At 39.6% G+C, this 48,666-nt stretch carries 51 protein-coding genes and 1 tRNA gene; 37 read left to right on the forward strand and 15 right to left on the reverse strand.

All coding sequences use genetic code 11. The features are described 5' to 3' along the window. The coding region (locus V7D82_RS06650; RefSeq protein ID WP_333600196.1) for a head GIN domain-containing protein at window positions 1-522 on the forward strand (522 nt) is incomplete at its 5' end. Window positions 523-628: 106 nt separating this feature from the next. Next, window positions 629-1,468: a GIN domain-containing protein gene (locus V7D82_RS06655; protein ID WP_333600197.1), complete on the forward strand. Its 840-nt coding sequence runs from the start codon at window positions 629-631 to the stop codon at window positions 1,466-1,468. A 58-nt stretch (window positions 1,469-1,526) separates the two neighbouring features. On the opposite strand, the gene trxB is transcribed toward V7D82_RS06655, so the two are convergent. Both trxB and V7D82_RS06665 read right to left on the reverse strand, forming a co-directional pair. Next, window positions 1,527-2,474, reverse strand: a complete 948-nt coding sequence (trxB, locus tag V7D82_RS06660; protein ID WP_333600198.1) for a thioredoxin-disulfide reductase — start codon at window positions 2,472-2,474, stop codon at window positions 1,527-1,529. A 497-nt stretch (window positions 2,475-2,971) separates the two neighbouring features. After that, window positions 2,972-3,046, reverse strand: a tRNA-Pro gene (locus V7D82_RS06665). A 143-nt stretch (window positions 3,047-3,189) separates the two neighbouring features. Between V7D82_RS06665 and udk the strand changes: the two genes are divergently transcribed. Genes udk through V7D82_RS06690 form a run of 5 tightly spaced genes read left to right on the forward strand, consistent with a single transcriptional unit; the run spans window position 3,190 to window position 9,146 of the window. Further along, on the forward strand, window positions 3,190-3,798 hold the full coding sequence (gene udk / locus V7D82_RS06670) for a uridine kinase (protein ID WP_333600199.1): 609 nt from the start codon (window positions 3,190-3,192) through the stop codon (window positions 3,796-3,798). A gap of 3 nt (window positions 3,799-3,801) precedes the next feature. Further along, window positions 3,802-4,155 (forward strand): FtsB family cell division protein, encoded by a 354-nt coding sequence (locus V7D82_RS06675; protein WP_333600200.1) that lies wholly within the window; start codon window positions 3,802-3,804, stop codon window positions 4,153-4,155. A 9-nt stretch (window positions 4,156-4,164) separates the two neighbouring features. After that, window positions 4,165-5,523 (forward strand): methylmalonyl-CoA mutase subunit beta, encoded by a 1,359-nt coding sequence (locus tag V7D82_RS06680; RefSeq protein ID WP_333600201.1) that lies wholly within the window; start codon window positions 4,165-4,167, stop codon window positions 5,521-5,523. A 44-nt stretch (window positions 5,524-5,567) separates the two neighbouring features. Further along, a complete protein-coding gene (scpA, locus tag V7D82_RS06685; RefSeq protein ID WP_333600202.1) occupies window positions 5,568-7,691 on the forward strand; it encodes a methylmalonyl-CoA mutase in 2,124 nt (707 codons plus the stop codon). Next, window positions 7,692-9,146 (forward strand): FAD-dependent oxidoreductase, encoded by a 1,455-nt coding sequence (locus V7D82_RS06690; RefSeq protein WP_333600203.1) that lies wholly within the window; start codon window positions 7,692-7,694, stop codon window positions 9,144-9,146. It begins immediately after the preceding gene. A gap of 89 nt (window positions 9,147-9,235) precedes the next feature. Here the strand turns inward: V7D82_RS06690 and V7D82_RS06695 are convergent, their stop codons facing one another. From V7D82_RS06695 to V7D82_RS06705, 3 genes are all read right to left on the reverse strand, one after another. Further along, window positions 9,236-9,556, reverse strand: a complete 321-nt coding sequence (locus tag V7D82_RS06695) for a panthothenate synthetase (RefSeq protein WP_333600204.1) — start codon at window positions 9,554-9,556, stop codon at window positions 9,236-9,238. Between the two features lie 206 nt (window positions 9,557-9,762). Next, window positions 9,763-11,742, reverse strand: coding sequence for a DUF2075 domain-containing protein (locus V7D82_RS06700; protein ID WP_333600205.1), 1,980 nt, complete (start codon window positions 11,740-11,742; stop codon window positions 9,763-9,765). Further along, window positions 11,735-11,941, reverse strand: coding sequence for a helix-turn-helix domain-containing protein (locus V7D82_RS06705; RefSeq protein WP_333600206.1), 207 nt, complete (start codon window positions 11,939-11,941; stop codon window positions 11,735-11,737). Before V7D82_RS06705 ends, V7D82_RS06700 begins: the two co-directional genes overlap by 8 nt. A gap of 210 nt (window positions 11,942-12,151) precedes the next feature. Between V7D82_RS06705 and V7D82_RS06710 the strand changes: the two genes are divergently transcribed. Then, a complete protein-coding gene (locus V7D82_RS06710) occupies window positions 12,152-12,334 on the forward strand; it encodes a hypothetical protein (protein WP_333600207.1) in 183 nt (60 codons plus the stop codon). An 18-nt stretch (window positions 12,335-12,352) separates the two neighbouring features. On the opposite strand, the gene V7D82_RS06715 is transcribed toward V7D82_RS06710, so the two are convergent. After that, window positions 12,353-12,736, reverse strand: coding sequence for an HU family DNA-binding protein (locus V7D82_RS06715; protein WP_333600208.1), 384 nt, complete (start codon window positions 12,734-12,736; stop codon window positions 12,353-12,355). A 407-nt stretch (window positions 12,737-13,143) separates the two neighbouring features. Here V7D82_RS06715 and V7D82_RS06720 point away from each other — a divergent pair, with 407 nt between their 5' ends. The 12 genes from V7D82_RS06720 to V7D82_RS06775 all read left to right on the forward strand — a co-directional run bounded on the left by V7D82_RS06720 (window position 13,144) and on the right by V7D82_RS06775 (window position 24,263). Next, the gene (locus V7D82_RS06720; RefSeq protein WP_333600209.1) at window positions 13,144-13,647 is read left to right on the forward strand and encodes a YybH family protein; all 504 of its coding nucleotides are present in this window, start codon (window positions 13,144-13,146) and stop codon (window positions 13,645-13,647) included. Window positions 13,648-13,745: 98 nt separating this feature from the next. Next, on the forward strand, window positions 13,746-13,940 hold the full coding sequence (locus V7D82_RS06725) for a DUF4287 domain-containing protein (protein WP_333600210.1): 195 nt from the start codon (window positions 13,746-13,748) through the stop codon (window positions 13,938-13,940). A gap of 41 nt (window positions 13,941-13,981) precedes the next feature. Further along, window positions 13,982-15,109 (forward strand): methionine aminotransferase, encoded by a 1,128-nt coding sequence (locus V7D82_RS06730; RefSeq protein ID WP_333600211.1) that lies wholly within the window; start codon window positions 13,982-13,984, stop codon window positions 15,107-15,109. Window positions 15,110-15,182: 73 nt separating this feature from the next. Further along, the gene (locus V7D82_RS06735; protein WP_333600212.1) at window positions 15,183-16,793 is read left to right on the forward strand and encodes a tetratricopeptide repeat protein; all 1,611 of its coding nucleotides are present in this window, start codon (window positions 15,183-15,185) and stop codon (window positions 16,791-16,793) included. Between the two features lie 148 nt (window positions 16,794-16,941). Next, window positions 16,942-17,877 (forward strand): T9SS type A sorting domain-containing protein, encoded by a 936-nt coding sequence (locus V7D82_RS06740; protein ID WP_333600213.1) that lies wholly within the window; start codon window positions 16,942-16,944, stop codon window positions 17,875-17,877. Window positions 17,878-17,994: 117 nt separating this feature from the next. Beyond that, on the forward strand, window positions 17,995-18,876 hold the full coding sequence (locus tag V7D82_RS06745; RefSeq protein WP_333600214.1) for an SDR family oxidoreductase: 882 nt from the start codon (window positions 17,995-17,997) through the stop codon (window positions 18,874-18,876). Window positions 18,877-19,000: 124 nt separating this feature from the next. Next, entirely contained in the window at window positions 19,001-19,765 is a 765-nt protein-coding gene (locus tag V7D82_RS06750) for a ParA family protein (RefSeq protein WP_333600215.1), read from the forward strand. A gap of 6 nt (window positions 19,766-19,771) precedes the next feature. Next, window positions 19,772-20,671, forward strand: coding sequence for a ParB/RepB/Spo0J family partition protein (locus V7D82_RS06755; RefSeq protein WP_333600216.1), 900 nt, complete (start codon window positions 19,772-19,774; stop codon window positions 20,669-20,671). Further along, window positions 20,671-21,234: a DUF5683 domain-containing protein gene (locus tag V7D82_RS06760; RefSeq protein ID WP_333600217.1), complete on the forward strand. Its 564-nt coding sequence runs from the start codon at window positions 20,671-20,673 to the stop codon at window positions 21,232-21,234. The genes V7D82_RS06755 and V7D82_RS06760 overlap by 1 nt, the downstream gene beginning before the upstream one ends. Next, window positions 21,234-21,938 (forward strand): 4-hydroxy-tetrahydrodipicolinate reductase, encoded by a 705-nt coding sequence (gene dapB / locus V7D82_RS06765; protein ID WP_333600218.1) that lies wholly within the window; start codon window positions 21,234-21,236, stop codon window positions 21,936-21,938. Before V7D82_RS06760 ends, dapB begins: the two co-directional genes overlap by 1 nt. 65 nt (window positions 21,939-22,003) lie before the next feature. Beyond that, the gene (lepB, locus tag V7D82_RS06770) at window positions 22,004-23,554 is read left to right on the forward strand and encodes a signal peptidase I (protein ID WP_333600219.1); all 1,551 of its coding nucleotides are present in this window, start codon (window positions 22,004-22,006) and stop codon (window positions 23,552-23,554) included. A 94-nt stretch (window positions 23,555-23,648) separates the two neighbouring features. Next, the gene (locus V7D82_RS06775) at window positions 23,649-24,263 is read left to right on the forward strand and encodes a WbqC family protein (protein WP_333600220.1); all 615 of its coding nucleotides are present in this window, start codon (window positions 23,649-23,651) and stop codon (window positions 24,261-24,263) included. Here the strand turns inward: V7D82_RS06775 and V7D82_RS06780 are convergent, their stop codons facing one another. From V7D82_RS06780 to V7D82_RS06805, 6 genes are all read right to left on the reverse strand, one after another. Further along, the gene (locus tag V7D82_RS06780; protein ID WP_333600221.1) at window positions 24,264-25,313 is read right to left on the reverse strand and encodes an endonuclease/exonuclease/phosphatase family protein; all 1,050 of its coding nucleotides are present in this window, start codon (window positions 25,311-25,313) and stop codon (window positions 24,264-24,266) included. 7 nt (window positions 25,314-25,320) lie between these two features. Further along, window positions 25,321-26,202: a rhomboid family intramembrane serine protease gene (locus V7D82_RS06785; protein ID WP_333600222.1), complete on the reverse strand. Its 882-nt coding sequence runs from the start codon at window positions 26,200-26,202 to the stop codon at window positions 25,321-25,323. A gap of 2 nt (window positions 26,203-26,204) precedes the next feature. Next, the gene (locus tag V7D82_RS06790) at window positions 26,205-27,017 is read right to left on the reverse strand and encodes a rhomboid family intramembrane serine protease (protein WP_333600223.1); all 813 of its coding nucleotides are present in this window, start codon (window positions 27,015-27,017) and stop codon (window positions 26,205-26,207) included. After that, entirely contained in the window at window positions 27,014-28,864 is a 1,851-nt protein-coding gene (gene mutL / locus V7D82_RS06795; RefSeq protein WP_333600224.1) for a DNA mismatch repair endonuclease MutL, read from the reverse strand. The genes V7D82_RS06790 and mutL overlap by 4 nt, the downstream gene beginning before the upstream one ends. 173 nt (window positions 28,865-29,037) lie before the next feature. Beyond that, window positions 29,038-29,541, reverse strand: a complete 504-nt coding sequence (gene ribH / locus V7D82_RS06800; RefSeq protein ID WP_333600225.1) for a 6,7-dimethyl-8-ribityllumazine synthase — start codon at window positions 29,539-29,541, stop codon at window positions 29,038-29,040. Between the two features lie 73 nt (window positions 29,542-29,614). Then, window positions 29,615-30,400 (reverse strand): tetratricopeptide repeat protein, encoded by a 786-nt coding sequence (locus V7D82_RS06805; protein ID WP_333600226.1) that lies wholly within the window; start codon window positions 30,398-30,400, stop codon window positions 29,615-29,617. Between the two features lie 177 nt (window positions 30,401-30,577). Here V7D82_RS06805 and recF point away from each other — a divergent pair, with 177 nt between their 5' ends. From recF to V7D82_RS06865, 12 genes are all read left to right on the forward strand, one after another. After that, window positions 30,578-31,657: a DNA replication/repair protein RecF gene (gene recF, locus V7D82_RS06810; RefSeq protein WP_333600227.1), complete on the forward strand. Its 1,080-nt coding sequence runs from the start codon at window positions 30,578-30,580 to the stop codon at window positions 31,655-31,657. A gap of 42 nt (window positions 31,658-31,699) precedes the next feature. After that, the gene (locus V7D82_RS06815; RefSeq protein WP_333600228.1) at window positions 31,700-32,395 is read left to right on the forward strand and encodes a thioredoxin domain-containing protein; all 696 of its coding nucleotides are present in this window, start codon (window positions 31,700-31,702) and stop codon (window positions 32,393-32,395) included. Between the two features lies 1 nt (window position 32,396). Then, window positions 32,397-33,071: a DUF2461 domain-containing protein gene (locus V7D82_RS06820; protein WP_333600229.1), complete on the forward strand. Its 675-nt coding sequence runs from the start codon at window positions 32,397-32,399 to the stop codon at window positions 33,069-33,071. 6 nt (window positions 33,072-33,077) lie between these two features. Next, on the forward strand, window positions 33,078-34,145 hold the full coding sequence (locus tag V7D82_RS06825; RefSeq protein WP_333600230.1) for a glycosyltransferase: 1,068 nt from the start codon (window positions 33,078-33,080) through the stop codon (window positions 34,143-34,145). A 2-nt stretch (window positions 34,146-34,147) separates the two neighbouring features. Further along, window positions 34,148-35,995 (forward strand): asparagine synthase (glutamine-hydrolyzing), encoded by a 1,848-nt coding sequence (gene asnB / locus V7D82_RS06830; RefSeq protein WP_333600231.1) that lies wholly within the window; start codon window positions 34,148-34,150, stop codon window positions 35,993-35,995. 42 nt (window positions 35,996-36,037) lie between these two features. After that, window positions 36,038-37,051 (forward strand): UDP-N-acetylmuramate dehydrogenase, encoded by a 1,014-nt coding sequence (gene murB / locus V7D82_RS06835; RefSeq protein WP_333600232.1) that lies wholly within the window; start codon window positions 36,038-36,040, stop codon window positions 37,049-37,051. 1 nt (window position 37,052) lies between these two features. Beyond that, window positions 37,053-37,568, forward strand: coding sequence for a GNAT family N-acetyltransferase (locus tag V7D82_RS06840; protein ID WP_333600233.1), 516 nt, complete (start codon window positions 37,053-37,055; stop codon window positions 37,566-37,568). Between the two features lie 2 nt (window positions 37,569-37,570). After that, window positions 37,571-38,185 (forward strand): FMN-binding negative transcriptional regulator, encoded by a 615-nt coding sequence (locus V7D82_RS06845; RefSeq protein WP_333600234.1) that lies wholly within the window; start codon window positions 37,571-37,573, stop codon window positions 38,183-38,185. Window positions 38,186-38,270: 85 nt separating this feature from the next. Further along, a complete protein-coding gene (locus V7D82_RS06850; RefSeq protein WP_333600235.1) occupies window positions 38,271-39,377 on the forward strand; it encodes a glycosyltransferase in 1,107 nt (368 codons plus the stop codon). After that, a complete protein-coding gene (locus tag V7D82_RS06855; RefSeq protein ID WP_333600236.1) occupies window positions 39,368-39,919 on the forward strand; it encodes an RNA polymerase sigma factor in 552 nt (183 codons plus the stop codon). Before V7D82_RS06850 ends, V7D82_RS06855 begins: the two co-directional genes overlap by 10 nt. A 169-nt stretch (window positions 39,920-40,088) precedes the next feature. Continuing rightward, entirely contained in the window at window positions 40,089-40,901 is an 813-nt protein-coding gene (locus V7D82_RS06860) for an energy transducer TonB (protein WP_333600237.1), read from the forward strand. A gap of 134 nt (window positions 40,902-41,035) precedes the next feature. Further along, window positions 41,036-42,262, forward strand: coding sequence for a serine hydrolase domain-containing protein (locus V7D82_RS06865; protein WP_333600238.1), 1,227 nt, complete (start codon window positions 41,036-41,038; stop codon window positions 42,260-42,262). Here V7D82_RS06865 and V7D82_RS06870 read toward each other — a convergent pair whose 3' ends face one another. Beyond that, a complete protein-coding gene (locus V7D82_RS06870) occupies window positions 42,263-43,093 on the reverse strand; it encodes a CvfB family protein (protein WP_333600239.1) in 831 nt (276 codons plus the stop codon). 121 nt (window positions 43,094-43,214) lie between these two features. Between V7D82_RS06870 and V7D82_RS06875 the strand changes: the two genes are divergently transcribed. From V7D82_RS06875 to V7D82_RS06885, 3 genes are read left to right on the forward strand one after another with little or no spacing between them, the layout of a single operon-like run. Further along, window positions 43,215-43,709: an RNA polymerase sigma factor gene (locus V7D82_RS06875; protein WP_333600240.1), complete on the forward strand. Its 495-nt coding sequence runs from the start codon at window positions 43,215-43,217 to the stop codon at window positions 43,707-43,709. 5 nt (window positions 43,710-43,714) lie between these two features. Continuing rightward, window positions 43,715-44,365, forward strand: coding sequence for a hypothetical protein (locus V7D82_RS06880; RefSeq protein ID WP_333600241.1), 651 nt, complete (start codon window positions 43,715-43,717; stop codon window positions 44,363-44,365). A gap of 40 nt (window positions 44,366-44,405) precedes the next feature. After that, entirely contained in the window at window positions 44,406-45,929 is a 1,524-nt protein-coding gene (locus tag V7D82_RS06885) for a glycosyltransferase family 39 protein (RefSeq protein WP_333600242.1), read from the forward strand. An 83-nt stretch (window positions 45,930-46,012) separates the two neighbouring features. On the opposite strand, the gene V7D82_RS06890 is transcribed toward V7D82_RS06885, so the two are convergent. Continuing rightward, on the reverse strand, window positions 46,013-46,489 hold the full coding sequence (locus V7D82_RS06890; RefSeq protein ID WP_333600243.1) for a hypothetical protein: 477 nt from the start codon (window positions 46,487-46,489) through the stop codon (window positions 46,013-46,015). 87 nt (window positions 46,490-46,576) lie between these two features. Next, entirely contained in the window at window positions 46,577-46,933 is a 357-nt protein-coding gene (locus V7D82_RS06895; protein WP_333600244.1) for a hypothetical protein, read from the reverse strand. Window positions 46,934-47,082: 149 nt separating this feature from the next. Between V7D82_RS06895 and V7D82_RS06900 the strand changes: the two genes are divergently transcribed. Both V7D82_RS06900 and V7D82_RS06905 read left to right on the forward strand, forming a co-directional pair. Continuing rightward, window positions 47,083-47,613: a hypothetical protein gene (locus tag V7D82_RS06900; protein ID WP_333600245.1), complete on the forward strand. Its 531-nt coding sequence runs from the start codon at window positions 47,083-47,085 to the stop codon at window positions 47,611-47,613. Between the two features lie 51 nt (window positions 47,614-47,664). Beyond that, window positions 47,665-48,168 (forward strand): hypothetical protein, encoded by a 504-nt coding sequence (locus V7D82_RS06905; protein ID WP_333600246.1) that lies wholly within the window; start codon window positions 47,665-47,667, stop codon window positions 48,166-48,168. The last annotated feature ends 498 nt before the right edge of the window (window positions 48,169-48,666 follow it).

The following is a 48,666-nucleotide window of genomic DNA, read 5'->3' on the forward strand; positions in this document are numbered from 1 at the left end:
GTAGAAGCCGACGACAATTTACAGGAACACATTACCACCAGAGTCGAAAACGGTATGCTTACCATCACTGCAGATGACGATATTAATGGTAATGCTACTAAAAACATCCACGTAAGATTGCCATCATTAAGTGCTATTGAAGTCAACGGTGGGTCTTCGGTTTCGTCCAAAAACACACTCAATGGTACCGATATTGTAGTCAAAACCAGCGGCGGCAGTGAGGCAGAACTTAGACTCGAATACGACAAAATTGACTGCGAAACTACCAGTGGCAGTTCCTTAAATCTGAAAGGAAAAGCACTCGAGTTAAAAACAGCCGCTTCCAGCGGAAGCAGTATAGAAGCACGGGATTTGTTAGTCAACGATGTCATTGCTGAAGCCAGTAGCGGTAGCTCCACCGAAGTGCATCCCGGCATTAGTTTAAACGCCAAAGCTTCCAGCGGAAGTTCAATAGATTATAATGGTTCGCCTAAAACCGTTTCCAAAGAAGAAAGTTCGGGCGGCAGCGTTTCGAAAGAATAAGTTAATAAAACATCTCAATTCTCATTGGGATGTTTTTTTTTCTATTTTTGACACTCGAGACCTTTGGGTCTAATTGTACGAAGTAAAACTAACTGTGCCAACCTCTATGAAAAAAATTATCCTACTGAGTTTTCTTTTCCTTACTGCAGTTTCTTTTGGTCAAAAGAAAGAAAAAGTAAAAGGATCCAAAATTGTTAAATTAGAACAAAAACAAGTCGAAAGCTTCGAAAGCATTGAAGTGGAAGACAATCTGGAAGTCTTTTTGGTAAAAGGAAACGAATGCGGTCTCGAAATTGAAGCCGATGATAATTTAATCGAATTGGTTGACTACAAAATCGCCGGCAATAACCTTAGAATATCCACATCCAAAGATTTATCCAGTTATAAAAAACTAAGTGTTCGGGTGACTTATACGGATAAATTCAATTTGGTCATAGCCAAAGACGAAACCAATGTAACGGCCTTATCCGATGTGACTTTGGACAATATTACCTTTAAAAGTTATGACTATGCTAAGTTGTTTTTGAATGCCAAAACCAAGAATTTCACTTTGATGGCCAACGATAAATCAAAAGTAGAATTAAACTTAAAATCGGAAAAAACAGCGATTGACATCAGCAAAAGCGCTTATGTTAAAGCGTTAATCTCTTCGGGCGAAATGCGATTTGATATGTACCAAAAATCATCCGCAGAAGTAGAAGGAGACGTCATCGATTTAAAACTCCGCTTAGACAACAACACTGATTTCCTTGGAAAAAAACTAACCGCGAAAAACGGAACTATAGAAACGGCAGGCTATTCCAAAAGCAGCATTACCGTGAGTAATATTGCCACTATAAATGCGTCGGGCAACAGTGAACTCGAATTGTATGGCGAGCCTGTAAAAATCGACTTAAAACATTTCGCCGACAGCGCGGTCATCCGGAAAAAACCAACAACCAAATAAAAATAAAAAATCCCGCCTTATTCAGGCGGGATTTTTTTATAGTATCCTTTTATAAAGATTAGTCTAAAGCAGCTAAATAACGTTCCGCATCCAAAGCCGCCATACAACCCGTTCCCGCAGCAGTAATTGCCTGACGGTACACGTGATCGGCAGCATCTCCGGCTACAAAAACACCGGCCACATTGGTTTTAGAAGTCCCTGGTACGTTAATGATATAACCGGTTTCGTCTAACGTAATGTAATCCGCAAAAATATCGGTATTCGGTTTGTGCCCAATTGCCACAAAGAATCCGGTTGCCGGAATCGTAATTTCTTCGCCGGTGGTTTTGTTCAACGCTTTTACTTCATTCACTACCTGTCCGTCACCAATAACCTCAACAGTATCGTGGTTCATAAGAATAGTGATATTTTCGGTTTTGCGAACGCGCTCTTCCATGATTTTGGAAGCTCTGAATTTTTCACTTCTTACCAGCATCGTTACTTTTTTACAAAGTTTCGATAAGTAATGGGCCTCTTCACAAGCCGAATCCCCTGCTCCTACTATGACTACTTCTTGGTTTCTGTAAAAGAATCCGTCACACACAGCACAGGCCGAAACACCGCCACCCATTTGCAAATAGTGTTGCTCGGAAGCTAACCCTAAATATTTAGCCGAAGCTCCGGTAGAAATAATTACGGTCTCTGCATGCAATTCAATCGCATCGTTAATCCAAACTTTATGCACAGGTCCCGAAAAATCTACTTTCGTTGCCCAACCGTCACGAATATCCGTACCAAAACGCTTGGCTTGTTCCTGCAGTTGCACCATCATTTCCGGTCCGGTAACCCCATCAGGATATCCCGGAAAATTCTCCACTTCGTTAGTCGTGGTTAATTGTCCACCCGGTTGTGTTCCCTGGTATAAAACGGGATTCATATTGGCTCTGGCCGCATAAATAGCAGCGGTATACCCCGCAGGCCCCGAACCTATAATAAGGCATTTGATTTTTTCTATAGTATCTGACATGATTTGAAGTTTAATTTGGGTGCAAATGTAAATCTTTTAAGTCGAAATTAAATTAGCCTGTCAATTGCTAAATGCAATTTGTGGATAAGATTATGTTATTGTTGAAAAAGTATCTGGAGCACAGCATTTTCTTATGCAGGACGAATCCTCCCGCTATCCGCACTACGTGGTAGTTTGCTCCTATCGGGGCTAGCGAGAACGTTCTTAATTCTTAGGATAAATGATTAGCAGGATTACTTTGTGATCCTGTAGTGGGCTCAATCACAAGCAAATCCTTTGGATGTTCCATCCAAACTATTTTTTATTTGGAAAAATAGCTCAAGCAAGCTTGGCTGTTTCTTAGGCAGGATTAAATATCCTGATTTAGGGCTCAATCACAAGTAAATCCTTTGGATGTTCCATCCAAACTATTTTTTATTTGGAAAAATAGCTCAAGCAAGCTTGGCTTTTTTTCCAAATAAAAAATCCTTTCTGTTTTCACAGAAAGGATTTACTCGTCGGGGTGGCAGGATTCGAACCTGCGGCCTCCTGCTCCCAAAGCAGGCGCGATAACCGGGCTACGCTACACCCCGAAAACGAGGGGCAAATATACCACTAAAAATTAGGAATCAAAATATTTTTTAAAGTTTTATTCTTTTTCAACATTTTATCAAAAACGAAATTCTCTTTCGATATAATTTCTATTTTTGTTGGATATAAAACTAACACAACTATTATGCTTATTATTGGAATTGCGGGGGGAACAGGAAGCGGAAAAACGACTGTCGTTCACCAAATTATGAACGAATTACCCAAAACTGAAGTGGGTGTATTATCTCAGGATTCCTATTACAAAGAAAACAACAATTTAAGTTTTGAAGAAAGAGCCTTAGTCAATTTTGACCATCCTCGAGCCATCGATTTTGATCTTTTGGTACAACACCTGAAAGATTTGAAGGAAGGAAAAACCATCGAACAGCCCGTATATTCTTTCATTACACACAACCGAACCGACGATACCATCGTTACCCATCCGCGAAAAGTAATCATAGTAGAAGGGATTTTAATTCTAACCAATCCGGAACTACGCGATTTATTCGATGTCAAAATATTTGTACATGCCGATTCAGACGAACGTCTAATCCGAAGATTAAAAAGAGACATCGCCGAGCGTGGCCGTGATATGGAAGAGGTGTTGAACCGTTATCAAACGACGTTAAAACCCATGCACCAACAATTCATCGAACCTACTAAAGCCTTTGCCGATATCATCATCCCGAATGACAAATACAATACGGTGGCCATTGATGTGGTAAGAGCTGTAATCAACCAAAGAATTACCTAATACATGAGTTACTTTAAAAACCTGACCGATGCCTATCCTATCCTCAAAATCCTGGGGAACCGCTACGTTATCGTGTTGGTTTTTTTTACCGTTTGGATGCTGTTCCTAGACAATACTTCCTATATGGAACACCGCATACTAAACAAACAACTCAACGAACTCGAAGACAATAAAAAATACTATCAGGACGAGATTAAAAAAGATGAGGAAAATATCAAACTCCTCAAAAATCCTGACCAGATTGAAAAATACGCCCGCGAGAAATACTATATGAAACGCGACAGCGAAGACATCTACATCATTGAATTTGAAGGCGACTCCATCAAAGAAGAGCAATCCAGTTCAAAATCTTTATAAGACAACATCATGGGGGAACATTTATTTAATGGGTTCGAACCCGTTTCATCCAAACAATGGAAACAGCAAATTCAGTACGAACTCAAAGGCGCTGATTACAATGACACTTTGGTTTGGGAATCTCCCGAAGGCATCAAAGTTAAGCCGTTTTACCATGGCGATGAAGACACCACTAGATTAGGCATCAACACTCCTGAGAAAGCGTTCTCGATACTGCAAAACATCTTTGTACACGATGTTAAAAAATCAAACGAACGCGCTTTAGACACCTTAAACCGCGGTGCCGAAAGCATCCGTTTTACTATTGAAAACGAATCGGTTTCCCTAGAAGAATTAATGCAGGGGCTTCCGTTGGAAGACACGGCGTATTTTTTTTATTTGCCGTTCCTCGCTATCGATTTCGTTGCCAAAATCAATGATTTTACTTCAAAAAACAACGCCAACATTACCATCCAAATCGATCCAATCGGACAGTTAGTAAAAGACGGCAACTGGTTTGACAACTTAGACAAAGACTTTGACAAACTGAACAATATTGCTTCCAAAACAGCCATTCCATTTCTAACCATAAGTTCAGGAATTTACCAAAATGCCGGCGCCAATATGGTACAGCAATTGGCCTATACCTTGGCGCATGTCAATGACTATTTCAACCGAATTAAAGTTGTAAACCAACCGATAACCATTGAAGTGGCTGTGGGTACCAATTACTTTTTTGAGATTGCCAAATTAAGAGCATTGCGATTATTATTTAATACGTTGGCCAGGGAATACAACCACACTTTGGATTGTCATATCATTGTGACGCCCACCAAACGCAACAAAACGCTTTACGATTACAACGTCAACATGCTGCGCACGACCACAGAATGCATGAGTGCTATTTTGGGCGGTGCCAATGCGGTGGCGAATTTGCCTTATGATGCTTTATATCATAAAGACAATGAATTTGGTGATAGAATTGCGCGTAACCAATTATTGGTTTTAAAACACGAAAGTTATTTCGATAAAGTAAATAATCCGGCGGATGGTGCTTATTATATAGAATCTCTGACCGAGCAATTAGCCGAAAAAGCCTTGCTTTTGTTCAAGGAAATAGAAGAAAAAGGCGGATTGATTACGCAATTGATTGAAGGAAATATTCAAAAGAAAATCAGCGAAAGCGCCGCCAAAGAACAAGAACTCTTTGATAGTGGGAAAGAAGTTTTATTGGGCACCAACAAGTATCCCAACAAGAATGACAAGATGAAAGGCGATTTAGAATTGTATCCATTCCTCAAACAAAATCCCCGCAAAACGTTGATCACGCCGGTCATCGAAAAACGGTTAGCTGAAAAGTTAGAGCAGGAACGACTAGCACAAGAATAAAACCTTAGCACCTTAGTTCCTCAGAACCTTAGCACCTTTACAAAATGAGAAAAAACATTCAACATATAACGTTAGAAGAACAAAGTACGAAGTACAAAGTTTCTGAAAAGGAAAGCTTCCAAACCGCTGAAGACATCCAACTCAAACCCATCTATACTGAACAAGATTTAGAAGGGTTGGAACACTTGGGTTTTGGAGCGGGCTTTGCCCCTAACCTTCGCGGGCCTTACGCTACCATGTATGTGCGCCGCCCGTGGACGATCCGCCAATATGCCGGTTTCTCCACCGCTGAAGAAAGTAATGCTTTCTACCGCAGAAACTTAGCCGCCGGGCAAAAAGGATTATCCGTAGCGTTCGATTTGGCTACGCACAGAGGGTATGATTCCGATCACGAAAGAGTGGTTGGTGATGTTGGAAAAGCTGGAGTAGCCATCGATTCAGTCGAAGACATGAAAGTCTTATTCGACCAGATTCCGTTAGATGAAATGTCAGTTTCCATGACGATGAACGGTGCCGTATTGCCGATTATGGCGTTTTACATAGTAGCGGCCGAAGAACAAGGAGTCGCAGCCGAATTACTCTCCGGAACCATCCAAAATGACATCCTAAAAGAGTTCATGGTGCGAAATACCTACATCTATCCACCTACGCCTTCGATGAAAATCATTGCCGATATTTTTGAATATACCAGCAAAAAAATGCCGAAGTTCAACTCCATTTCCATCTCGGGCTACCACATGCAGGAAGCCGGAGCTACCGCCGATATTGAGTTGGCCTACACTTTGGCCGATGGCTTAGAATATATAAGAACCGGTTTAGCGACTGGAATGAAAATAGACGAGTTCGCACCCCGCCTATCGTTCTTTTGGGCGATTGGCATGAATCATTTTATGGAAATCGCCAAGATGCGTGCCGGAAGAATGTTGTGGGCCAAACTCTTAAAGCAATTCCATCCGAAAGACGAAAAATCTCTAGCGCTAAGAACCCATTGCCAAACCTCGGGCTGGAGTTTAACCGAACAGGATCCGTTCAACAACGTGGCACGTACGGCTATCGAAGCTGCTGCTGCTGCTTTTGGCGGAACACAATCATTACACACGAATGCCTTAGACGAAGCCATCGCATTGCCCACCGATTTCTCAGCACGCATTGCCCGTAACACCCAGATATTTTTACAGGAAGAGACCAAAATCTGCAAAACCGTCGACCCATGGGCCGGCAGTTATTATGTAGAAAGTCTGACCAAGGAAATAGCCGATAAAGCCTGGGCTTTGATTGAAGAAGTGGAAAGCCTTGGCGGAATGACCAAAGCCATCGAAGCCGGCATTCCGAAATTAAGAATTGAAGAAGCTGCCGCGCGCAAACAGGCGCGTATCGACAGCTCACAAGATATCATTGTAGGGGTCAACCAATACCGTTTAGACAAAGAAGATCCCTTGCACATTTTGGATGTCGATAACCAAATGGTGCGCAAACAACAAATCGAACAATTACAGCATATTAAAGCCACGCGGAACAACGATAAAGTGAAAGCCTGTTTGGCAAAATTAACCGACTGTGCTAAAAACGGCAATGATAATTTACTATCTTTAGCCGTAGAAGCAGCCCGAAACCGAGCCACACTGGGTGAAATCAGTGAGGCATTAGAAGTGGTTTTCGGTCGCTATAAAGCACAAATCAGAAGTTTCAGCGGCGTGTACAGTAAAGAAATCAAAAACGATCAAAGCTTTGAAAAAGCCAAACAATTAGCCGACGCTTTCGCCAAGAAAGAAGGCCGTCGCCCCCGTATCATGATTGCCAAAATGGGTCAGGACGGACACGACCGTGGCGCTAAAGTAGTTGCCACCGGTTATGCTGATGTTGGTTTTGATGTGGATATTGGACCACTATTCCAAACCCCTGCTGAAGCCGCCAAACAAGCCGTCGAAAATGACGTACACATCTTAGGCGTTTCCTCTTTAGCTGCCGGACATAAAACACTCGTTCCCCAAGTAATAGAAGAACTAAAAAAATACGGTCGCGAAGACATTATGGTCATCGTAGGTGGCGTTATTCCGGCACAGGACTACCAATTCTTGTTTGATGCCGGAGCCGTTGCTGTCTTTGGTCCCGGGACTAAGATTAGCGAAGCCGCAATAACTATCCTTGAGGTACTGTTAGAAGAGTAAGTGAAAAAGGAAGAAAATATAAAAGCCAGCTGGACTACCTGTCGGGAATGCCAGGGACTTGGCAAAAAAAGCCGCCGCCTTCGAAAGAAAGTCCGGCTCGAATTTCAGGCAGCCCTAGAACAATTTGAAAAAACGAAGGGCGAAGGAGCAGCACCCGTTCTGCCCAAACCCCATTTAGATGCCTGCCTCACCTGTTCCGGATCGGGACTGCTGGCGGCTGCAGAGCCTCCTGTTGCCGATACTGAAAACTACCCACACGTGGCCATTATTGGAGCTGGTATAGGTGGCGTAGCGCTAGCCGTTGCCTGTTTACACCGCGGCATCCCTTTTACCCTTTACGAACGCGATAACAGCTTCGATGCCCGAACCCAAGGCTATGGTCTCACGCTGCAGCAAGCCAGTAAAGCCATTGCCGGATTGGGTATTTTTTCGTTGAACGAAGGTGTGGTATCAACAAGACACCTAGTCCATACCCCCGAAGGAAAAGTAATTGGGGAATGGGGCATGAGAAAGTGGCTGTCCTCCCATTCAGAAAAGCCCCTGAAACGCAGAAATATCCATATCGCACGGCAGTCGTTGCGCAGGGCATTGCTGGAACAACTCGGCGGACATGAAAAGATACAATGGGGCCATCAATTAACCGGTTTTAAAGAATGTGAAGACGAAGGTGTTTCCCTAAACTTTCAAGTGAATGGCCAGATGAAAACGGCCAAGGCCGACCTCGTGGTGGGTGCCGATGGCATTCGCAGTGCGTTGCGCAGCCTGTTGCTTGGAGAAGACATTAGCCCTTTGCGCTACCTCGGGTGTATGGTTATCTTAGGGATTTGCCCTTTGGCAGCTCTTGAAGGTCATAACAGTCCTTTACTCGATTCAGCTACGGTATTCCAAACGGCTAATGGCCATGAGCGTATCTATATAATGCCTTATGCGTCTGACTCCGTAATGTGGCAACTTAGCTACCCCATACCGGAAAAGGAGGCGAAAGCGCTGAGTGCTAAGGGCGTGCAGGCTCTCAAACAGGAAGCCAGCCGCAGAACCCAATGGCACCATCCCATTCCTCAAATTGTGGCTGCCACTCCGGAAACACACCTATCCGGCTATCCGGTGTACGACAGGGCATTACTCGAGGCAGCCTGGCTGGAGAAAAGTGGTGCCTGCATCCTGATTGGAGATGCCGCCCATCCTATGAGCCCGTTCAAAGGACAAGGGGCAAACCAGGCATTACTGGATGCACTCGCGCTGGCTAGGGCCATAGCCAAAGAATGCAAACCTTCATCTCCATGGAGAAAAGCCGGCGTGCGAAAAAGTATATTAACTGGGTTTGAATCAGAAATGGTAGCGCGCTCTGCCGTCAAAGTGAAAGAATCGGAAGCCGCGGCACAGTTCTTACATACTGAAATGGTACTCCTTGAAGGGGATGCACCCAGAGGACGTTGTTTACAAAGCCGCGATTAGTATTTTAGAAGTGTTACTGCAAGACTAAATCAAAAAGTTACTACATATAAAGAACCACTTCTGTTTAGGAAGTGGTTTTCTGTTTTTTTTTAGTTTTGTAATACCGACACATCTTGCCACTTTTCGGCAATTTTAGTGAGGTTAGCGTTTTGTAAATCATCCGGAGTCATCGCGATTCGGAATTCGCAATGCGCTTCAAAATTCAAAAACCAAGGTTCAGCGATACTAGGTATCGCACTGGCATTAGGAACCTCGACTACCAAAACGGCACCGCGGTTTCCATCCTGTTCGGAAAAATAAATACTTTCGGGTTTAATTTCCTCAACGATACGACCGATTACAAGACCAGCAGTACCATTTCTTACCATTGAGTTAAATGGCTCAATAGGAAGAACAACGTTTACTAACATTTTCATCACAATTGAATTTAAAAATTAATGATGCTAAAGGTACAAAATAGCATCACTAAGCATTGTTTTTTAACCTATTAGTTATCAACCGGTTTAGATGGAAAAAATATTGATAATTAAATGTTTATAAGACCTCCTTGCCGTCATGGCGAGGTACGAAATAAGCTAACACTTAACAATACATCGCCCATTTTTTAATGGTTTTATTATATCTCTTCAATTCCAATGGATTTAAAAAATTCAAAAGTGCCGTCATACATAAACGATGGTCTAGTTAAATCTTCATTATTGCCATTAGGAATATAGATTACCAATCCCTGTCTTGCACGAGTTAATAGAACTCTATAAGAATTAATCAAGTACTGTACTCTTTCAGAATTGTTGTTATTCTTCCATGTTGTTCCAGTAAATTTTTTATAATTCCATTGATGATTATGATGATGTAAATCTCCATCCCAAGCGACACAAGTCCAATCTAGTTCTAGTCCTTGAATATCAAATTCAGTAGCAACCTCTTCTAAAAAAGATGATGAACGAATATCTTCTCGCGCATTGAGAAACCAGATTGGCGCATCAATTTTAGCCTTTACATTCAATCCAAATGGTCTTAATCGTACGGCGCCGGAAGATGCTACAATTCCAGTTCTTTCATTCCCCCTAACCATTGTATTCAACCAATTTTTAGCCTTATCTAAATCACGGGTGATTTTAATTGGATAATCTCTTTTAATAAATTCTAAATAAATGCTTTTGGCTTTTGATATATCATTATTAATAACCTCTTGAATAAAGTTTGATAACTGAGCACTTCTAAAAGACCTCAATGAAACGGACAAATGCAATTCATCCTTTTTCTCTGCATTTCTACTTTTTAATATTACTAAAGCTTTATCGTCTTTAATATAATTATGGTCTTCAACTATTTTAGTCGAATAATAAATATCCCAATCATCAAATTTATTTTCAAATGGTCTTATCCATTCTTCAAGTCCTGCTTCTCCAGTATTTATTTCCTGTCCACCACCAATTAAACAAACAATTGTACACCAATCTTTATGCCTATCCATAACCTCAATAAGGAATTCAGGTTCTGATTTATTAAATTCGGAATTTCCTTTATTTCTCTTCATAAAACTCGAGGCCTGCTCTTTAGTCCAAGCTCTTTGAGCTTCGTCAAAGATTGTTACCTTTTCAATTGGTGCCTTGCTATCTTGCAAAGAAGCATCTCTAAAATGATGGATATTTTGAATAAATGATTTTACTTGAGATTTTGCATTTTCTTTTGAAAGTACTTCCTCATTTTCTTTTGCCGTTTTAACTTTATCTCTTGCTAATGCTTCTCTTAATACATCAACCAATGGTCCATTTCCCGAAAGAAAAACAGCATGTTCTTCTTTTTCATAATTGGAACGTTGATTTGCGATGTTCAATCCAGCCAAAGTTTTACCTGCACCCGGAACACCAGTTATAAAGCAGATTGCTTTCCTTTGATTATGTTTTGAAAAATCAATTATATCTGAAATACAATTAGAAGTTACTGATAAGTTTTCTGCTCCAGAATCACTTCTAGAAATTTCTAAAACATTGTGTTTTTTGTATAAAGCTGTGGCTGCTTCGATGATTGTTGGAGTTGGCTTATATATTGATTCTTCCCAAGACTTCACATCTATTTTATCAGCAGATTTAAAATGTTGAAGTGAAGTTTCAATTATCTTTTGAAGATTATGTGAATTTGCATAAATCGTTTCGTGCAAATTATCTATGCTTTTTGACAAAGTATTAAGAGTTGATGGTGCTCTATCAGCTATTAATATTGGTATAATATTTTGATTATGACTCCCTTCGTGAAAATTATTCAAATCCAATCCGTAATCAAAGGCCTGATCTTTGGCATATTTATCATATACTTCAGAGCCTATTTTAAATTCCAAGACAAAAATACAGTTATCAATAATTAAGATATTATCAACTCTCTTACCCATTCTTGGAATGGTGAATTCAAAATAGACTTTCCCCTTTAAAGAGAATAAGGTTTGCTTCAAAATTTCAACTTGCTTTTTCCAGGCATTAGCTTGTTGAATAGTCAATTTATTTAAATCATAATTTCCAGAGATTTTACCATAAACTGCATCACTATTCTCAATAAGAAAATCAGTAATAGAACTGGCATAATAAGCCCTATTCATCGAATAAGTCCTTTACTTTAACATCTAAGGCCTTCGCTAATTTTTCAACAACCTCTATTGAAACATTTCTTTCTCCTTTCTCAATTGTTGGAAGATAGGTTCTGTCTATCTCAGCCAAGTTGGCGAGTTTTTCTTGAGATAAACCTTTTTGTTTTCGCAACTCTTTTATTTTGAGCCCTAATCTTTGTTTAATATCCATGTTAACAAAAGTTGTTAAATGTAGACTATTAAACAACGGAGTATAGTCCGGTTTTTATTATATTCGAATATAATTCAATATATGAATCCTGATTTCAAGTATTGGAATCTTATTGAAAAATAATACCCAAACTATTATCAATGTTACAATATACTATTGAGTGAGATTTTCGTACCTTAGTAAGCCTAAAACCCTTTCAGTCAAACCATCATGCCCACTGTAAAAAATACCGTGCCCATTGTACTCATCATCCTGACGGGTATTGCGGTGTATTCCCTGATGCGCAGTAAAAAACTTAAAAACTGGCGGCATCATATCATTACACCCGCCATGAAAACATTGAAGATGAAGACCATCATGAATCGGGAATACAAAAGAACCGTGGGGCAGTAAACTATAGATTCATATTCACTATCGCATCCGTTTAAACGTAATCGTCTTTAAATCGCGCTTTAAGGACGCAGCCGGTCTATAGACAATTCGGGTGTCTTTGATGGTCGACTTGCCTAAGGCCTCAGGATCATCGGCGGCGGTGCCCTGCAGCGTGAGCTGGAAAGTGCCCAGGTTGTCAATTCTTACAATCTGCCCTTGCTTTAATGCATATGAGATAGCCTCGGTTAAGGCCATAATGACCCCATAACAATCGGCCCGGCTCATCGTAGAACTGTCGGCAATAAACGAGGCCAACATGTCTAAATTGGTTTCCCCCTGATGCACGGCACAAGGGTAATATTTAACTTCGGGAGGTGAGACCAAATTGTTTTGTTTGGCTACCATTTTGAACTGTACTGCCATAAGAATCGATTTATTTAGGATTACTTTTTTACTTCATCAGGTACAAAAATTGCGTCCAACCGCATCACTTTTTAAACTAATGTATAACAATTTATTCATTTCTGTACAGAAGTTAGTATATTTCCGTACGGAACTTAAGTCATTTCCGTACGGAAGTTGAATGATTTCCGTACAGAAATTAAAAAACCCTTCGGGAACAGTTTATTTTACTGACCTGAGCGGGATGTTTTATAATCAGGAAAAAATGAATACCTAATCGTCTTAAACAACAAACCATCAACTAACCGCGTGCTGTTTCTATATTTACCCGTGCAGTAGTACTGATTTCCAAGAATTTATCCTTATATTTAACAACCCTTAATCTTGTGGAGTAACCTAAAATTACTAATCATTAAACCAATAATTTTATGAAAAACAAGATTGTAACCGGGATTGCTTTAGGGATTATTACTACGCTGGTAATGGCCTGTAATCCAAAAAAAGAAGAAGCTCCTGCGGCACCCGCAGTAGACAATGACAAAATCAAAGCCGAATTACAAACCATGGAAACTGCTTTTGCTGACGCCATGAACTCTGGCAAACCGGAAACCATAGTGTATTATGCAGAGGATGCCACCAGCTATGACCAAAACATGGCGCCACTCGTAGGCAAAGCAGCCATTGATGCCCAGTTATTGGATCGTTCAAAAAAGACGTCCAAAGGAACCAAAGTAACCTACAAGGCCAATGAAGTATTTCCTTCCAGTGACGGTAACCAAGTAGTAGAAATCGGAAGCTATACTGTGGTTGATTCAACCGGCGCAAAAACGTCCTCAGGCAACTACATGAGTCTGTTTGTAAAAAAAGACGGCAAGTACACCTGTATCCGTGACATGGGAGCATCCGACATGCCAAAAGAAGAAAAAAAATAAATTACAGCCACTTACTGATAAAAAGCACTTCACATCGAGGTGCTTTTTTTATCTTTGATATCCAAAGTAAAGCAACCATGAAAAAAGAATACTGGGACGTGTCCGACGAACAAGTCATCGAAAAAACCGGCAAGACCATAGACGAGTGGATTCAAATTCTCACCGCCTTTGATGCCAAAAACAAAAAGTCAAATGATGTGGTAGCCCATTTGCAAAACGAGTATCAGGTGCCACGGTATTGGGCCAGAACGCTCACTACTCTTTTCACCAAATCAGATGGCAGGGCCTTATAGCACCCACAAAAACCGTACTTTTAAATTCCTAAAATAAGCACATGTCCAAACTCCCACATATAGGCACCAGCATTTTTACCGTGATGTCGCAAATGGCAACCGAATACAACGCCATCAACCTCTCCCAAGGCTTCCCTAATTTTCCGGTGGATGAACGATTGACTTCCATACTGGCCCGTTTAACTAAAGAGAATGTGCATCAATATACCCCCATGGCGGGCTATCCCCCTTTGTTAGATAAAATCGCCAGACTCACGCAACAATCTTACCAAAGGACCGTCAATCCAAAAACCGAACTACTAATCACGGCCGGAGCCACCGAAGGAATTTTTGCCACCCTACAAGCCTTGGTCAACCCCAATGAAGAAGTCATTATTCTTGACCCTAGTTATGACTGTTACGAAGCCCCGATTTTATTGAGCAGTGCCAAACCTGTCAGAGTTGCACTAAACGATGATTTTACCCCCAATTGGGAAGCCATCAACAACGCAACAAACGAAAAAACCAAACTCATCATCACCAATAATCCGCACAATCCAACCGGGAAAAACTGGACGGAAAGCGACTTTCTGCAATTGGAAAAACTACTGGAAACCTTTCCAAACCTACTTGTGCTGTCGGATGAAGTATATGAATACATCACTTTTGAAACGCCACACATTTCAATACACCACCGCCCAAAACTATGGAACCGCAGCATCAGTGTGTCATCGTTTGGAAAATCCTTTCACATTACCGGCTGGAAAATTGGTTACGTAATCGCTCCCGAATACTTGATGACCGAAATCAAAAAAGTGCATCAGTTCTTGGTTTTTAGTGTCAACAGTATTGCACAAGTGGCCATTTCAGAGTATTTGGATATCGTTGATATTAAAAGCTTAGGTTCCTTTTACCAACAAAAAAGAGATTTTTTCAGAAGTTTATTAAAAGAAACCAAGCTGGAATTACTGCCTTGCGAAGGCACCTATTTTCAGGTGGCTTCCTATGCCAACATCTCCAACGAAAGTGATTTGGAGTTTACTAAAAGACTGGTCACCGAATTGGGTGTAGCCACCATTCCTATCTCTATTTTCTATGCCAATGGAAAAGACACCAAATGCATTCGTTTTTGTTTTGCCAAAGACGATGCCACGCTGACAGCCGCCGCCGAACGATTAAAAAAGCTATGATAACTGCGGTCTGTTTACTTGATGTCAACCTAGTTTTGGCCACCATCACTCAAAAAAAATCTACTTTTGGCGTATGAAAGTATTCCAATCCTTAGCGATAGCACTTTTACTTCTTGTCTTTAGCGGGTCAAGGGCACAATCCTCAGACAATGCACTGATTCAAAAAGGCTGGGCCGAACTGGTTAAGGATAATGAAAATACTGCCTTTCGGTATTTTTGGGAAGCCAATGAGAAAGCCAGAAGAGAAAACAATACCAAAGACAAAGCGGAATCCTATTTCTATCTCGGCATCTGTTCGTATGGCGCCAGCTTGGAAAAAGGCTTGCAGTTTGCCACAAAAGCCTTAAACGAATACAACGCTCTGGAAAAAACCGATGCCGAAAAAGCCACCCTCGGAAGATACAAATGCCTGCAGTTAATCAGTACCATTTACAGTCGGCAAAAGAAATACGACGATGCCCTGCGCTTAAGTAAAGAAGTCATTGCCGAACTGGAAAACAAGAAGGATGCTTCGGGGACTTTGGGATTGGCCTATAACAGTTTGGGCAGTATTTATGAATTGAAAAATCAAAACGAAGCGGCAGCACAGTACTATAGCTTGGCTTTAGCCGAATTTGAAAAATCAAACAACGTAGCCTACTTGCCTACCTCCTATTGCAAAATCGGTACCCTGCTTCAAAAGAAGCACCAAAAAGAAAATAGTTTGCAGTATTTCCAAAAAGCATTAGCCTTAGCCGAAAAAACACAAAACAAACAAGCTCAGGTGACAGCATTAATTGCGTTGGGAAAATGGCAGCTGGATTTTGATAAAAACCTTGTAATTGCCGAGAATTACTGTAACAAAGCCCGAATCATTGCCATAGGGTTAAGCGATAAAGTATTCGAAATTAAAACGCTCGAAACGCTGATTGCCATCAAAAAGGAGCAAAACAATTTTCAGGAAGTTAGCCAGTTGCAAAGCGAAATCATTACGCTCAAAGACCGTTTTTATTCCGCCGAAAAACAACAAATCGAAAAAAGCCTGGAAGTACAGTTTGAAGTCTCCGAAAAGAACCGCAAACTAAAACTCATCTCTGCCGAAAAAGAAGTTTCTAAACTCACCAATTACCTACTGATAAGCGTTTTAGGCCTGCTGATTGTTGTCTTTTCGTTTTTATATTTCTTCCTGAAAAGAATCAACAAAAGAGACAAGCAGTTGTTAAAAGCCAAAGAAGATTTGGTACAACTACTGGAAGAACAAAAACTGTTGAAAGAAGAGCAATTTAATAATGATTTGGAACACAAAGAAAGTCAGTTAAGCGCCATCACTATTCAGATGTTGGAGAAAAACGAACTGCTGGACGAAATCAAAACCATCTTAAGCAAGAAAGATCCCAATACCGAAAGTGAACTTAAAAAATTAGTCCACAAATACACCGTTCAGGACAACAACTGGAAGGATTTTGATAACTATTTTGAGAGCGTCAACAAGAATTTCTACACCCGTTTGAAACAAAAATATCCGGACATCAGTGCCAACGACTTAAAAATCTGCGCGCTCATCAAGTTGAATCTGTCGATTAAAGAAATGGCTTCCATTTTAAATATCTCTCCTGATAGTGTCAAAACCGCCCGCCACCGATTGCGCAAAAAACTACAATTGAACACCGAGGAAAATCTAACCGATTTTATACTTGCCGTTTAACAGCAAAAAACACTGTAAGCGCCATAAAACATAGGCTTGTTTACCTTTTGTCAACCTGAAAAAATAGTACAACTCCCTCTTAATAGGTACTTTTGGTTTTAGAAATTGCTATGAAAAAGAATTTCCGTAACCTCTAAAAAACATTACTATGAAAAAGAATTACTTTTTAAGTTTGGCGCTGTTGCTGTTTGCCGGTAACAGTAGTTTTTCGCAAGTCGTGAATGGCGACTTTGAAAACATCACCTGTAATTTTACGCCAACCAACTGGGGAATGACCTTTGTGCAGCAAGCGGGTTTTGACCCGCAGACTGGGGAAAGTTTTGGCGACCAAATCCAATATACCTGGTGCATTCCTTCCATGGTGTATGTCTCTACCGAACCCCAAACCGGCAACTATGCTATGGAAATATCCAATGCCTTCAACGTGACACAAAATACGGTTATTCCGGGAATCGCTACTATTTTCAGTGATCCTGAACAAGACAGTCCGGGCTGGAATCCGGGCATTCCTATTGAACCTAATGCCAATGTCTCTATGTTGGGTTTTTACTATAAGTTTATGCCTGTAGGTAATGATATTGCCCAAGCCAAAATACAAGTAGCGGATGCCGATGGCAATGAAATTGGCCACGCTACTATTGATATATCGGGAACTCACAATCAATTTGAGTATATATATGAGCCGATTACTTATACTTCAAATGCGGCACCGGCTTCGATGATTATCTCATTTAGCATGGCCAAAGAAGGCTCTACACCCAACTTTGGCAGTCGATTAATTGTTGACAATGTGGTTACTAATTTTGCTGCGCTAAATCTGAACACCAATGAACTTACTTCGAAAATAAAAGTATATCCAACCTTGGTAGACAACGAATTAAATATTACCACTACTACCGCAACACAAGGTCAGGTAGACTATATCATTGTCAACACCGAGGGAAAACTGGTAAAACAAAACACCGTAACCGGAAACTCAGGCTATGTTTACACTATGGATGTCAGCGATTTAAGTTCCGGCCTGTACTTTATTACTGTGAATAATGCTTCGGAACACCTCACCAAAAAGTTTATCAAAAAATAAAAATTGTTTTGTTTACCATAAGTTAATTGCCCCAAACCGGATTAGAGTTGCGACTGTAATCCGGTTTATTTTTTTACGCGAATTACTTTTATATCTTTACTAAAAAATAGAAACAGTATGGATTTTTCAGCAAAAATGCTTCGCGATAATGCCTTGGCCGATAAAGTAATTGTAGTAACCGGCGGCGGAAGTGGCTTGGGCAAAGCCATGACTAAATATTTTATGGAATTGGGTGCCAAAGTAGCCATCACTTCCCGTGATTTGGAAAAACTAAAAACCACAGCCGCCGAATTGGAAGTAGCCACCAACGGAAAATGCCTGCCATTGCAGTGCGATGTTCGTCATTACGATCAAGTGGAAGCTATGCTGGCTGAAGTTTTGAAAGCCTTTGGCAAAGTAGATGTTTTGCTAAACAATGCAGCGGGAAACTTCATCTCGCCTACCGAAAGATTATCGGCCAATGCCTTTGACACCATTATTGATATTGTACTGAAAGGTTCCAAAAATTGCACCCTCGCTTTTGGAAAACACTGGATAGCAACTAAGCAAACCAACTGTAATGTCCTGAATATAGTAACTACATACGCCTGGACTGGCTCCGGTTATGTAGTACCAAGTGCTACTGCCAAAGCCGGCGTTTTAGCCATGACAAGAAGCCTCGCGGTAGAATGGGCCAAATACGGCATCCGCATGAATGCCATTGCTCCCGGACCGTTTCCCACCAAAGGCGCCTGGGACCGATTATTGCCGGGCGACTTAGCTGAGAAATTTGATATGGCCAAAAAAGTGCCTTTGAAAAGAGTTGGCGACCATCAGGAACTGGCCAACTTAGCGGCTTATTTAGTTTCTGATTTCTCTGCTTACATCAATGGCGAAGTGATTGTAATTGATGGCGGTGAATGGTTACAAGGCGCCGGACAATTCAATATACTGGAGAAAATTCCGCAGGAAATGTGGGATATGCTGGAGATGATGATTAAGAATAAAGGGAATAAATAAGTTCACTAAAAAAACCTTTACGGCATCCGACTACTCTTCAAAACTTTACCAGAATGTTAACAAATAAGCCTTGACAAACCCATAATAAATTGTATTTTTACCGCTCAAAATCTACAAAAAACAAATGGGTAAAATCATTGCTATTGCTAATCAAAAAGGTGGTGTCGGTAAAACAACAACTTCTGTAAATCTGGCCGCATCACTGGGTGTTTTAGAAAAAAAAGTGCTTTTAATTGATGCGGATCCTCAAGCCAACGCCAGCTCCGGTTTAGGCATTGATGTGGAAAGTGTGGAAATCGGTACTTATCAAATCCTGGAACACAGCAATACACCCGAAGAAGCTACCATAGCCTGCTCCGCTCCCAATGTTTGGGTAGTGCCGGCACATATTGATTTGGTGGCCATTGAAATCGAATTGGTTGACAAAGAAAACCGCGAATACATGCTAAAACAAGCTTTGGAAAGCGTAAAAGACCAATACGATTACATCCTAATTGACTGCGCGCCGTCTTTAGGTTTGTTGACTTTAAATGCCTTAACCGCCGCTGATAGCGTCGTGATTCCAATTCAATGCGAATATTTTGCTTTGGAAGGGTTAGGCAAATTGCTGAACACTATCAAAAGCGTACAAAAAATACACAATCCCAACTTAGATATTGAAGGTCTTTTACTGACGATGTATGACTCGCGTTTGCGTTTGTCAAACCAAGTGGTGGAAGAAGTTCAGAAGCATTTTAACGATATGGTGTTCAAAACTATTATTCAACGCAATGTAAAATTAAGCGAAGCGCCAAGTTTTGGAGAAAGTATCATTAACTTTGACGCCACGAGCCGAGGAGCCACGAACTACTTAAGTTTGGCACAGGAAATTATCAAGAAAAACAGTTAACAAGCTATGGCAAAAGCTATAAAGAAACAAGCATTAGGAAGAGGATTATCGGCTTTGCTGAAAGATCCTGAAAACGATATCAAATCCGTTGGCGATAAAAATGCCGACAAAGTGGTGGGCAATATCATCGAATTGGATATTGAAGCCATTGAGATTAATCCGTTTCAACCCCGTACCAATTTCAATGAAGAACACCTTCAGGAATTGGCTTCTTCCATCAAAGAACTAGGGTTGATCCAACCGATTACCGTTCGTAAATTAGATTTCAATAAATACCAATTGATTTCGGGAGAGCGCCGTTTGCGTGCCTGCCGATTAGTGGGATTGACTACGGTTCCTGCTTACATCCGAATTGCGAATGACAACGAGTCATTGGTCATGGCTTTGGTAGAAAACATTCAGCGTCACGACTTAGACCCGATTGAGATTGCGCTTTCGTACCAACGTTTGATTGATGAAATCCAATTGACGCAGGAACAAATGAGTGAGCGCGTGGGCAAAAAACGGTCTACGATTGCTAACTATTTGCGTTTGTTGAAATTAGATCCGATTATCCAAACCGGAATCCGTGACGGATTTATCAGTATGGGCCATGGTCGTGCGATTATCAATATTGAAGATCATGATATTCAGTCTGATATTTACCAAAAAATTGTCAGTCAAAACCTTTCGGTTCGGGAGACCGAAGCTTTGGTAAAAAACTATCAGGACAGCATCAAACCTGCTGCTCCAAAAGCCAAAAAAGGAACCGCTTTCGCCATTCCGGAAGAACAGAAAAAAGCTTTTGTGAATTTCTTCGGAACCAAAATTGATGTCAAAGTAGCCGGTAATGGGAAAGGTAAAATCACCATTCCGTTTCATTCGGAAGAAGATTTTAATCGAATCATCAAACTAATAAAAGGTTAGTGACTCGTTTATTCTACATAGCTATCCTCTTTTTTCTACTCGGAAACCAAGCTGGTTTTTCTCAGACTATCAGCAATGCGCTGGTCATCAAAGACACCGTAAGTTCGAAAGACAAAGAAATCAATCCGTTAGCGCCTTCCAAAGCCGCTTTCTATTCGGCTATAGTGCCGGGATTGGGGCAAGCTTACAATAAAAAATACTGGAAGATTCCCATTGTTTACGGGGCTATCGGAACGAGTTTGTATTTTTATATTTCCAACAACAAAAAATACCACAAATACCGCGATGCCTACAAACACCGGTTAGCGGGTTTTGAAGATGATGAATTCCAGTATCTTGATGATGCCCGATTGATTCAGGCACAACGTTTTTACCAACGGAACCGGGATTTATCCTTGCTGCTGAGTGTTGGTTTTTACATCCTCAACATCGTAGATGCCAATGTGGATGCGCATTTGTTGCAGTTTAATGTCAGTGATAAATTGTCTCTTCAGCCTGATGTGTATCAAAACGATATCAACTACAAAACCAATATTGGTTTGTCATTTAATTACAAATTCTGATGAAAATAGCACTTCTGGGATATGGAAAAATGGGGAAAGTAATTGAACACATTGCTTTGCAAAGAGGCCATGAGATTGTGCTTCGCAAAACCAGTTCCAATACTTATGAAGGACTAGAAAAAGCTGATGTTGCTATTGATTTCAGTATTCCCAGCGTAGCGGTTGAAAACATCACCACTTGCTTAGAAGCCGGAATCCCAGTAGTTTCCGGAACTACCGGTTGGTTAGACCGTTATGAAGCTATGACGGCTTTGTGCCAGGAGAAAAACGGTGCTTTTCTTTATGGTTCTAATTTCAGTTTGGGCGTGAATCTGTTCTTTGAACTGAATTCGTATTTGGCCAAAATGATGGCGAAGTTCAGCAACGTCTATAAAGTTTCGATGGAAGAAATTCATCACACCCAAAAACTGGATTCTCCGAGCGGTACCGCTATTTCATTAGCCAAAGGCATTATTGAAAACACCGATTATACTTCGTGGACAGAAGAAACGGCTACTGAAAATCAAATCCACATAGAAGCCAAACGCATTGAAAATGTTCCCGGCACGCACAGTGTTTACTACAATTCCGATGTAGACTTTATCGAAATCAAGCATGTGGCGCACAATCGCGAAGGCTTTGCTTTGGGTTCTGTATTGGCCGCCGAGTGGATTTTGGGCAAAAAAGGCATCTTCTCTATGAAAGATGTTTTAGATTTGAAGTAACAAAATGAAAGTTCTAAGACTTATAGCAAATAACCTGATTATCATATAAACAAATACACATAAAAATGACACTAATTCAATGGTTTATATTCTTCCTGGCAGTTCAAATCGTTCACGGTTTAGGAACCTGGAAACTATACGAAAAAGCAGGAAGAAAATCTTGGGAAGCCTTTGTACCGGTTTACAATTCCATCGTTTTGATGAAAATCATCGGAAGACCATCGCTTTGGACGATATTACTTTTCATTCCTATTATCAACCTGATTATGTTTCCGGTGGTTTGGGTGGAAACCCTGAGAAGTTTTGGCAAAAAAACTACTACTGATACCCTTTTAGGGATTTTTACCTGTGGGCTTTATATTTTTTATATCAACTACACTCAAGACGTTACATACATAGCCGACAGAAGTTTGGTAGCCACAACCAAAACCGGTGATACTATCAGCTCGTTGCTTTTTGCCGTGGTGGTCGCTACTTTGGTACATACTTATGTGATGCAGCCTTATACGATTCCGACTTCCTCTTTGGAGAAGTCCTTATTGATTGGTGATTTCCTTTTTGTGAGCAAGTTTCATTATGGTGCCAGAACGCCAATGACAACTGTAGCAGCGCCTATGGTGCATGACACTTTACCGATTCTGAAAACCAAGTCGTATTTGAGTTGGCCACAATTACCTTACTTCCGTTTTCCGGGCTTCCAAAAAGTACAGAAAAATGACATCGTTGTTTTCAACTGGCCGGCGGATACCGTTTACAAATTCTTTGACACTTCGGGTAGAAGCATTATAAAACCTGTTGACAAGAAATCAAACTATGTAAAACGTTGTCAGGGAACACCTGGTGATTCATTACAAATTAAAAACGGAGTGGTTTTTATCAATGGCAAGGAATTAATTTTACCGGAAAGAGCTAAGCCTCAGTTTTCATATTATGTGACTTATGATGCTGCTGCCAATATTGATTTCGATTATTTACTAAAAGACATTGGTTGTACGGATGGTGCCGGTTTCAAAAGCGAGGCTAGAGACACGATTGTTCTTAGAGCTTTAACTTTTGCAGGAGCCAGTCAATTGAAAGCCGTTCCCGGAATAAAATCGGTTACCCGTATAATTTCCAAGCAAGGCGAATCGAATATATTCAGCCATACGCCAAACTGGAATGCGGATAACTTCGGTCCTATTTACATTCCGGAAGCCGGAAAAACAGTGGCTCTAACGCTTCAATCGTTACCTTTTTACAAAAGAATTATTTCGGTATATGAAAAACACGATTTAAAAGTAGTCGGCAGTGATATTTATGTAGACAACAAAAAAGCAACTTCGTATACTTTCCAACAAAACTACTACTGGATGATGGGAGACAACCGTCACAATTCCGAAGACAGTCGTTACTGGGGTTATGTTCCAGAAGATCACATTGTAGGGAAACCGGTATTTATTTGGATGAGTTGGGATGCTAACGGAAAAGGGTTGCACAAAATTCGTTGGGAAAGATTATTCACTACTGTTAGCGGTGATGGACAACCACAATCTTACTTGAAATACTTCCTTGGCTTAGTATTTTTATATGTGCTTGGAGATTATTTTTGGAAAAAGAAAAAAGCAAATAAGAGTTAATCCAGTTGAAAATTAAACCATTTGAAAATTTAAAAAGTCATATCGTCTGCTAAAGGCTTTATGGCTTTTGACTTTGAAATCCTTTCCAAACCACATGAGCAATATTATACTACATCCTAGTTATTTTCCTTCCATCAGTCATTTTGTGGCCATTGCCAAAGCTGGTGTAGTGACTTTTGAAATGGATGATAATTTCCAAAAACAAACCAACCGAAACCGAATGTACATTTACAGTCCGAATGGCATTCAAATGCTCAACATTCCTGTAAAGCATTCTAAAGAAGCACATCAGCGAACCAAAGACATCAAGCTAGAAACGGCTTTCGATTGGCAGAAACAACATTTCAAATCCTTAGAAGCGGCTTACAGAACTTCGCCTTTCTTTGAGTATTTTGAAGATGATATTCTTCCCATTTTTCAAAAGAAACACACTTTCCTGATGGACTTAAATCTGGAAACCATGTCCATTGTTTCGAAATGTCTTAAACTGGAATTTGATTATGATGAAAGCTCGGAATATTTCCATCAAGTGACCGATAAAACAGACTATCGAAATCTGATTAACGGCAAGAAAGACATGGCCGTTTTTGAACCTTATACTCAGGTTTTTGGCGAAAAGCACGGGTATTTAAACAACCTTTCCATTTTGGATTTGTTGTTCAACGAAGGGCGGTATGCGTTGGATTATTTGAGAAAACAGGCTTTGTAATTATTCTGCGAATGACAGTCGGGTCATAATTGGAAAATGATCTGAATTTTCGAATTGGGCAAAAGTCGTAAAACTTTTTACTTTCATTTTTTTACTGGCAAAAATATAGTCGATCCGCGCCGGATAGTACTTGAATTTATACGTTTGCCCAAAACCGTTTCCGGATTCCTCAAAACAATCATACAAATCCGATTTGATATTGCGATAAATATAAGAGAACGGGCTGTTATTCATATCCCCACAGATAATGACCGGATAAGGACACTCTTTTTTATGATTGACTAAAATGGCTGCCTGCTGTTGCTGCTTTTTAAAAGCATCGCGGATTCGGGCAAAAACCTGTTGTGATTTGCTTTGGTTAATGGCATCCACATGTTCCTGAATTTCATTCACATCAGGCGAAATTTTTATCGATTGCAAGTGGATGTTGTATACGCGGAGCGTGTCTTTCCCTTTTCGGATATCTGCAAAAATCACATTGTTTCCGGCTTCCGGAATTTTAAAATCGCCTTGGTTGAAAATCGGAAACTTGGAGAAAATCGCTTGTCCGGTTTTGATGTGGTTGCCTTCCATGAAAATAGCTTTGTACTTGTAGACTCTCAAATCTACTTTAGCGTTTTCTGAATATTCCTGTATGCACAAAATATCAGGGTTTTGCTCGTTGATAAAGCTCAAAATAGTATCGCCCACCTTTCGATTCGGAATCCAGTCAAATAGATTAAACAAGCGAACATTGTAGCTCATTACCTTGAAATCTTTTTCTTCTTCGGGCAAATCGCTAGAGGAAAACTTGTAGAATTTATTGATAAACGTAATGCCCAAAAGCAACACCAAGCCCGAAAGCATGACTTGTCGCTTCAATTGCAGCAACCAATAAATAAAAAATATGCCGTTTAAAATTAGAAATAAGGGAAGAATCAGCGTGAGAACCGAAAGTAGCGGAAACATTTTGGGTGCCAGAAACGGTAAAACATAAGCCACAAAGGTCAATACAGTTACGACTATATTGCCTGCAAAAATCACTTTGTTAAACCACGATAGTTTCTTCATTTATACTTTATTTCCCGGCTTTAAAGAGAAATTCTTTCTCTTCGCTGGTCAGGCTGTCATAACCCGATTGACTGATTTTATCCAAAATCTCATCAAGCTGTTGCTGGGTTTTATCTTTGGCAACAATTTTACTTTCTCTTTTTGCAGCAGGTTTTTTGGGGTTTACGTGCACTTTTTTAAACGGAGTGGATTGCTTTTTACTAAATAAAGAACCCAAGAAATCCAAAACAGCGGTTACTATTCGGCTCAAATCGGTACCATTTTGCAGCAACTTGATGTAAATATAACCAAAAAAGGCACCACTTAAATGCGCAATATGTCCGCCGGTATTATTCATCGGTAACTGAATCAAATCAAGGAAAAGCAATAGTACGGCTATTTGCCAAAGTTTTACTCTTCCAAACAACATCAATCTGACATCCATAAAGGGCTGGTAAGTTGTGGTGGCCAGCAATATGGCCATAATAGCACCCGACGCACCAACCATGGATGTTACAACTCCCTGCAATGCCGGTAAATAATGATATCCCACTAAATACGCCGTGCCCGAAAAAATAGCCGCTAGTATATAAGCGCCCAATAATTGTTTCTGAGTAAAATAAGTAAGGAACAATTGGCTGGCAAAATGCAACATTATCATGTTAAAAACCAAATGAATAATGCCCGCATGAAAGAAAGCATACGACAAAACAGACCAAGGTTTCCAGGCTAATTCGCTCCAATTGGTTGACAAACTAACAAAACTCAAGTAATCAATATCAAGATGAAAAAGCTTGGCCACGGCGAAAAAAACTTCCGGAACAGCAAAAAGCAATAGGTTCCAAAAAATCAATCGGACACTGACATTACCTATCTTGTATTGAAATTTTAAGTCTTCTAGTAAGTTCATTTTTAATCCCAGCGATTTTTATTAAACTGATTTTTCTTCCAATACCACATCATTAGGAAACCGCACAAAGCACCACCCACGTGGGCAAAGTGAGCAACTCCGGTACCTCCGCTGCCAAAAAGAGAACTTCCTTTGAATCCTAAAAATAAATCAACCGCTAATAATCCCGGTACAAAATATTTGGCTTTAATAGGAATTGGGATGAAGATAATAGCCAGTTCGGCCATTGGAAACATAAAAGCAAAAGCGGTTAGCAATCCATATATAGCCCCGGAAGCACCTACAACCGGCGTTTGCGAAATCATGGCTGCCTCTGATATTTTATTAAATTGCTCCTGAGTACAATGACTATTATCCAAAATAGTCTTGATATTTCCGGCAAGCATTTTTCCATTTTCATCAAAAATAGCTCTATAATCAGCATTCAGTAAAGTATGGATTTGAGCGTTTGACAGGTTCAGGCTGGAAACTTCGTTTAACAGCGAATGTATTTGCAAATAATTTACTCCCGTATGCAATAAAGCGGCTCCCAATCCACAGGAAATGTAAAAGAAAAGGAATTTCTTAGCGCCCCAAAAATGTTCCAAAGCACTACCAAATGAAACCAATGCAAACATATTGAACACTATATGCATCAGGTTGGGCATTGGCGCGTGCATGAACATATGTGTAATGGGTTGCCAAATTCTAAAGTTAGCATTCTCCGGATAATAGAGTGAAAATAACGGATAAGCCACACTCACAAACTGGGATCCAATGAAAAATATAATATTGATAATCAATAACTGCTTAACAGTTTCGGTCATTCGCATCATACGCTGAATTTTTTATCTAAATCTTCGACACTCATGGTGACGAAAGTAGGTTTTTGAAAAGGTGATACATTCGGTTCTTTGCAGGCAAACAGATTGTGCACTAGATTTTCCTGTTCTTTTTCGGTTAAATAGGTTCCGGTTTTTACGGCCAAACTTCGCGCCATCGACTTGGCAATGGTGTCATTTTGGCAAAAACTGCTGTCCGGAATCCCGTCTTGTAAATCACTCAATAACTCTTCCAAAACGATAGAAATCTCACTTTCGGTCACATTGACAGGCAATCCGGAGATGACCACATGATCTTCGTTTATGCTTTCAAAAAGAAAACCGGTATTTTCTAAAGACAACTGCAATTCTTTGACCAATTCAATTTCAGCAGCCGAAAAATACAACTGCAACGGAAACAACATCTGCTGACTCGAGGCTTGATGCATCGTCATGCTGGTCAAAAATTCTTCATACAAAATACGTTCGTGTGCCCGCTTTTGATTGATAATGACCATCCCCGATTTTATCGGACTGACAATGTATTTTTTGTGAATCTGATACGTCCGCTTTACTTCCTGCTCTATTTCATTTTCTTCAAACAAAGACGAAGTCACAGCATCGTTTTCAAAAGTCATTTCGGCAATTTCCTGCCCGGCCTGCTTTAAGCCAACATACAAGCTTTCCCAGCTGGGCTGCGCTTCCGGTTTTTTATAATTAGACGAAGACGCAAAAGATTTACTTGGTTTGTCTTCCGAAAACGGATTGTAACTTCTATCCACCTGAATCGTTGGGTATTCGGCTTCTTTATTTTGGTATTGGTACGGCGTGTCTAAATTGGGATCTCTATCAAAATCGAGTACTGGCGCGACGTTAAATTGTCCCAAACTGTGTTTGATGGCCGAACGCAAAATAGCATACAAAGCATGTTCATCGTCAAACTTAATTTCGGTTTTGGTCGGATGAATGTTGATATCAATGGTATGTGGCGGAACATCTAAGTATAAAAAATAACTTGGTTGGGCTCCGTCTTTCAGCAAACCTTCGTAAGCCGCCATAACCGCGTGGTGCAGATAACCGCTTTTGATAAATCGGTTGTTGACAAAGAAGAATTGTTCGCCTCTGTTTTTCTTGGCAAATTCAGGTTTTCCGATAAATCCGTGGAGGTTGACAATCTCGGTTTCTTCTTTGGTGGGTACCAATTTCTCATTGGTCTTTCCGGCAAAAATATTAACGATGCGTTGTCTGAAATTCGAAATCGGCAAATTGAACATTTCGCTTCCGTTGTGGTACATCGTAAAATGAATGTTCGGATGCGCCATCGCTACCCGTTGGAATTCATCCACGATATGGCGTTGTTCCACCGTTTCTGATTTCAAAAAATTACGGCGTGCCGGTATGTTGAAAAATAAATTTTTGATAGCAAACGAAGTGCCCTTTGGCAAAACGGCTGGTTCTTGGGAAACAAACTTACTGCCTTCAATGATAAGGTGAATTCCGAGTTCTTCCTGGTCCTGTTTGGTTTTCATTTCCACATGCGAAATCGCCGCTATGGAGGCTAAGGCTTCGCCACGAAACCCTTTGGTATGCAAAGAAAATAAATCTTCGGCCTGACGGATTTTGGAAGTGGCATGACGCTCAAAACACAAACGCGAATCGGTGACACTCATGCCTGAGCCGTTATCAATCACCTGAATTAATGATTTTCCGGCGTCTTTTATAATTAACTTGATATCGGTAGCTTTCGCATCCACGGCGTTTTCCAGTAATTCTTTAACTACAGAGGCAGGACGTTGTACTACTTCACCGGCAGCAATTTGATTGGCGACATGATCGGGAAGTAATTGAATGATACTCGACATTAATTCAGTTTAAAAGTTTAAGGTTAAGGCGTTTGAAATGGTTTGTTTCTTCCAAACCAAAGTAAGCAAATTTAAGGAAAAAGTATTGGGATTTATAGCTAATAATTTGCTAAAAATAAAAAACCTATTCACAAGGGAATAGGCTTTCATTTTATAGTATTTCGACAAACGATTTATGATAGCGGTTCGCCCGATTTTCTTCTCAACTCAGCCATTTTAATAGCGGCTATGGCCGCTTCAGTTCCTTTGTTCCCGTGAACACCACCGCTTCTGTCAATGGATTGTTGTTCGTTGTTATCGGTCAGTAAACAAAAAATTACCGGAACATCAGTTTGTACGTTCAAATCTTTGATACCTTGAGTCACCCCTTCGCAAACAAATTCAAAATGCATGGTCTCCCCTTTGATGACGCAGCCAATGGTAATGACCACATCTACTTCCTGCGTGACAATCATTCTTTGGGCACCGTAAACCAATTCAAAACTCCCCGGAACATTCCAGCGAATCAGGTTTTCCGGCAAAGCACCACAGTCTAATAAAGCGGCTTCAGCTCCGGCATATAGTCCGTTAGTGATATGATCGTTCCACTCTGAAACCACAATCCCAAACCGAAAATCTTTGGCGTCTGGAAGTGTACTTTTATTATAGTTAGACAAATTTTTATTTGCAGTTGCCATAGTTTTATTGTTTAAAATAAAAAAGGATTAAAGATACCATCCTTAATCCTTTTTCAAAATATTATTTTTCAATTTATTGTGCTAATCCAATCAAAGCATCAATTTGTTGTGCTTCCGGTGAAGCATCGTAATTGTCTTTGATATCGGTGAAATATTTAACCGCATCGGCTTTGTTTCCTAATACCAAAGCAGTTTTCCCGGCTTTCAATAAATATCTTGGTCTTGTAAAATCGTTTTTATTGGCATCAGCCGCTTTAAGATACCAATCTAAAGCTTCTTTTTGCTTGTTTTGTTGAGCATAAGCATCTCCGATGGCGCCTTTAGCCAAAGTGCTTAACATGATATCATCTGAAGAGAATTTCTCCAAACTTGTGATAGCTTCTGCATATTTTTTAGTATTCAAATAAGAAATACCTGCGTAGTAATTAGCCAAGTTTCCGGCATCTGTTCCGGCATATTCTTCAGCGATTTTCACTACACCAAATTTTCCTTCAGATCCTTTTAATACTAAATTGTATAATGAATCGGCTTTAACACCACCATCCACTGCTTTTTGAAAGTTTTGTTGGGCTACAAATAATTCTTCAGCTGCTTCTTGTTGGTTTGGTTCAGCAATAAATTTTTGATATAATAAATAACTAACAGTAGCCACCGCTACCACAGTAAGAAAACCTAAAATGTATTTTTGATTTTTAGCTACAAAATCTTCTGCTTTAGAAGCGGTTTGATCTAAGGTATCAAATGCTTTTGCCGTTGCGCTGTCTTTCTCGTCAACGTTTACATTTTCAATATAGTTATTATCTAACTTTACGTCTTTTTCTTTTGGTTCTCTATATCCTCTTTTGTTAAAAGTTGCCATTTATTTTAATTTAGTGTGCGCAAAAATAAAATTTTTATTGATAAATGAAAGCTATTTTTATCGATATTTTTGAATAATTTGCACCTCTTTACTTTATGGATGGAGATTGACACTTAAAAATGGAACATTTCGGCTCATAAATAAGGAGTTTAAACACTAATTTCAAACAAAACCAAATTGTTTTTAAAGCGAATTTCAGTACTCAATTACAAAAATTTTTCGGAAGCTACCTTCGAATTTGATGCCAAAATCAATTGTTTCGTGGGCAAAAACGGCATTGGCAAAACCAATATCCTCGACGCCATTTATCATTTGGCCAATGGGAAAAGTTATTTCAATCCGCTGGCAGTACAGAACATCAAACATGGCGAAGAGTTTTTTGTAGTGGATGGCGAATTCGAAAAAAATGACCGCTCCGAACAAATCTTGTGCAGCCTGAAAAAAGGCCAAAAGAAAATCCTGAAGCGCAACAGCAAACTCTACGAAAAATTCTCCGACCACATCGGCTTCATTCCTTTGGTGATTATTTCGCCAGCCGACAGAGACTTGATTGTGGAAGGAAGCGAAACAAGACGAAAGTTCATCGATAGCGTTATTTCGCAATTGGATAATTCCTATCTGCAAAAGCTTATTCAATACCAAAAAATCATCAGTCAGCGCAACGCCTTGCTGAAGTATTTTGCGTTGAATCATGTTTTTGAAAAAGATACCTTAAGTATTTATAATGAGCAATTGAACCAATTAGGACAAGCTATCTTTGAAAAAAGAAAGCAGTTTCTAAATGATTTCATACCGATTTTCAACCAATACCATCAGGAAATTACCAATTCTGCCGAAACAGTGCAATTGGTTTATCAAAGTGATTTATTCGAAAAAGACACGTTGACTTTATTGGAAGAAAACATTACTAAAGACAGAGCCTTACAATATACTTCGGTGGGCGTTCATAAAGATGACTTATCGTTTGAAATCGACAACTATCCGATTAAAAAGTTTGGTTCCCAAGGCCAGCAAAAGTCATTTCTGATTGCGTTAAAATTGGCCCAATTCGATTTTGTCAAAAAACAAAGCGGCGAAAAACCGATACTGTTGTTTGATGATATCTTTGACAAACTGGATGAATTTCGCGTGAGCAAAATAATTGAGATGGTCAACAACGAAGAATTCGGGCAATTATTCATTTCTGACACTCATCCGGAACGCACCGAAAACATAGTCAAAACCACCCATCAGAGTTATAAAATATTTACTCTTTAGTATTATCCAAATTTGTAATTTAGCGTCAAATTTTTGCAACACATGAAATCAAAATTTCTTTCCATAGTATTACTCTGTTTTCTATTCCTAAGCTGTCAGGGACAACAAGCCAAAGAGGTACAAACACTTGATGCTAAATCGTTTTCCGAAAAACTAAACAGCACTCCAAATGCACAAATAGTAGATGTCAGAACTCCAGAAGAATACGAGGGAGAACACTTGGATAATGCTGTTAATATGGATTGGTTTGGGGATGACTTTGCTAAAAAAGTGACTGCTTTAGACAAATCCAAGCCGATTTTTGTGTATTGCAAAGTGGGTGGCCGAAGCGCAAAAGCATCCAATAAATTAGCTGCACTGGGCTTTAAAGAAATATACAATTTAGATGGTGGCATCATGAAATGGAACGCCACAGGATATGGCAAACCATCCAGTAAAGTGGTAGGTATGTGTGATGAAGAATTTGATGTGCTGATAAAATCAGACAAAAAAGTATTGGTTGATTTTTATGCCGAATGGTGTGCCCCTTGCAAAAAAATGGCACCATATCTTATCAAAATGCAAAATGACATGAAAGGTAAAATGCCCATCGTAAGACTGGATGCCGATAAGAACAAAACATTGGTAACTGAGCTAAAACTGGATTCGTTACCTGTGGTTATTCTTTATGAAAATGGCAAAGAAGTGTGGCGAAACACCGGGTTTATTTCGGAAGAGGATTTAAAAAAACATTTATAAAATGATTACCAAAAAAGCGCTTCAGTTTTTAGCCGATTTAGTGGCCAACAACAATACAGATTGGATGCATGCCAACAAAAAAAGGTATGAAAATTACAAGAAAGACTATCACAGTTATATCGCCTCGCTTTTGGCTGAAATGAAACCTTTGGACAAATCGTTAGAGCCTTTGGAAGTTAAGAATTGTACCTTCCGCATCAATCGGGATATTCGTTTTTCTAAAGACAAATCGCCTTATAAAACCAATATGGGCGTTTGGTTTACCCAAAATAAATTCCGTAAAAACAGTCCCGGTTATTATGTTCATTTTGAGAAAGGAAACTCCTTTATCGCCGGTGGCGTTTGGTGTCCGGAGCCCGAGGAATTGAAGAAAATCCGCAAGGAAATTGCCTTTTTCCATGAAGATTTGGAAGCCATTGTCAATGATAAAAATTTCAAAAAAGAATTCAAAGAGCTCACTCGCGAAGAAGCCAATATGCTGAAAAAAGCACCAAAAGATTTTGAACCCAATCATCCGGCCATTGAATTTTTGAAACTGAAAAGCTTTACCGCTTCTGAAAAAATTGACGACAAACTCTTTACCGATAAAGATTTCAGTAAAATTGTGGCTCAAAAACTACTGGTGTTAAAACCTTTAAATGACTTTCTAAACCGCGCTTTAGAAACCGAAGACTAAACCCTGATGGCAAAAAAAAGAATTCTTTTTTTGGGAGAAACCTACCGCGCTGACGCTATTACTTGGATGAATGGTCTCAAAGAATTTGGCGATTTTGAAATTGTCACTTGGGAGCTCAAAAAAAGTAGCGTTGGAGTGAGTCGACTCAGACGGTTATTTGAATTGTTTCTCACTTTTTTCAAAATAAAAAAAATGACGCAATCGTATAAAGCCGATATGGTCATAGCCGAAAGAACCACCAGTTATGGATTTCTAGCAGCGCTAACCGGAATAAGACCGGTAGCAATTGCCCAGCAAGGAATTACGGATCTTTGGCCACACCATTCTCCTTTGTATCCTTTTAAAAAAATGTTACAGGATTACGCTTTCAAAAAGGCCGATTTAATCCATGCCTGGGGTAAAGTTATGTCGGATCATATGGAAAAAAGTAAGGTAGACATGACCAAAGTAATGGAATTGCCTAAAGGAATTAACCTGGAAAATTTTACTTTTAGCGAGACTCAAAACCTGAAATCCATTGAGGCCGTTGTTACCCGATCGCTCGAGCCGGAGTACAAACATGAGGTTATTTTAAAGGCTTTTGCCGAAATTAAAAAGAAAAATATTCCGTTTACCCTTCGAATCATTGGAGGCGGTAGTATGATGAAATCTCTCCAAAAATTAGCTATTGATTTAGACATACAAGATCAAGTGATTTTTAAAGGGCGAACTCCAAATACAAGAGTGGCCGAATTGTTGCAAAAGTCTAATTTTTACATCAGTATGCCCACTACAGAAGGCGTTTCAGCTTCTTTATTTGAAGCCATGGCTTGCGGTTGTTTCCCCATAGTAACGGATTTACCGGGCAACAGAAGCTGGATCAACAATCATGAAAACGGCATACTTATCCCAAATGGGAATGATAAAATTTTGGCTCAGGAAATCATCGAAGCTTTTGAAAGAGACATTTGGAGAAAAGCAGTAGTCGAAAGAAACCGAAAATTTGTAGAAGAAAATGCCAACTATATCATCAATATGAAGAAAATTGCAGCGGCTTACCATGAATTAATCACCCTAAAATCAAAAGCGAACTAACTATGTGTGGTATTAACGGTATTTTAAAATTTAACCATACCAAAGTTGACGAAAGCCAGCTCTTGAAAATGCGCGATGCCTTGGAGCATCGTGGTCCGGATGATGCCGGATTTTTTATCCAGGACAATATTGGTTTAGGGCATCGACGCTTGTCAATTATCGATACCAGTGCCGCCGGACATCAACCCTTTTTCTCTGAAAACAAAAGATATGTTATCGTTTTTAATGGCGAAATTTATAATTACAAATCCTTTTACAGCGAATTAAAAAGCAAAGGATTAACCATAAAAACAGGTTCTGATACTGAAGTTTTGATGATGCTGTTTGAACTTTACGGCCTGGAGTGTCTGAAAAGATTGCAGGGCATGTTTGCTTTCGCTATTTGGGATACTTTAGAAAAGAAATTGATTTTGGCGCGTGACCGAATGGGTGTCAAACCGTTGTATTACGCGTTTTATCAAAACTGTCTTTATTTTGCTTCCGAACAAAAAGCGCTGTTCACTGCCGGAGTTCCGCTGGAAATTTCAGAAAACGGCATGGATGAATATTTCTTTAACCGATTTGTGGCCGGCGAAAACACTTTGTACAATCGGGTAAAAAAATTACTCCCGGGACATTATATGGTTTTGGAAAACAATGGGTACACGACTTACAACAAATGGTGGAGTTTAAAATCAGAAATCGAAAATTTTCCAACCATTAAAAATCCTAAAAGTTGGTTTGAAGAAACCTTCTTTGAATCGGTGAGACTTCGTATGGTGAGTGATGTTCCTGTGGGAGTGCTTTTGAGCGGCGGGCTTGACTCCTGCTCTATTCTCTCCTCGTTATACCATCAGGATTTCAAAAACATCAATACGTTTAACATTGGTTTTGCCGAAGATGAACACAATGAGTCTTTTTTGGCCAAAAAAATTACCGAAGAATACAACTATACATTTAACAACACCCAACTTAACAACGAATCGTTATTTCAAAACCTGTTGGAATCCACTTATTACCAGGATGAGCCTTTGATGCACTTGAACGAACCGCATCTTTTGGCGGTCTCCAAAATGGCGAAACCCAAAGTAAAAGTGTTGCTTTCCGGCGAAGGTGCCGATGAATTGATGGGTGGTTATGTACGGTACAAGGCCTTAAAAAGTCCGTCTTTACTGAAAGTGATTTCGGGTTTGAGCTCGATAGAAAAATTCAGCAAAAGACCGCGCTACGACAAATTGTTGCGCTATTCCAAAATTCATAATGTAGATGATTTGGTTATCTTCAACGGTTCCAATGTGTACCCCGAAGACATTCAGGAGTTTTATGGAAGAGCGGATAAACCGTTCAACGGCTACCGCCACAGTATCTTAGAAGAAGCCAAAATATTATACCCCAATAATCCGCAACGACAAGCTTTGTATTTTGATCAGCATACATATATGTGCTCGTTGCTCGACCGAAATGACCGCTGTACGATGGGAACTTCTATCGAATGCCGAGAGCCCTTTTTAGATTACCGATTGATTGCCGGATTAGGAACGTTGGATGACAAGTGGCTATTCACCGGAAAAAAAGGAAAATTCATTCTCAAAGATACGATGAGAAGCAAACTTCCCGAAGAAATTATCAGCTTCCGGAAAATTGGGTTGAGCGCCCCGTGGAATACTTACCTGCTGGAATATCCGGCGTTTAAAGAAGAGCTGGATGCTTTTGCTACGAGTCCGATTTTTGAAATGAACTTTTTGGAAAATCTGGATGGTAAAAAATTAGTAGCCGAATTGCGCCAAGGAAATACCAAGCTTGTGCCTTATATCATGCCGATTTTCATGCTGCACATTTGGTACAAAAACTATTTTAAAAAATTCGTTTAAAAATCTTTGCTTTACTTTTGTGAAGTTCAATTTTGAAATACAATGACTATTCAAACCGATTTCTCTTTAAAAAAATACAACACCTTTGGCATCGAAGCTAAGGCCAGACAATTTGTAGCGGTGCATTCAACAGCCGAATTAAAAATCGTTTTACAGCAAAACCAAAACGAGAAAAAATTCATACTGGGCGGTGGCAGCAATATGTTGCTTACGCAAGACATCAACGCTTTGGTAATTCACATCGATTTGAAAGGCAGAAAAGTGCTCAAAGAAGACGATGATTTTGTTTGGGTAGAAAGCATGGCTGGCGAAAATTGGCACGAATTTGTATTGTGGACTATTCAGCAAAACTTCGGTGGATTGGAAAACATGTCACTGATTCCGGGCAATGTGGGTACTACGCCAGTGCAGAACATCGGGGCTTACGGCACAGAAATCAAAGACACTTTTGTTTCCTGCGAGGCGATGAATATTGCTACTCAGGACATGAAAACGTTCAGTAAAGAGGAATGTCATTTTGGGTACCGTGAAAGCATTTTTAAACACGAAGCAAAAGACCAATTCATTATCACTTCGGTAGTTTTCAGATTGACAAAACGCAACCATAAAATCAACACTTCCTATGGTGATATCACTAAGGAACTGGAAAAACAAAACGTAACAACTCCCACTTTAAAAGACGTCAGTAATGCGGTAATTGCCATACGTCAGAGCAAGCTGCCCGATCCGAAAGAATTGGGTAACAGCGGCAGTTTCTTTAAAAACCCTATTATTCCAAAAGTGGATTATGATAAGATTCATGCTCATCATCCTAATATGCCTCACTATGTGGTTTCGGAAACCCAGGTCAAAGTTCCGGCCGGTTGGCTGATTGAACAAGCCGGTTTTAAAGGCAAGCGTTTTGGCGATGCGGGAATTCATAAAAATCAAGCACTGGTTTTAGTCAATTATGGCAACGCCACCGGGCAGGAAATCTTAGCGGTTTCCAGAGACATTCAAGCCACTATTCTAAAGGAATTCGGTATTGCCATTGAAGCGGAAGTAAATGTGATTTAACATGAAACTAATACTGGAAACTGAACGTTGTTATCTCAGAGAATTGACTGTAAATGATGCTCCGGATTTCTATTTATTAAATCAAGACGAAGACGTTATAAAATACACTGGCGATAAAGCCTTTGCCAATATCGAAGAAGCCAAATCTTTTCTCCAAAATTACGACCAATATCAAAAATATGGCTACGGTCGTTGGGCGGTAATTGCCAAATCCAACGAAGCGTTTCTGGGCTGGTGCGGTTTAAAATATGCTCCCGATTTGGATGAAGTGGATGTGGGTTTTCGATTTTTTAAGCGCTACTGGAACCAAGGGTATGCCACAGAAACCGCTCAAGCTTGTCTTGCTTATGGCTTTACCACTTTACATCTCGACACCATCGTGGGCAGAGCCATGGAAGAAAATACAGCCTCAATTAAAGTCTTAGAAAAAATAAAGATGACCTTTGTCAAAAAGTTCAATTTTGATGTACACGACGGTGTGGTATATCAAATTCAAAATCCGACTAAACTCCAGTAATCATGTATATTCCGGAACTTTATAAAAACGAAAATCAGGAAGAAATTCAGCACTTCATCCATCAGAATGGCTTTGCGGTTTTGATCAATCAAACGAATGGAAAACTTTGGGCCACCCATATTCCGTTGGTGTTGGATCTAAATGAAAGCGGAAAACAGATTCTAGTTGGACATGTTTCTAAACTGAATCCGCAAGCCGAAAGTTTCAAAACCAACGACGAAGTTTTAGCAGTATTTTCGGGAGCGCATGCTTACATTTCTTCCTCTTGGTATGACCATGAAAACGTACCTACCTGGAATTATCTGGCCGTTCATGTGTATGGAAAAGTAACAATCTACAATCACGAACAAGCCGTTAATTCGTTGAAAAAACTAGTTGACAAGTACGAAGCCAAATCGGAAAAACCGGTTCGTGTGGAAGCCTTGTCCGAAAAGACGATGCGCGAAGCCCGTGGTATTATTGCTTTTGAAATTGAAATTACAGCCATAGAAGCTCAAAAAAAATTATCGCAAAACCGTGACGATAAAAACTACAAAAATATTGTTTCCGAGTTAGAAAAAACCAATGACAATCAAGCTATTGCTGTGGCTAATGAGATGAAAGAGAACCGAAAATAAGCGGTGTAAAATTTCATCTTTCTTCATTCGAAGTTCACAATTGATTTTGTACATTTGCAGACCTTTTTAAAGTCGAAAAAGCCCTATGTTACTAACTCTATTCTGTCTATTTATTGCCGTAGTTGTTGTTCAATTCCTTTATTATATTGTAGTTTTTGGTAAATTTTCTTTTGCTAAACCACAAACCGTTACGCCCAAAAGAATTCCGATTTCGGTAATTGTTTGTGCTAAAAACGAAGAAGAAAATGTCAAAAAGTTTGTACCATTATTGGCCGAACAAAACTACGCTACCTTCGAAATCGTATTGATTGATGATGCTTCGAGCGATAATACACTGGAGCTTTTTGAGGAATTTGAAAAGCAATATCCGAATGTGAAATTGGTCAAAGTAGAAAACAACGAAGCCTTTTGGGGCAATAAAAAATTCGCTTTAACCCTTGGTATCAAAGCCGCCAAATACGAATACCTGCTATTTACTGACGCCGATTGCTATCCTACTTCCAAAGATTGGATCACTTCGATGAGTTCGCAGTTTACCACTCAAAAAAGTATCGTTTTGGGATATGGAGCTTATGACAAGATTCCGAATTCCTTCCTAAATAAAATCATTCGTTTTGAAACCTTATTGACAGCTACTCAATATTTTTCTTGGGCCAAACTAGGTAAACCCTATATGGGTGTTGGTCGCAACATGGCGTACCGAAGAGATGAATTTTTCAAAGTGCGTGGGTTTATGGATCATATGAAAATCCGTTCGGGCGATGATGATTTATTCATCAATCAGGCGGCGACCGGTGACAATACTACCATTTGCTATTTACCGGAAAGCTTTACTTATTCTGAGCCTAAAACATCTTTTAAAGATTGGTTTACCCAAAAACGTCGCCACGTATCGACTGCCAAGCACTATAAAATGTTCGACAGAAACCAATTGAGTCTTTTCTATGCTTCGCAATTGTTGTTTTTGTTATTGCCGATTATCTTATTAGCTTTTCAATTTCAATGGATTGCTGTGGTTAGTATTATTGGTTTCCGTTATATCTTTGCCTGGATAAGCATGGGGTTTGCTGCCGGAAAACTAAAAGAAAAAGACGTAATGTATTGGTTTCCCATCATTGAAATCACTTTGATTTTTACCCAACTGAATGTTTTTATCACCAATACCTTTTCAAAACCGGTACATTGGAAATAAACAACTACATAGAGAAAGCTAAGAAAGGTGACCAAGTAGCGTTTACTTTTTTGCTCGACCATTATTGGAACGAAGTATACGGATTCATGCTCAAACGCACCGAAAACGAAACCGATTCGGAAGACATTACCATAGAAACTTTCTCGAAAGCTTTTGACAAAATTGCCACTTACAATCCCGAATTTCAATTCAACACCTGGCTGATTGCCATTGCCAAAAATGTGCACATTGATTTGCTTCGCAAAAAGAAATCTACACTCTTTGTAGAAATCACAGATGAGGAAGATCAGCAGGCTTACAATGTAGCTGATAGTTCCCCATCGGCAGAAGACGACTTGATCACCGAACAAAACTTATCGCGTTTATTGCAATTCATCAAAGAACTGAAACCGCATTATCAGGAAGTTATCCAACTGCGTTACTTTCAGGAAATGAGTTATCAGGAAATTGCCGAACAGCTTGGTGAACCTTTGAGCAACGTCAAAATCAAACTGCTTCGCGCCAAAAAACTCTTGGCAGAAATCATCGAGAGCACAAAATAATTTTTCTTTTTTTAAAAAATTTCTTTAGCGCTTCCCAACCTTTTAGGGAAAAACATCCTCTATATCTATAAATATTTAACATTATTTATACTATTTTATCATTTGTTGCGTTATATACTTAAACACCTCGCTTATGTAGTATAAATACTTAACTCTAAAACAATTTTTTATGTCAAACGTTAGTATTTATGACAAAAACTGGATTGATCTGGTTTTTGAAGACAGAAACAAAAAATATGGTGCCTACCAATTGCGTCAGGAAAATGCCAGAACTACTTTTATAGCACTGTTGAGTGGTGCTTTACTCCTGTTATCCATTATCGGTTTGGATTTATTGCTTTCTTCTTTTGCGGATAAACCTGATAATGGCGGCATTGTCATCTGTAATCTTCCCTTAATCAGACCGGTTACCATAAAACCGGAAACGGAAGTAAAACCGGTGAAGCCTATAGCTACCAGAGCCAAACCTCAGCAAACCACTGAAAAACCAAATCTTGATCTTTCCCATATGGTCGTGGCACGTCCTGATGATGCTGTTGATGTGCCTGCCAATGACCACATGGATAACACTCCTGTAACAAATCCGAGTCCTAATGGCGGAAACGGAACTGATGTTTCTCCAATCACAACACCAACAGCTCCGGCTGAAAATCCGGGTACAGATGATGCTACTCCGACAGTTTTGTTAGACAAACTCCCTGCTTATCCGGGCGGTATTAATAAATTCTATGAATATATTGGCTATCATTTTGAGAGACCTGAATTAGACGCTTCAACGGTTATCACGGTTTTAGTCTCCTTTGTCATCGAGAAAGACGGCAGCATGACCGACGTTAAAGTACTGCGCAACCCGGGTTATGGGATGGACAGAGAAGCGGTCAGAGTTTTAAATTCGCTTAAAACCAAATGGACTCCGGGCATTAAAGACGGCGAAAAAGTGAGAACCTTATACACGCTTCCCATCAAAATTAAATCGGAATAAAAAACAAGCCACTCTACGAGTGGTTTTTTATTTGATAATTATAGCCTTTAAAGTTTTAACTTTAACACTTATTTAGAACCTAAAGGTTTTTATTTACGGCAAATAGTGTTATTATTGCAAGACTTATAAGTGTTATGAAGATTACTCTAATCACCTTCTTTTTATCGTTTCTTTTCTATTTCTCGAGCCCAATGGCCGGAATAGGACAATTGTTTTCGAAAGAGAAAGTCGGAGAAGATAGTACCTTGATCACTTCTCCGTTTCCGGTAAAATTTGGCCCCATCTCCGAAACCTATATCACTGAAACGAAACGCAAAATAGATTCGTTTTACCAAAAGAACATCAATTCTCCTTATTACAGTGGTGGTTTTATTGTGGTTAAAAACGGCCACATTCTTTATGAAGATTATAAAGGCTATGCCAACACTAAAACCGGCGAAAAAATAACCGCGGCAACTCCAATTCATTTGGCTTCGGTAAGCAAAGTATTGACCTGTACTGCTGTCTTGCGATTGGTACAACAAGACAACATCTCGCTCGATCAAAAAGTCACCGATTGGCTGCCAACGTTTCCTTATAAAAGCACGACAATCCGAACCTTACTCAATCACCGAAGCGGTTTACAGCATTATGCCAACTTTCCAGGATTGATGAAAAAAAGATGGAATAAGAAAAAAATACTGACCAATCAGGATGTTTTTGATTTATTAGTGGAAAACAAATTCCGATTGGTTACACCCAATGATACTCATTTTGATTATTGCAATACCAACTATGTGATTTTGGCGTTGATTATCGAAAAAGCTACCGGTTTAAATTACCGAAGAGCTATGCAGGAATTGGTCTTCAAGCCACTGGGAATGACCAATACGTATGTTTTCAACTATGATACCGACAGAGAGACGGCATCCAAATCCTACCGGGGAAATACTATTTTTCCTTGGGATCAATTTGATGCCTTGTATGGCGATAAAAATATTTACTCCACACCAAGAGATTTGGTGAAATTTGATTTGGGTACTTACTCTCCCGATTTTATAAAACCCGAACTGTTGCAGGAAGCTTATTTTGGGTACAGTGCCGGCCATGTGGCCAAACCCATTAAGGATTATGGTTTGGGCATGCGCATGCGTTTTTTACCGCCTACCGGAGAAAAAATGATTTATCATAATGGATGGTGGCACGGCAACAATACGTCTTTTGTTCCTGTGAAAAAAGATACCGTTACGGTGGTGTGTTTAGGAAATAAATATTCGAACAGACCTTACTCGACTTTAAGTATGGTGAGCAGTCTTTTTTATAAAAAGAAAACGGCTATAGAAACGCCTTTACCAACGGCAGAACCCGAAGGTGGCGAATAATTATTCTTTGATTAAATAAATGCCGTCGTCTTTGATTTCGATAAGCTTGTCTTTGTAGAGGGATCCGATAGCTTTCTTAAACGTTTTTTTACTCATCTTCAGTACCGTTTTGATGTCTTCCGGATGGCTGTTGTCGTTTAATCTTAAAAAGCCTCGGCTGGCTCTTAATTCGCTTAGTATTTTTTCGGCATTCGGCTCAATGTTTTCGTAGCCTTGTTTTTGCAGCGAAACATCTATTTTATGATCAGGGCGAATGGTTTTGATGTATCCGGTCAGTCTGTCTCCCAAACGAATATCGTCATACACTTGGTCTTTATATAACAATCCTTTGTGAATATCGTTGATGATAACATTAATCCCTAAATCGGTGATGTGCGAAATGATTAAATCCACTTCATCGCCTTCGGCCACGGTTAAATTCTCATTGCTCAAAAACTGATTGGTTTTGCTCGAAGCCATTATCCTATTCGTCTTTTCGTCGATGAAAGCAAAAACCAAATACCGCTTTCCTTTTTCCATTGGTCGGGCCTGTTCTTTGAACGGAACGAATAAATCTTTCTCCAATCCCCAATCTAAAAAGGCACCAAATTGGTTGATGTAATTCACGCGAAGCAAACCAAACTCATCCATCAGAATATAAGGTTCCAAAGTAGTGGCTACCGGTCTTTCTTCGTGATCCAGGTAAACAAATACAATTAACTCATCGCCAATGGTGTATTCCTTCGGCACATATTTTACCGGAAGTAACACATCGTCTTTGCCATCGGTTAAAAATAATCCGACTTTGGTTTCTCTGGCTATGGTAAGTGTATTGTAATGCCCTATATTCATGGTGTAAGCTTCTTAATTTTTGCACTGCAAAGATAGGTAAATTAGAAACTTGAAATTGCATTTTAAAATATGTAGTTTTGTTGGGTGTAACAAAAACAACACAATTTACACTAACTAGGCTATGAGTGAAAACTTAGAACAATCATTTGTCAAGCAGCTAAAGGAGAACCAGAACATCATCCACAAGATATGTCGGTTGTACACCAATGGCGAAGATGCGCACAACGATTTGTTTCAGGAAATTACCATACAGCTTTGGAAAGCGTTCCCCAAATTTAGAGGTGAATCTAAATTTTCAACCTGGGCGTATCGCGTGGCACTAAACACGGCCATAACGCTTTACCGAAAAAGCACCCGCTCGGTGGCCACCATCAGTTATGAAGGTCAAAAACATTTCTTATCACAGGAAGACTATAATTTTGAAGAAGAAGAACAAATCAAATTGATGTATCAGGCCGTGCATCAGCTTAATGATATTGAAAAAGCTTTGGTGTTCCTCTATTTAGAAGACAAAGACTATACCGAAATATCGGAAACACTGGGGATTAGCGAAGTGAATGCCAGAGTTAAAATGAACAGAATTAAAGGAAAATTAAAAAAAATATTAAATCCCTAAGGATTATGGAAGAGTTGGATTTACTAAAAAAAGCCTGGCAGAAAGACACCCATTCTTTTCAACAGGTTTCAGAAAATGAGATATACAGAATGATTCATAAAAGGTCGTCTTCCATTGTAAAATGGATTTTGATCATCAGCATACTGGAGTTTGTTTTTTGGAATGTCATCAGCGTTATGTATTTAGGCGACAGCTATATTCGAAAAAAATATGGCAATGAAATCTTTGAATACATTCGCGAGATTAACACCATTTACAACATCATCAACTATACGGTGGTAGCGGTGTTTATTTATTTGTTTTACCGAAACTACAAACGCATTTCGGCCACCAAATCGACTAAACAATTAATGAGCGACATCCTGAAAACCCGCAAGACGGTTATTTATTATGTGTGGTTTAATATCGTGTTTTTTGTGGTGGGAACCTTGGTTATCCTCTATGTACAACTGAATTACGATTCGAAATTTGCCTCGCTGATGCAACGAATTCATAACGACACCGGCTATATGGTGTTATGCAAATCCTTAGGAATCGTGTTTGCATTTATGTTGCTGATTGTCATCGCCATTTGGTTGTTTTACAAACTGATTTACGGCATACTGTTGGGCAAACTCAGCAAGAATTACAAAGAATTACAGAAAATAGATTTATAACATGAAAGTCCCGTTTAGGGACTTTTTTGCAGACCTACCAATGACAAAAAAGACTTTACTATTATTGGGTTTTATTGTGCTGAAATTTATACTGCAATATGCTTTAATCAGCCCATCGTATGATTTGCACAGAGATGAATACCTGCATCTTGACCAAGGGAACCACTTAGACTGGGGCTATATATCGGTCCCGCCTTTTACTTCCTGGATTTCTAAACTGATTTTACTTTTAGGGAATTCCGTGTTTTGGATTAAGTTTTTCCCAGCCTTATTTGGTGCCTTGACCCTCTTCATCGTATGGAAAACCATTGAATCCTTGCGCGGGAGTTTATTTTCCTTGATATTAGGTTCTATCTGTATACTGTTTTCTGCTTTGTTGCGACTCAATTTATTATACCAACCCACTTCTTTCGACGTGTTGAGCTGGGTTACGTTTTATTACATCGTCATCCGGTATTTACAGACGGAAAACATCAAATGGCTGTTTGTTGGAGCGGTTGTCTTTGCGCTGGGCTTTCTCAACAAATACAACATCCTATTTCTGCTTCTCGGCCTTTTACCTGTCTTATTGTTAACCAAGCACCGCAATGTGTTTGCCAAAAAACAACTCTATTTTGCGCTGCTCCTGGCATTCGTATTAGTTGCGCCTAACCTGTTCTGGCAATACAACAACCATTTTCCGGTAGTGCATCACCTTAAAGAATTGGCCGCTACACAATTGGTGAATGTAGATCGATGGGATTTTTTAAAGCATCAAGTGTTGTTTTTCATAGGCTCGTTTTTTGTAATCATTTCAGGCTTAGTTGGGCTACTGTTCTATAAACCTTTCCGGAAATACCACTTATTTTTCTTTTCCTTTTTTCTAACCCTTATTGTCTTTATCTATTTCAAGGCCAAAGACTATTATGCGATAGGCTTATACCCTATTTATATTGCATTTGGTGCTGTCGCTTTGGGCGAATGGCTAAAAACCGGATGGAAAAAATATTTGAAACCGGTAACTATTGCTATACCACTACTGCTTTTCATTCCGATTTATAATATTGCTTTCCCTAATAAAAGTCCGCAATACATAGTGGCACATCCGAAAACGTATAAAGATTTTGGACTGCTGCGTTGGGAAGACGGAAAAGACCATACTTTACCTCAGGATTTTGCGGATATGCTCGGTTGGAAAGAACTGGCAGCCAAAGTAGATTCGGCTTACCTGAAATTACCTAATCGGGACAAAACCCTTATCCTTTGCGATAACTATGGGCAGGCAGGTGCCATAAATTATTATACCCAACAAAAAATACAAGCCGTTTCTTTTAATGCCGATTATATCAATTGGTTTGACCTTACCAAAAAATATGAAAACATACTGCGCATCAAAGAAACCACGGGAAGCCAAACAGAACTACAAGAGACTTCCCCCTTTTTTAAAACGTCAGCCATAGGTGGTGCTATCACCAATCCCTATGCCAGGGAATTTGGTACGACTCTATTCGTTTTTACAGGAGCCCAAATAGATATCAATAGCAGAATAAAAGCCGAGATACAAGAACATAAAGACTACCGTTAGGTTTTTGCTTTCCTTCACTCGAAGTGACGGCACAACATGTTTTTTCATAAAAAAAGCGGCTCATCGGCCGCTTTTCTTTTGCATTACAAATACTTGTGTATAAGCTGTTGCCATTCTTTGGCCAGCTCCATTTCCTCATAGCCGTATACCGGAACCAGGTAAGGTCTTTGGGCATCGTGAAAGAGCAAATCGTTTCCTTGGCTGATGCCGGTTTTGGCAAAAAAGATCCATTCTATTTTTTTGATAAGATTGGCTTTGCCGGGTGGGTTGCCGGTGGCTATCGCACAGCCTTTGGTTTGCTCCAAATCCCGAAAAGCCACGAACGGCTCGCTAAGATTAAAATCAATAAAAAGCAGCCCGCGATTCTTGGGGTCAATCGCGAGGGCTTTTCGGTTTTGTGAAGCTATGAGTTCAAACCGATAACGGTTGTTTTGACTGTATTGGGCAAAAAGGGAGTCTATTTTCTTTTGGTTTATTTTTTTAGGTTTTAAAACAAAATAGAGCGGTATGCATACGATTAAAGCGAGTATGATACCAATGATAATTACGGATGTATCCATGAGTATATATTTTTTTTGAATAAATAGAAGATCGCCACCCTACAAGGGCGCGATGATTTTTAAAACGGCAGTCGAAAGACTACTATTCTACCAAAAAAAATGATACGGAAACAAGAAGTGCGACACGCTTTCGCAACGGTCAGCATCTTGAACTAGCAGTACGGTGGTGCCTTTATACCCTAAAATTAAACGGAGTTTTTCGTCATACTGTAACACAGCACAACCCAAAGGCAGCGGAGTAACCGAATGCTCAGAAAGTACTCGGGAAAAAGTTTGCGGCTGCAGCAGATCTTTGGAAAGGGAATATCCGGCTTTTAAAAAGGCTTCTGTCTGAGTGTCCTGAAGGTGTTTATCAACGGCAGGCGTTTTGGCCACTACCAGATTGCTAAAGCACAACAGCAGTACCCAAAGTTTACTAAACGCTATACATTGTTTTACAGACATGCGGCAAAAATAAAACTTTTTTAATCCAAAACATGGTAAAATAACGTTAAAAGAGCTCGCAATTTTAAATCAAAATTTTGTCATTACTTTCATTTATAATAGCTTTACACAATACCGAAACCAATAACAACCCTATAAACCGTCACCCAATGCAAGATTTTTTAATAAAACTAAAACTGATTGACTATTTAAACACCACACTATCCATTAGCAAAACCGAATTTGCAAAGCGCCTCTCCCAGATTACCGAGCGTGGCAATCCGAATATGCTTTTAAATCCGTTTGAGGCTTTCAGTACGGATTCCCGTTTATTTAAAGGATTGGTATCGGAAACGGGATTTAAGCTTAGAAGAAAAAGACAATTCTTCACCTACAACAGTACGGTGGCTCAGGCTACCGGTACCCTGTCCGAAGTGGATGGGAAGCTCATCATTACTACAGAAATAAACGGGTATAACTCTTACTTTAAGATATTTTATTTCTTTTTGGTTATTTTTTATGTCGGGTTCATTTCCATTTGTATGGTTACCGATAGCAGTTTTCCTTTTCCCGTACTCCCATTTATTGTGCTGCATGCCGGTTTTATGTTTTGCATTCCCTACTTCATCATGCGACGGGGAGTGAGACAACTGAAACACGATTTGGACCGCGAATTTTTCTTCCTGACTAGAAACAGCTAAGGCACTAGTGGGGCGTAATTAAAAAACTCTCGAATACTAAATCAAAAACCAATGCCGTTGACTTCAAAATCATATTTATTTCCCTTACTATTTTCATTTCTCGGAATTTTATTTTCTCTTTTCTGGATACTAGCTTTCACTCATTTTGTTATTTTCGGAAGCGACTTTAGCTTAACAAATCTTATTTTGCTGCCTGTTTTACTTATCCCTCTTTGGATACTATATGTTTTAGAAGGGTTTTTAAATACCCTTACATTCACAAAAGAGGGAGTTATCATTTACAAAATGCTCTTCTTAAGATACAAATGCATTCATTGGAAAAGCTTAGATTATTCTTTTGAAACTACCGAAAGTGGAAAAGGCAGCAACAGTCAAGTTATATACTTAGTAAAAAACAAGAAGTTAATCATGAGAATTTCGGATGTTAATTATAAAAATTATTTTGACATTTATAATTATATTAATTCGAATATTGAAAATAAGGGAACCCTAAAATTAACCCTTTTTGACTCTTTTAAATATTTTACGAAAGGGACAATTCCTAAACTACCTTAATCCTTATAAAATACTTCTATTTTCTCGAAGTGACGAAATACAACCTACCCCCGTCAGTTCGAGTGGTTTTTGTGTAACGCAGTGGAACAAAAATTGTATCGAGAACCTCATCCTGACAAAAGCTTCTCGATACATCCCGACAAGTCGGGACACTCGAAGTGACGATATACAACCTACCTCCGTCAGTTCGAGTGGTTTTTGTGTAACGCAGTGGAGCAAAAATTGTATCGAGAACCTCATTCTGACAAAAGCTTCTCGATACATTTTGAGCAAAGCTCAAAACACTCGAAGTGACGATATACAAACTACTCCCGTCAGTTCGAGTGGTTTTTGTGCAACGCAGTGGAGCAAAAATTGTATCGAGAACCCACTCCTAACAAAAGCTTCCCGATACATTTTGAGCAAAGCTCAAAACACTCGAAGTGACGATATACAAACTACTCCCGTCAGTTCGAGTGGTTTTTGTGTAACGCAGTGGAGCAAAAATTGTATCGAGAA

This window comes from Flavobacterium sp., from assembly GCF_036741995.1.
Lineage (GTDB): Bacteria > Bacteroidota > Bacteroidia > Flavobacteriales > Flavobacteriaceae > Flavobacterium.

Excerpts from the sequence above, each read along its gene's own strand:
- V7D82_RS06655 (WP_333600197.1), top strand. The coding sequence starts at position 629 with ATGAAAAAAATTATCCTACTGAGTTTTCTTTTCCTTACTGCAGTTTCT.
- trxB (WP_333600198.1), bottom strand. The coding sequence starts at position 2,474 with ATGTCAGATACTATAGAAAAAATCAAATGCCTTATTATAGGTTCGGGG.
- udk (WP_333600199.1), top strand. The coding sequence starts at position 3,190 with ATGCTTATTATTGGAATTGCGGGGGGAACAGGAAGCGGAAAAACGACT.
- V7D82_RS06675 (WP_333600200.1), top strand. The coding sequence starts at position 3,802 with ATGAGTTACTTTAAAAACCTGACCGATGCCTATCCTATCCTCAAAATC.
- V7D82_RS06680 (WP_333600201.1), top strand. The coding sequence starts at position 4,165 with ATGGGGGAACATTTATTTAATGGGTTCGAACCCGTTTCATCCAAACAA.
- scpA (WP_333600202.1), top strand. The coding sequence starts at position 5,568 with ATGAGAAAAAACATTCAACATATAACGTTAGAAGAACAAAGTACGAAG.
- V7D82_RS06695 (WP_333600204.1), bottom strand. The coding sequence starts at position 9,556 with ATGTTAGTAAACGTTGTTCTTCCTATTGAGCCATTTAACTCAATGGTA.
- V7D82_RS06700 (WP_333600205.1), bottom strand. The coding sequence starts at position 11,742 with ATGAATAGGGCTTATTATGCCAGTTCTATTACTGATTTTCTTATTGAG.
- V7D82_RS06705 (WP_333600206.1), bottom strand. The coding sequence starts at position 11,941 with ATGGATATTAAACAAAGATTAGGGCTCAAAATAAAAGAGTTGCGAAAA.
- V7D82_RS06710 (WP_333600207.1), top strand. The coding sequence starts at position 12,152 with ATGCCCACTGTAAAAAATACCGTGCCCATTGTACTCATCATCCTGACG.
- V7D82_RS06715 (WP_333600208.1), bottom strand. The coding sequence starts at position 12,736 with ATGGCAGTACAGTTCAAAATGGTAGCCAAACAAAACAATTTGGTCTCA.
- V7D82_RS06720 (WP_333600209.1), top strand. The coding sequence starts at position 13,144 with ATGAAAAACAAGATTGTAACCGGGATTGCTTTAGGGATTATTACTACG.
- V7D82_RS06730 (WP_333600211.1), top strand. The coding sequence starts at position 13,982 with ATGTCCAAACTCCCACATATAGGCACCAGCATTTTTACCGTGATGTCG.
- V7D82_RS06735 (WP_333600212.1), top strand. The coding sequence starts at position 15,183 with ATGAAAGTATTCCAATCCTTAGCGATAGCACTTTTACTTCTTGTCTTT.
- V7D82_RS06740 (WP_333600213.1), top strand. The coding sequence starts at position 16,942 with ATGAAAAAGAATTACTTTTTAAGTTTGGCGCTGTTGCTGTTTGCCGGT.
- V7D82_RS06745 (WP_333600214.1), top strand. The coding sequence starts at position 17,995 with ATGGATTTTTCAGCAAAAATGCTTCGCGATAATGCCTTGGCCGATAAA.
- V7D82_RS06750 (WP_333600215.1), top strand. The coding sequence starts at position 19,001 with ATGGGTAAAATCATTGCTATTGCTAATCAAAAAGGTGGTGTCGGTAAA.
- V7D82_RS06755 (WP_333600216.1), top strand. The coding sequence starts at position 19,772 with ATGGCAAAAGCTATAAAGAAACAAGCATTAGGAAGAGGATTATCGGCT.
- dapB (WP_333600218.1), top strand. The coding sequence starts at position 21,234 with ATGAAAATAGCACTTCTGGGATATGGAAAAATGGGGAAAGTAATTGAA.
- lepB (WP_333600219.1), top strand. The coding sequence starts at position 22,004 with ATGACACTAATTCAATGGTTTATATTCTTCCTGGCAGTTCAAATCGTT.
- V7D82_RS06775 (WP_333600220.1), top strand. The coding sequence starts at position 23,649 with ATGAGCAATATTATACTACATCCTAGTTATTTTCCTTCCATCAGTCAT.
- V7D82_RS06780 (WP_333600221.1), bottom strand. The coding sequence starts at position 25,313 with ATGAAGAAACTATCGTGGTTTAACAAAGTGATTTTTGCAGGCAATATA.
- V7D82_RS06785 (WP_333600222.1), bottom strand. The coding sequence starts at position 26,202 with ATGAACTTACTAGAAGACTTAAAATTTCAATACAAGATAGGTAATGTC.
- V7D82_RS06790 (WP_333600223.1), bottom strand. The coding sequence starts at position 27,017 with ATGATGCGAATGACCGAAACTGTTAAGCAGTTATTGATTATCAATATT.
- mutL (WP_333600224.1), bottom strand. The coding sequence starts at position 28,864 with ATGTCGAGTATCATTCAATTACTTCCCGATCATGTCGCCAATCAAATT.
- ribH (WP_333600225.1), bottom strand. The coding sequence starts at position 29,541 with ATGGCAACTGCAAATAAAAATTTGTCTAACTATAATAAAAGTACACTT.
- V7D82_RS06805 (WP_333600226.1), bottom strand. The coding sequence starts at position 30,400 with ATGGCAACTTTTAACAAAAGAGGATATAGAGAACCAAAAGAAAAAGAC.
- V7D82_RS06815 (WP_333600228.1), top strand. The coding sequence starts at position 31,700 with ATGAAATCAAAATTTCTTTCCATAGTATTACTCTGTTTTCTATTCCTA.
- V7D82_RS06820 (WP_333600229.1), top strand. The coding sequence starts at position 32,397 with ATGATTACCAAAAAAGCGCTTCAGTTTTTAGCCGATTTAGTGGCCAAC.
- V7D82_RS06825 (WP_333600230.1), top strand. The coding sequence starts at position 33,078 with ATGGCAAAAAAAAGAATTCTTTTTTTGGGAGAAACCTACCGCGCTGAC.
- asnB (WP_333600231.1), top strand. The coding sequence starts at position 34,148 with ATGTGTGGTATTAACGGTATTTTAAAATTTAACCATACCAAAGTTGAC.
- murB (WP_333600232.1), top strand. The coding sequence starts at position 36,038 with ATGACTATTCAAACCGATTTCTCTTTAAAAAAATACAACACCTTTGGC.
- V7D82_RS06840 (WP_333600233.1), top strand. The coding sequence starts at position 37,053 with ATGAAACTAATACTGGAAACTGAACGTTGTTATCTCAGAGAATTGACT.
- V7D82_RS06845 (WP_333600234.1), top strand. The coding sequence starts at position 37,571 with ATGTATATTCCGGAACTTTATAAAAACGAAAATCAGGAAGAAATTCAG.
- V7D82_RS06850 (WP_333600235.1), top strand. The coding sequence starts at position 38,271 with ATGTTACTAACTCTATTCTGTCTATTTATTGCCGTAGTTGTTGTTCAA.
- V7D82_RS06860 (WP_333600237.1), top strand. The coding sequence starts at position 40,089 with ATGTCAAACGTTAGTATTTATGACAAAAACTGGATTGATCTGGTTTTT.
- V7D82_RS06865 (WP_333600238.1), top strand. The coding sequence starts at position 41,036 with ATGAAGATTACTCTAATCACCTTCTTTTTATCGTTTCTTTTCTATTTC.
- V7D82_RS06870 (WP_333600239.1), bottom strand. The coding sequence starts at position 43,093 with ATGAATATAGGGCATTACAATACACTTACCATAGCCAGAGAAACCAAA.
- V7D82_RS06875 (WP_333600240.1), top strand. The coding sequence starts at position 43,215 with ATGAGTGAAAACTTAGAACAATCATTTGTCAAGCAGCTAAAGGAGAAC.
- V7D82_RS06880 (WP_333600241.1), top strand. The coding sequence starts at position 43,715 with ATGGAAGAGTTGGATTTACTAAAAAAAGCCTGGCAGAAAGACACCCAT.
- V7D82_RS06885 (WP_333600242.1), top strand. The coding sequence starts at position 44,406 with ATGACAAAAAAGACTTTACTATTATTGGGTTTTATTGTGCTGAAATTT.
- V7D82_RS06890 (WP_333600243.1), bottom strand. The coding sequence starts at position 46,489 with ATGGATACATCCGTAATTATCATTGGTATCATACTCGCTTTAATCGTA.
- V7D82_RS06895 (WP_333600244.1), bottom strand. The coding sequence starts at position 46,933 with ATGTCTGTAAAACAATGTATAGCGTTTAGTAAACTTTGGGTACTGCTG.
- V7D82_RS06900 (WP_333600245.1), top strand. The coding sequence starts at position 47,083 with ATGCAAGATTTTTTAATAAAACTAAAACTGATTGACTATTTAAACACC.
- V7D82_RS06905 (WP_333600246.1), top strand. The coding sequence starts at position 47,665 with ATGCCGTTGACTTCAAAATCATATTTATTTCCCTTACTATTTTCATTT.